The following is a 54,972-nucleotide window of genomic DNA, read 5'->3' on the forward strand; positions in this document are numbered from 1 at the left end:
ATTCAACACATCCAGGTTGGACAAGCTGACATTGCCCCGCTGCGTGGGCAAACAATGCTCGATCTGGGCGAACTGCGCTGGCGTGATTTCCATGCACGGATTTTCTCGCAGCCCGTACCTTCAAGTCAAATAGTGTTAACACGCCCTAGTCCCGCGCCTCGACCGTCGACGCGAAGACATAGCCTTCGCTTCGCACCGTCTTGATGTAGCGCGGCTCGCGCGCATCGTCGCGCAGGCGCTGGCGCAGGCGGCTGACCAGCAGGTCGATCGAGCGTTCGAAGAGCTCCGCTTCCCGGCCCTGGGTCAGGCTCAGCAGCTGGTCTCGGCTGAGCACCTTCTGCGGATGGTCGAGGAAGACCCGCAGGAGCCGGTACTCCGCACCGCTCAAGGCCACCATGACCCCGCTCTCGTCGAGCAGGTGCCGCGCCGTGGTGTCCACCGTCCATTCGCCGAAGGCGAGGTTGCGGGCCGACTCGGTCGATCCCATGTTCGGCGGCAGCATGCGCGTGCGGCGCAGCACGGCGCGCACGCGCGCGAGCAGTTCCCTGGCGGCAAAGGGCTTGGCCAGGTAGTCGTCGGCCCCCATTTCGAGACCGAGGATGCGGTCGGCCTCCTCGCTGCGAGCGGTCAGCATGAGGATGGGCGTGGCCTTGTACTTGCCCGTGCGCAGGTCGCGGCAGAGCGTCAGGCCGTCTTCGCCCGGCAACATCAGGTCGAGAATGATCAGGTCGAAGGGGCCCGATTCCTCCAGCGCCGCGCGCATGTGGCGGCCGGTCGGCACGGCGGCCACCCGAAGGCCGTTCTTGACCAGGTAGGTGGTGAGCAACTCACGGATCTCCCGGTCGTCGTCAACGATAAGGATGTGGTCGGCGGGCTGTTGGAGCATGGCGGTTGGCATGGAGCGGGAGCGCTATGCCCCGAAATGTAGCCCGCCCATCGCCCGGAGGCCGGGCCTTTGTATGTCTGTGTATCCGGCCCACTGAAATTTACTGTGTGGCCCGGCGGGCCGGATACACAGGCGTACATGACCGGGCCCCGCAGGGCGTCGCGGGGCCTATAAACCGGGCTGTGCATCGTCCGCACGCCCGACCGCCCCTGTCCTCAACCGCCTGGAGAATCCATTGCGCCGCGTCATCGACCCATCCTTCGCCGGCGCCATGAACGACAGCCGCGCCGAGGGCCTGCGCCGGCTCGTCCCCCGCAGCCTGTTCGCCCGCGTGACGCTGATCATCGTCGTGGGTCTGGCGATCGCGCAGCTGCTGACCTTCGCGTCGATCCGCTATGAGCGCGGCGAGGCGCTTCGCAACCTGATGATGACCGGCGTGGAAACCGACATCGCCAGTTCGGTCGCCATCCTGGACCGTCTGCCGGCGGCCGAGCGCGAAAGCTGGCTCGGCCGCCTGGAACGCCGCAACTACCGCTTCCAGCTCGGCGGGACGGTGACGGGGCCCGAACCCGCGCCGGGTTTCCCGCATGACTTCGTGCAGACCATCGTCAATGCGCTGCGTCCCTTCGAGGTGGTCCGCACGGCCGAGGTCGGCGGACCGCGCGGCGATCTGCGGATCCAGGTCCGGTTGACGGACGGCAGCGCATTGATCGTCCATGCAAGGCGCGTGGAGATGCCGGTGTCGACCTGGGTCATGTGGGTGCTCGGGTTCCAGCTGGTGGTGCTCGCGCTCTGCGCATGGCTCGCCGTTCGCCTCGTCACGCGGCCGCTGGCGCAGCTCGCCGCCGCGGCCGACGAATTGGGGCCCGACCTGAAGGCCCGCAAGCTGGAAGAAGCCGGGCCCACCGAGGTGGCGCACGCGGCACGCGCGTTCAACGCCATGCAGGCGAGGATCGCCGGCTACATGGCCGAGCGCGTCGAGATCCTGGCGGCGATCTCGCACGACCTGCAGACGCCGATCACCCGCCTGCGCCTGCGCACCGACCTGATGGACAGCGAGCAGGACCGGGTGAAGTTCCGGCAGGACCTGGACGTCATGAACACGCTGGTGAGGGAAGGCATCACCTACGCGCGCACGCTGCACGGCACCACCGAGCCGGCCTGCCGCATCGATGCCGACGCCCTGTTCGAGAGCATCGTCGCCGACTATGAGGATGCGGGGCAGCAGGTGCAACTGGAAGGGCGGATCGGCGAGCCGGTCGTGACGCGTCCCAATGCCTTGCGCCGGATTCTGGTCAACCTCACGGACAACGCGCTGAAATTCGGCAGCGACGTGCGCATCCGCGTGCAGGCCGATGGGCGGCGCCTGGTCGTCAGCGTGATCGACAACGGCCCGGGCATCCCGCCCGACCAGCTGGATGCCGTGCTCAAGCCCTTCTACCGCGTGGAGAGCTCGCGCAACCGCAGCACCGGAGGCACGGGCCTGGGGCTGGCGATCGCGCATCAGCTGGCGATGGCCATGGGCGCGGAGCTGGCGCTGCGCAACCGCAGCGAAGGCGGGCTCGAGGCCCGGCTCACGATCGACACGCTCGCCCAAGCCCCGGCCTGAGCACGCCACTTCACCACGGCAAGACCATGTTCACACTGATCGTTGCATACATCGGCGGCGCGCTCACCATCCTGAGCCCGTGCATCCTGCCGGTTCTCCCCTTCGTGTTCGCGCGCGCCGACCGGCCGTTCAGGTCGCACGGCCTGCCGATGCTGCTGGGCATGGCGCTGGCCTTCGCCGCCATCGCGTCGCTGGCCGCGGTGGGCGGCGGCTGGGCGGTGGCGGCCAACCAGTATGGGCGCCAGGCGGCGATCGCGCTGCTGGCGGTGTTCGGCGTCACCCTGCTGTTCCCATCCCTGGCGGACCGCATGAGCCGGCCGCTCGTGGCGCTGGGCGTTCGCCTGTCCGAATCGCGGCCGCACGAGGCCTCCGCGCGCGCATCCATCCTCACGCCCGTGCTGCTGGGCGTCGGCACCGGCCTGCTGTGGGCGCCGTGCGCGGGTCCGATCCTCGGCCTGATCCTGACGGGCGCGGCCATCAACGGCGCCAGCGCCGGCACCTCGCTCCTGCTGCTGGCCTACGCCGCCGGCGCATGCACCTCGCTGGCGGCGGCGCTGCTGTTCGGGGGGCGCCTGTTCTCGGTCATGAAGCGATCGCTCCACACCGGCGAGTGGGTCCGGCGGGCCGCCGGGGTCGCGGTGCTGGCCGGGGTCGGCGCCATCGCGCTGGGCCTGGATACCAGCGTGCTCAGCCGGATCTCCTTCGCAGGCGCGTCGGAACTGGAGCAGTCGCTGGTCGAGAAGATCGCACCCCCGAAGCCACCGCCGACGCGCGCAGACACGCAAGCGCGCGCCGAGGAAGGTGGCCTGATGCGGACGGCGGCGACCCTCTCGCCCATTCCGGCGCGCACCCTCGCGACGGAAGGCACGTTTCCATCGCTGGCAGGCGCCACCGAATGGATCAACTCGCCGCCGCTGACGCCCGAGGCCCTGCGCGGCAAGGTGGTGCTGGTCGACTTCTGGACCTACTCCTGCATCAACTGCCTGCGCACCCTGCCCTACGTTCGCGCATGGGCCGAGAAGTACAAGGATGCGGGCCTGGTGGTCATCGGCGTGCATTCGCCCGAGTTCGCCTTCGAGAAGCGCTCGTCCAACGTGCACAAGGCCGCGCGCGATCTCGGTGTCGGCTTCCCCGTGGCCGTCGACAGTGATTTCGCGATCTGGCGCGCATTCGGCAACCAGTACTGGCCCGCGTTCTACTTCATCGACGCGCAGGGCCGCATCCGCCACCACCAGTTCGGCGAGAACCAGTACGACAAGTCGGAAGAGGTCATCCAGCAACTCCTGGCCGAGGCGGGACACACGGGCATCCCCCCCACGCTGGTCTCGCCGCAAGGCCAGGGCGTCCAGGCGGCGGCGAGCCCGACGCTGCCCTTGTCGGGAGAGACCTATCTGGGCTATGCGCAAGCCCGGGGCTTCGCGTCGCCGGGAGGCATCGTGAACGACAGCTCGCACGTCTATCAGGCCGTCTCGCCGCTGCGAACCAACCAGTGGGCGCTGACGGGCGATTGGACGGTGGAGCGCGAACGCGCGGTGCTCACGGGTCCGAACGGCCGCATCGCCTACCGCTTTCATGCGCGCGACCTGCACCTCGTGCTCGGACCCGCGGCCGACGGGAAGCCGGTGCGCTTCCGGGTGCTGGTGGATGGCAAGCCACCGCTGGCGGACCACGGATCGGACACCGACGCGCAGGGCCATGGATGCATCGACGGGCAGCGCCTCTACCAGCTGGTTCGCCAGGTGACGAACGAGAAGGACCGGCTGTTCGAGATCGAGTTCGCGGACCCGGGCGCGCAGGCCTACGTGTTCACCTTCGGGTGAGCGCGGGGCGATGCGAAAGCCATCGGCCGACGCTCAGAGCAAGCCGAGCGTCATGGCCTTCAGCGTGGCGGCGGCGCGCGTGGTGCAGCCCAGCTTGCGGAAGATGTTCTCCAGGTGCGCACGCACGGTGCTGGGACTGATGCCGAGGAACCTGGCCGCCTCCTTGTTGCTGTCGCCGAGGCTGATGCGGCCCAGCACCTCGACTTCGCGATCCGAGAGAAGCGCCGCCTCCCGCGCCGGCGTCGGACCCGCTTCGCGGGGCTGCCCGCCGGTCAACGCCGAGATGGCGGACGCATCGAGCCGGCCGCGTTCGCCTTCGCGCCGCAGCGCGACGGCGGCATCGGCCTCCGACAAGGCCACCCGGCCGGGCCGGCTCGTGCGCAGGGCCACCCAATGCGCGGCAACCGCGAGCACTCTGGCTTCGATGTCGATCGATGGCCCCCTGGCGCCGCGAAAGAAGCCGGAGCCGTCCAGGCGTTCGTCGACGAAGGATGCGATCTCCGCCTCGGCCCTCAAGGCTTCGATGCGGCGCGCCGCCCGGTCGGTCCAATAGGGCACGAGCCGCAGCCGCTCGAAGTCGGCCTCGCTGCGAACGCCGGGCGAGTCCCACAGCGGATTCGGGACGGACGCGCGGCCGATGCCATGGATCAGTCCCGCGCGCTGCACTCGCCCCTGCTGGAGCTCGCCCAGGCCCATGCCGGCCGCGCAGAGGACAGCCGCATCCGCCACCCGGCGCGAGTAGCCGGTCATCCACGGCAGCTTGAGATCGATCACGTCGGCGATCAGTTCGAGCGGCGTCGTCACGTCTCCCAGAATGGCGGCCGGGGCCTGCATCTCGGCGGCAGCCGCGCCCTGCTCCAGGGCGTGGAGCCAGTCCACCGCATGCTGCCTCACCGCATCCACGAGGAAGGCCGGATAGCGCGCATCGGCCCTGTCGCCGATGAAGCGCAGGGCGTTGCCGAGCCCATGAACGCGGGAGAAGATTTCGAGGTCGCCCGCGATCGAGACGATGAACACCTCGCCGGGTGTTCGCAGGGCTTCGCGGCCGTCCGGATCCACCGGCCCGTCGAAGCTCTCGAAGATGTGCCGGAGCGCAAGCTCGACCGCCGGCGGCAGACCGAGCGTGCGGGCGATGTCGCCCGAGACCTCGCAATGGATCTGCGCCAGGGCGCCGACCGAGCCGGCGAACTGGGCCGCCGCGCTGGCCGATGCCGTCGACAGCATGCTGCGGCGCCCGCCGACATCGTCGCCCAGCAGGTCGGAGAACTCGGGTGCGTTGGCCGTGCAACCCGACCAGCGCAGCAGCGAGACGCAGGCCACATGACCCGGCGTCGCCGCGTCGCGGTCGATCGCCGCCGCCAGCCGTGATGCGATCCATGCGGTGCGCGCCGAATGGTCGATGGGCTGCCCCATGCTCAGGTCGCCGACGAAGGCGAGGGCCTTGATGGCGTCGAAGACCTGGATGCGGGGCGCGGACGGCACGGAGGAACTACCTGGATTGACGGACTGCCTCGAGTATCACCGCGGCCACCTTGTCGGGGTGCGAGTCCTGAGCCACGTGGCTGCTGGTGGCCAGGGTAGTGACCTGGGCACCGATCCTCCTGGCCATGTCGATCTGCTGCGCCGGCGGGATCATGTGGTCGGCCCCGGTCACGACATACCAGGACGGCTTGGTCTTCCATGCGGCGACCGAGACCTTCTGCTCGAAGGCCTTGGCCTGGATCGGGCCTTGCGTGGCGGTCATCACGGCCGTCACGGAAGCGGGCAGGTCCTGCGCGAAATGCTTGCTCATGCCCTCCGCCGTCAGCCGGAGGAAGCCGGCGGCGTCCGCCGTGATGTGAGCGAAGCCGGGCGGCGGGGGAAAGTTCTTGCCGAGTTCGCCCGCGGATTGCCCGGCGTCCGGCGCGAAGGCCGCGACATAGACGAGCGAGGAGACCTTGTCGTCGGCGCCGGCCTCGGTGATGACGGTGCCGCCCCACGAATGACCGACGAGCACGACCTTGCCCGGCTGCGCGTCGATGACCCTCTTGGCGGCGGCGACGTCATCTTCCAGCGAGGTCAGCGGATTCTGCACGGCCACGACATTGACGCCCCTGGCCTGGAGCAGGGGAATGACCTTGGCCCAGTCCGAGCCGTCGGCGAAGGCGCCGTGGACGAGGACCACGCTGGGGGCTGCGGGAGCGGCCGCGACAGCGGAGAAAGACAGGCCGATGGCCAGGGTTGCGACGACGAGTTTGAGGCGTTGAAGTTGCTTCATGGGGTTGCCCGGATGGAAGTGAAGGGGAACCCGTACTGTCGGCGCACGGGCCCGCTTCCACCATCGGACGAATGTCCGATCGCAGCCGACTCCCCGAGGCTCAGATCGCGACCAGCTGGCGCACGCCCTGCGCCTCCATGTCCTTGCCCAGGCCGCGCGCGATGACTTCGCCGCGCTCCATCACCAGGTAGTCGTCGGCGAGTTCCTGCGCGAAGTCGTAGTACTGCTCGCACAGGATGATGGCCATGTCGCCGCGATCGGCCAGCATGCGGATGACGCGGCCGATGTCCTTGATGATGCTCGGCTGAATGCCCTCCGTGGGCTCGTCGAGGATCAACAGCCTGGGCTTGGGCGCCAGGGCGCGCGCGATGGCGAGCTGCTGCTGCTGGCCGCCCGAGAGGTCGCCGCCGCGGCGGTTGAGCATCTGCTTCAGGACCGGGAAGAGCTCGTACAGCTCCGGGGGCACGGGCGTGCTGCCGGATTTGTAGGCGAGGCCCATGCGCAGGTTTTCCTCGACCGTGAGCCGGGCGAAGATCTCGCGGCCCTGCGGCACGAAGCCGATGCCGGCACGGGCGCGGTCGTAGGGCGTCTTCTTCTGGATGGCCTCGCCGTCGAATTCGATGCTGCCGCTCTTGATCGGCACCAGGCCCATCAGCGACTTGAGCAAGGTGGTCTTGCCCACGCCGTTGCGGCCCAGCAGCACGGTGACCTTGCCGGCGGTGGCCTCGAGGCTGACATCCCTCAGGATGTGGGAGCCGCCGTAATACTGGTGGATGTTCTTGACTTTCAGCATGTGCTCAGCGCCCCAGGTAGACCTCGATCACGCGCTCGTCCGCCTGCACCTCGTCCAGCGTGCCCTGCGCCAGCACGGCGCCGTCGCACAGCACGGTCACGATCTCCGAGATGGTGCGGATGAAGCTCATGTCGTGCTCGACCACCATGAGGGAATGCTTGCCCTTGAGCTTCAGGAACAGCTCGGCGGTGCGCGCCGTCTCCTCGTCCGTCATGCCGGCCACGGGCTCGTCCAGCAGCAGCAGCTTGGGGTCCTGCATCAGCAGCATCCCGATCTCCAGCCACTGCTTCTGCCCGTGGCTCAGGTTGCCGGCCAGCCGCAGCACGCTGCCTTCCAGGTGAATGGTGTGCAGGATCTCGGCCAGCCGGTCGCACTGCGCCGAATCGAGCTTGAACATCATCGAGGCCTTCACGCCCTTGTCGGTCTTCAGGGCCAGCTCCAGGTTCTCGAACACCGTGAGCTGCTCGAAGACGGTCGGCTTCTGGAACTTGCGGCCGATGCCCAGCTGGGCGATCTCGGCTTCCTTGTGGCGCAGCAGGTCGATGGTGCTGCCGAAGAAGACAGTGCCTTCGTCGGGCCGGGTCTTTCCGGTGATGATGTCCATCATCGTCGTCTTGCCCGCGCCGTTGGGGCCGATGATGCAGCGCAGCTCGCCGGGCGCGATGTCCAGCGACAGCTTGTTGATCGCCTTGAAGCCGTCGAAGCTCACGCTCACGTCTTCCAGGTAGAGGATGCGGCCGTGCGTGGTGTCGACCTCGCCGGTCGCGTGCCGGCCGTAGCCCGCGGCGCGCCCGCCCGAGGCGGTCATGTGGGCGTGAGCGACGTCGGCGTGCCGGGCGATGCGCTCGGCGCCGGCGTCCATCAGGTCGGGCGTCATGCGCGGGCTCCCTTGGTTTCCACGATCAGCGGCGCCAGGGCGGCGGGCTCGACGCCCTGCTCGGCGGCCATGGCGCGCTGCGCCTCGCGCCGGCCTTCGCTCGGCGCCTTCTCGCCCTGCTCCCGGTGGCCCCCCCGGGCCGCCCACTTCCTCACCAGCCCGACGATGCCATCCGGCAGGAACAGCGTGACGCCGATGAAGAGGGCTCCGAGGAAGTAGAGCCAGTACTCGGGGTAGGCCACCGTCAGCCAGCTCTTCGCGCCGTTGACGATGAAGGCGCCGATGATCGGCCCGATCAGCGTCGCGCGGCCGCCGACCGCGGCCCAGATGGCGATCTCGATCGAGTTGGCGGCGCTCATCTCGCCGGGGTTGATGATGCCGACCTGCGGCACATAGAGCGCGCCGGCCACGCCGCACATGATGGCAGAGATGACCCAGATGCAGAGCTTGTAGCCCAGCGGGTTGTAGCCCGAAAACATCACGCGCGTCTCGGCGTCGCGGATGGCCTGCAGCACGCGGCCGAACTTGCTGCCGATCAGCCACTTGGCGAACAGGAAGAAGCCCAGCAGCGTGAGGCCGGTGAGCACGAAGAGCGTCATGCGCATCTCCTGCGTCGCCATCGGGATGCCCAGGATGCGCTTGAAATCGGTGAAGCCGTTGTTGCCGCCGAAGCCGGTCTCGTTGCGGAAGAACAGCAGCATGGCCGCGAAGGTCATGGCCTGCGTGATGATCGAGAAGTAGACGCCCTTGATGCGCGAGCGGAAGGCGAAGAAGCCGAACACGAAGGCGATCAGGCCCGGCACCGCGACGATGAGGATCAGTGTCGCGACGAAGCTGTCGCTGAAGGTCCAGTGCCAGGGCAGCGTCTTCCAGTCGAGGAACACCATGAAGTCCGGCAGGTCGCTCTTGTAGTTGCCGTCGCGGCCGATCTGGCGCATGAGGTACATGCCCATCATGTAGCCGCCGAGGGCGAAGAACAGGCCGTGGCCGAGCGAGAGGATGCCGGTGTAGCCCCAGATGAGGTCCATGGCCAGCGCGCAGATGGCGTAGCACATGATCTTGCCCACCAGCGCCACCGCGTAGTCGCTCATGTGCAGCGCGCCGCCCGGCGGCACCAGCATGTTGAGCACCGGCGCCAGCGCGCAGACCAGGATCAGCGCGACGAAGAAGGCGGTCCAGCCCTTGCCGCTCAGCAGCGGGCCCTTGGAAGGAAGCGTGACGTGTTTCATGTGCGGAGCGGGCGCGAGGAGGCCGCGCCGGTCCGCCGGCGTTGCCCCCTTGAGGAGGTGCGGAGCCACACGAGGTGGGCGAGACTGGGGGTGGTCATGCCTCGGCGCTCCGGCCCTTCATCGCGAAGATGCCTTGCGGGCGCTTCTGGATGAAGATGATGATGAAGACCAGCACCGCGATCTTCGCGAGCACCGCGCCGGCCCAGCCTTCGATGAACTTGTTGAGGATGCCCAGGCCCATGGCCGCATACACCGTGCCCGCGAGTTGTCCGACGCCGCCCATCACCACCACCATGAACGAGTCCACGATGTAGCTCTGGCCGAGGTCGGGGCCGACATTGCCGATCTGCGACAGCGCGCAGCCCGCCAGGCCCGCGATGCCGGAGCCGAGCGCGAAGGCGTAGGTGTCGATGCGCGCGGTGTTGACGCCCATGCACGAGGCGATGGGCCGGTTCTGCGTGACGCCGCGCACGAAGAGGCCCAGCCGCGTGCGGCCGATGAGCCAGCCCATGGCCAGCAGCACGAGCACCGCGAAGATCACGATGCAGATGCGGTTCCACGGCAGCGTCACGTTGCTGAGCATCGTGAAGCCGCCGCTCATCCAGCCGGGGTTCTCGACGCCCACGTTCTGCGCGCCGAAGATCGAGCGCACGAGCTGCTGCAGCATCAGGCTGATGCCCCAGGTGGCCAGCAGGGTCTCGAGCGGCCGGCCGTAGAGGAAGCGGATCACGCCGCGCTCCAGCACCGCGCCGACCAGCGCCGAGGCGAGGAAGGCGACGGGAATCGCGGCCACCAGGTACAGGCCGAAGGCCGACTCGGGCAGGTAGCGCTGGAAGATGCCCTGCATGACGTAGGTCGCATAGGCGCCGATCATCATCAGCTCGCCGTGGGCCATGTTGATGACACCCATCAGCCCATAGGTGATGGCCAGTCCGAGCGCGGCCAGCAGCAGCACCGAGCCGAGGCTGACGCCGCTGAAGATCGCATTGATGCGGTCGCCCCAGACCAGGGAGGCGTCGATGTCGCGGATCGAGGTGCCGATGGCGCCGCGGACCTCGGCGTCGGTCTCGTCGGAGAGGCGCTCGTTGAGCAGCAGCTTGGTCTCGGGGCTGCGGCTGTCGCCGAGCATCTCGGCGGCGGCGATGCGCTTGGCCTTGTCGGCGCTGTTGAGCATGCTGGCGGCGCGGACCAGTTCCAGCTGCGTCTTGATCCGGGGGTTGGTCTCGGCGGCCAGTGCCTTCTCCACGATCGGGAGGCGCGACTCGTCGGGCTCCTTGAAGAGCGCGAGCGCGGCTTCGGCGCGCACCGCATCGTCCTTGCTGGTGAGCTTGAGCGCGGCCTGCGCGGCATCGAGGGCGCCGCGCATCAGGTTGTTGTTGACGACGTCCTCGGCGCTGTCCGGCAGCTTGAGCTCGGCGCCGGTGACGGGGTCGTAGGCCTTGTCGTCCTTGATGACGAAGACCTTGTCCTCGGTGTACTTGACCGCGTCGTCCGACATGGCCTGGATGAAGGCGGCGGTCTTCTCGTCGGCTGTGGCGACGGCCTTGTTGAGGGCCGCGATGCGTGCCTCGGATTCGCCCGACGCGATGGCCTTCGCTTCGTCGGCCGTCAGCGCGTGCGCCGGAACAGCCGCCAGAAGCATGAACGCCGCCAAGCCGGAACAGATGGAACGCAGGAATGTGTGCACGGTGTTCTCTGATACGGGAACACCGCGGAACCGGCTTCGCCGGGCCGCGGGTGTTGCCCCTTGAGGGGGATTCGGCTACACGAAGTGAGCAGCAAACGGGTTGGCTCGCCTACATCGACTTGCCGGCCGGGTAGTCGGGCTTCTTGTCGTTGCCTTCGATGTACGGGCTCCACGGCTTGGCCTTGACCGGGCCCGGCGTCTTCCACACCACGTTGAACTGGCCGTCGGCCTTGATCTCGCCGATGAACACGCTCTTGTGCAGGTGATGGTTCTTCTCGTCCATCTTGGAGACGATGCCCGAGGGCGCATTGAAGGTCTGGCCGGCCATCGCCGCGATCACCTTGTCGGTGTCGGTGCTCTTGGCCTTCTCGACCGCCTGCTTCCACATGTGGATGCCGATCCAGGTGGCTTCCATCGGGTCGTTGGTGAGCGGCTTGTCCTTGTGGCCGGGGATGTTCTTCGCCTTGGCGTAGTCGCTCCACTGCTTGATGAACGCCGTGTTGGTCGGGTTCTTGATGCTCATGAAGTAGTTCCACGCGGCCAGGTGGCCGACCAGCGGCTTGGTGTCGACGCCGCGCAGTTCTTCCTCGCCCACGGAGAAGGCGACCACGGGCACGTCCTTGGCCTTCAGGCCGGCGTTGCCGAGTTCCTTGTAGAAGGGCACATTGGAGTCGCCGTTGATGGTCGAGACCACCGCCGTCTTGCCGCCGGCCGAGAACTTCTTGATGTCGGCGACGATGGTCTGGTAGTCGCTGTGGCCGAAGGGGGTGTACTTCTCGTCGATGTCGGTGTCCTTCACGCCCTTGCTCTTGAGGTAGGCGCGCAGGATCTTGTTGGTGGTGCGGGGGTACACGTAGTCGGTGCCCAGCAGCACCCAGCGCTTGGCGCCGCCGCCTTCCTTGCTCATCAGGTAGTCGACCGCCGGAATCGCCTGCTGGTTGGGCGCCGCGCCGGTGTAGAACACGTTCTTGCTGAGTTCCTCGCCCTCGTACTGCACGGGGTAGAACAGCAGGCCGTTCATTTCCTCGACCACCGGCAGCACCGACTTGCGCGACACCGAGGTCCAGCAGCCGAAGATCACGGCGACCTTGTCCTGGCCGAGGAGCTGCTTGGTCTTCTCGGCGAAGAGCGGCCAGTTGGAGGCCGGATCGACCACCACGGGCTCGAGCTTCTTGCCGAGCACGCCGCCATGGGCGTTGATGTCGTCGATGGCCATGAGCACGGTGTCTTTCAGCACGGTCTCGGAGATCGCCATGGTGCCGGAGAGCGAGTGCAGCACGCCGACCTTGATGGTGTCCTGCGCGAACGCGGGCGCCGCGGACAGGCTGGCGAGAGCCACGGCGGCGGTGAGCGCCTTGAGGGTGAAACGACGTTGCATGGTGACTGCCTTCTCCTGGTTGGGGGTGAACGATGGAGGGGAGTCTGCGCAATGGGTTGCGCCGGGGAAATACGCCCGGTGGCGTACACGATTCAGGCGCGCGGGAGCTGCGGGCGGTTCTGCTTCAGGTGCCGCGACAGCTGCCGCTTGATTTCAAGCGCGGTGGCGACGTGCAGCTTGAGGTCGTCGGCGCCGTCACGAGGAGCAGGACCATCGGGACCGGCGCTGCCGATCGCGCGGCGAACATGGTGCTGTTCGCGCGGCAGCCGCTGTGCCTGTTCGACGAAGTGTTGCACGCTGATACACTGCCGCCGCCAAGCGAGCGGCCATGAGCAACCCTGCGAGTTGCATCTGGCACGCCGGCGAGCAGTCCCATCATGACAAGACAAGTCGGAGACAAGCATGAGCATCCAAGGAACATTCTCGAAGAGCCGGTCCCTTCTGGCACTGGCCGCGCTCGCGGCGCTGGCCGGCGCTGCGCGCGCCGACGTCCTCGACGACGTCAAGGCCCATGGCGTCGTCAAGTGCGGCGTGACGCAGGCGGCCCCCGGCTTCTCGGCCGAGGACAACGCCGGCAAGCGCAAGGGCTTCGACGTCGACCTGTGCAAGGCCATCGCCGCGGCCACGCTGGGTGACGAGAGCAAGATCCAGCTCGTGCCGATGGACCTGAAGACCGCGTTCGCCGGCCTGCCCACCGGCGCCGTCGACGTGCTCACGCACCGCTTCACCTGGACCCAGAGCCGCGACGTGAGCGGCCTGAAGTTTCCGAAGGTGATGTTCTTCGACGGCCAGGGCTTCGCCGTCACCACCAAGTCGAAGGCCAGCAAGGTCGCCGACCTCAACAACGCCACGATCTGCACCGCGCAGGGCAGCACCTCGGAACTCATCGTGGCCGACTACTTCCGAGCCCACAAGCTCAAGTACAAGATCGTGACCTTCGCCTCCCAGGAACAGGCCTGGGATGCCTTCGTCGGCAAGCGCTGCGACGCCGCCATCAACGACCGTTCGGGCCTGGCCGCCCGCCTGGCCGCGCTGCCGAACCGGGACGAGTTCAAGGTGCTGACCGAGACCCTGTCCAACGAGCCCATCGGCCCGATCGTGGCGCAGGGCCAGCCGCGCTGGGAAGCCGTGGTGCGCTTCACGCTGAACGCGCTGGTGGCCGCCGAGGAAATGGGCGTGACGCAGGCCAACGTCGATGCGCAGAAGAGTTCGCAGAGCCCCGACGTGCAGCGCCTGCTCGGCGTGACCGGCGACTTCGGCGTCAAGCTGGGACTGGAACCCGACTGGGCCTACAAGGCGATCAAGGCGGTGGGCAACTACGGCGACGTGTGGGACCGCAATGTCGGCCCCAAGACGCCGCTGCGGCTGGAACGCGGACGCAACGCGCTGGTCGCCAATGGCGGCCTCATGATGGCGATTCCCGTCCGCTGATGCCTCGGGGCCTGCCGCCGCCTCGCTGGTGGCGGGCCTGAAGCTCGCATGGCGGTCCATCCACGCAAGAAGCTCTCCCGCGCCGTTCTGATCGAACGGCTGCCGGGCCACGTCGGCCAGCTGGTGCTGCTGGTCCTCGTGGCCTGGCTCCTGTGGCGTGGCTTCTCGAACTTCCTCGGCAACGCGCGCGCGCTCGGCGTGTCGGTCGGCTACGGCTTCCTGCGCGGCGAGGCGGGCTTCGAGATCGCGCAGGCGATGATTCCCTTCGGCCCGGCGTCCAGCTACGGGGACGCGATCATCGTCGCCACGCTCAATACCCTGCTGGTGATCGTGCTCGCCGGCGTGCTGAGCACCTTGATCGCGCTGGCCATCGCCTTCGGGCGCCTGAGCGCGCAGCCGCTGATCCGCGCTGTGTCATCGGCCTATGTGGAGGTGTTTCGCAACATCCCCTTGCTGCTGCAGATCTTCTTCTGGTACTTCTCGGCGATCGCCCTGCTGCCGGGCGTGGGCGAGAGCTTCCAGCTCGGCGCCGTGCTGCTGAACAACCGGGGCCTGTTTCTTCCGCGCCTGCTGATGACGGCGACGGGCCTCTGGGCCGCGACGGGCGCGCTCGCCGCCTTCGTCCTGCTGTTCATGGCGGCGCGGCGCTGGCTGCGCTCGAAGGCCATGGGCGGCGCCGGCGCCCAGGCGCTGGCGGCGGTGCTGCTGATCGCGCTGTGCCTCGCGCCGCTCGGGCTGATGCATGCGCAGTTCGAGCTCGACCGCCCCGCCGTGGAAGGCTTCAACGTCGGCGGCGGCCTGGCGCTGCTGCCCGAACTGATGGCGCTGACGCTGGGCCTGTCGATCTACAACAGCACCTTCCTGGCCGAGATCTTCCGCGCCGGCATCCTGTCGGTGCCGCGCGGGCAATCCGAGGCGGCGGCCACCGTGGGCCTGACGGGGGTGCGTGCCGCCCTGCTGGTCATCCTGCCGCAAGCCCTGCGCCTGGCGCTGCCGCCGGCGGCGGGGCAATACCAGACGCTCGCCAAGGCCTCGTCGCTGGCGGCGGCGATCGGCTACCCGGACATCATGCAGATCGTGGGCGGCACGCTGCTCAGCCAGACCGGCCAGGCGCTCGAGGCGATGGCGCTGGTCGTGCTGCTCTACGCGGCCATCAACCTCCTCATCGCGCTCGCGGTGAACCTGGCGAATCGCCGCCTGCTCAAGTCCCGGCGCCGCTGACATGACCCACTTCGTGCGCCAGGCATTGATCGATCCGCGGCCCGCGCCGGTAGTGGCAGTGCCCGCCCTGGCCCGCTGGCGCCGCGCCTGGTTCCCGACGCCCGTGACGGGCCTGCTGTCCCTGCTGCTGCTGGCGGCCTTCGCCGTGTTCGGCTGGCGCTTCCTCGGATGGGCCGTGGTGCACGCGCACTGGCTGGGCAGTTCCAGCAGCGCGTGCCCGGGCGACGAGGGCGCCTGCTGGGCCTTCATCATTGCCCGCTGGAAGCCGTGGCTGGTCGGCGACTATCCCTCCGAGCAGCTGTGGCGCGCATGGGCCTGCTTCGCGGCCTTCGCGCTGTTCTGGACCTGGGTGGTGCGGCGCTCGCACACGGCAAGCCAGCAGCGCGTGCTGGTCGGCTTCGCGCTGCTGCCGCTGCTCTTCTTTCCGCTGCTGCTCGGCGGCGGCGTGCTGCCCTTCGTGCCGCCGACGCGCTGGGGCGGGCTGCTGCTGACGCTGGTGGCCACGCTCGCCACCTTTGCCACGGCCTTGCCGCTGGGCCTGGCGCTGGCGCTCGGGCGCCGCTCGCGGCTGCCGGTGCTGCGCTGGCTCTGCGCGGCCTTCGTCGAGGGCATGCGCTCGGTGCCGCTGCTGGTGGTGCTCTTCATCGCGGCCACGCTGCTGCCGATGTTCCTGCCCAACGGGTGGAACGTCGACCTGTTCACGCGCGCCGTCGTGGCCTTCGCGCTCTTCAACGCGGCGATGGCGGCGGAGGTGTTTCGCGGCGGGCTGCAATCCATCGGCCACGGCCAGCTCGAGGCCGCCACGACGGTGGGCCTGAGCGACATCGCCGCCCTGGGCCTGATCGTGCTGCCGCAGGCCGTGACGGCCGTGGTGCCGGCGCTGGTCAACATCATGATCGCCGTGATCAAGGAGACGACGCTGCTGTCGGTAATCGGCGTCAACGATCTCCTGGGCGCGGTGGAAAGCGGCGCCAAGTCGCCCGACTGGACCGGCGAATCCAACATCCTGACCTCCGGCCACGTCTTCCTGGCGCTGGCTTACCTTCTGGTCTGCCACGGGCTGTCGCGCTACAGCCGGCGGCTCGAAACCAGGCGCTGACCCCATTGCCTCCGATGACGAACCACTCCGCCCCGCCCTCCTCCGACCCGAATGCCGCCATGGTGCGGATGACCGGCATCAACAAGTGGTACGGCGCCTACCACGCGCTGCGCGACATCGACCTGCAGGTGGCGCCGGGCGAACGCATCGTGATCTGCGGGCCCTCGGGCTCGGGCAAGTCCACGCTGGTGCGCACCGTGAATCTGCTGGAGCCCTTCCAGCAGGGGCACCTGCGGGTCTGCGGCGTGGAGATCGGCGCCGACGAGATCACGCGCGCGGCCAGGCTGGCGGTGAACCGGCGCGTGGGCATGGTGTTCCAGCAGTTCAATCTCTTTCCCCACATGACCGTGCTGCAGAACCTCACGGTGGGGCCGGTGTGGGGCAGCGGCGTGGCCCGGCAGGAGGCGCACGAGCGCGCCATGCACTACCTGGCGCGCGTCGGGCTCGTGGACCATGCGCACAAGCACCCGGCGCAGCTCTCCGGCGGGCAGCAGCAGCGCGTCGCGATCGCGCGCACCTTGTGCACGCGGCCGCAGGTGGTGCTCTTCGACGAACCCACCGCCTCGCTCGATCCGGAAATGGTCAACGAAGTGCTCCAGACCATGGAGAGCCTGGCCGGCGAGGGCATGACCATGATGATCGTCACGCACGAGATGGGATTCGCGCGGCGCGTGGCGGATCGGGTGATCTTCATGGACCAGGGACAGATCATCGAGACCGCGCCGCCGGCGGATTTCTTCGAGAGGCCGCGCAGCGCGCGGCTGCAATCCTTCCTGGGGCAGCTGCTGGCGGCCTGACGCCGCGATCACTTGCGATTCGACCGCGCCGTGCTCAGGCGGTCATAGCCGCTCAGCTCGAGGAAGCCCTGGCCTTCGGCGCTGCCCGTCACCTTGACGGGCCCCTCCCAGTAGATGTTCGAGGTCGTCTCGCGCGCATCGAATTCCTCGTCGGCGACCAGCGGCTTGACGTTCAGGACGCCCGAAGGCAGCTTGATGCTCCATTCGAGGACATAAGCGATGCCGGTGGCCGGGCTGGTCCAGGTCTTTCCGGGCGTCAGCTCGACCTCGCCGGGGTTGAGGGGAACAGCCCCTCGCGCATTCGAGAGGGTGCCGGCAGTCGTCATCTTCTGGCCGTCCGCATCGAAGATCGCATAGAGCATCAGGTCGGAACCATCCGCCAGGTGCAACGCGAACCAGTCCCAGCCGAAGCCGAGCGCATCGAAGTCACCCCATTGATGGTCGAACCAGACCTCGCCCTTGACCGGGACCGTCTTGCCGCCGATCGACAATTCGCCCAGCGCCGAGACGCGGGGGCGCGAGTAGTAGTAGCTGATGCCGCCCTTGCCGAAGTCGAGCAGCCCCGGCGTCTCCGAGCCCGCGGCGCGATGCAGGACCGCCTCGCGTGTATCGGTGAGGTCGAGCGCGAAGGACACGCCCTGGAAGGCGGCGCGCAAGACGTGGGAAGGACCGGAGCCGGCGATCTGCCAACCGTCCTGCCTGAAGTCGAATCCGTTGGCGACATCGTTCGCCGGGATACCGCCGGTGCGGCTCTGGGTCGTATAGCGCTTTCCGGTTTGAAGGTCGGTCAGCGCGGCCTGCATGACCGTGTGCTTGATCAGCCCGTTGGCCACGAACACGACCGCGTGAAACGAATAGTGATTGCCTGTCGGGTCGTCGAGGATGCCGTTGTAGTACCACCATTCGATGCCGGACCCGTGGGGGGCGTCGTCCGCCGGGAGGTTCAGGGGCGCGAGGGCGGCGGTGCGCTCCACCGGCTTCCGGACCGCATCGACCGACTCGATGGCGGCGACGGCCGGCACCGGCGTGGATTCCCACGCATACAGCAGGTACGCGCCGATGACGGCGAGGATGGCGGCCAGGGGTCCGAGGTAGCGCTTGAAGCCCCTGCGTCGCTCCGACCGCGCCCGCGAGGAACGCGAACGGCCCGGGCCGGACCGTCGGTGGTCTCTCCTGGCTTGGTCATCGGCTTTCATTGGCAATCCCCATGTGTGAGCGTGAGCGACAGGACCGCAGCCTAGCATCGCCGACAAGGCGCAGCCTTGCGTCGACCTGACTTCCGTGTCTCACCATGGGCCGCGCGCGAAGAAGAGCACCAGGCGCAAGGACGCGCCCACGAGGAGGTGAGCGTGACGGCGACGCCGAAATGTGCATCGTCGCGCATCAGGCGGGATGCTTGCCGTCCGCGGCAACCGCCGCCTTGAATTGCTTCGCCGCGAACGCCCACACCAGCTTGGACGCGTCGGGCCCGGCCGCGTCGCTGAAGAGCATGCTGGCCGCGCCACCGCTCCACGCGTGGCCGAGGCCGGCGATCTCGCACAGCGTGACCAGCGTGCGGCCCCTGCGGGTGTAGTCGGTGATGCGCATCGGATGGCGCTTGCCGCGTTGCTGCGTGCGGGCGCTCCCGGGCTGCGCGCCGGTGGCCATCGCCCACACGGCGGCACTGCTGCCGGCATTGCTCGACGAGACGACGCGGTCCGCATCGCCATGCAGCACCAGCATCGGCGGCAGTGTGGCGAAGGCCGCCGCCGCACCCATGGCCTTGCCCACCGCCGTGGCCGGCATCGGGGGCACGTGCCGGCCTCGCATGGCGCCCAGCGCGGTCGCGGAGGACCTGGCGGCGCCGGGCGCGACGCCCGAGTGCATGGCGACCGCCTTGAAGCGCCCCGGGTAGCGCGTGGCGACCAGCGCCGCCATGCTGGCACCGGCAGACAGCCCCGCGATCGCGACGCGCTCGCGGTCGGCCGGGTAGAGCAGCAGCACCTGGTCGACCGCCGCCATGAGCGTCGCGGCCTCGGCGTCGGCCTTGCCGGAACGGCGCTCGTACCAGTTCCAGCAGCCTTGCGCGTTGGCGAGCCTGTCCTGCTCGGGGTAGAGCACGAGGAAGCGCTCCCGGTCGGCCAGCCGGTTCATCCGGGTGCTGGCGGCCAGGTCGCGCCCGGTCTGGCCGCAGCCGTGCAGCATGACCATCAGGGGCAGCTTCTCGCCGGGGGCAAGCTGGAGGTCGGCCGGGCGGTACATGTGAAAGCGGCGCGCCCCCGCCGGGCCCAGCGCCATGCCGGAGAGCCAGTCGCCACGGCCCGGGGGCGGCTTGAGTTCCTTCGCGGCCGCGCGCCGCACCTGGCCCACGATGCGCTTGCTGCCGCCGATCGCGGCCTTGGTGAGCGCGTTCAGGTTGCGCTGGTAGGCGCGTGCGAGCGGAGAGACGGAGCGCGAGGGGCGGCGGGCCATGGGCGGGGAGGTCAGTGAACCCGCACGGTAGCAGCTTCGCCCGATCGGGGCCACCGCGCGGGCGCGCCCGCCGCTGCCACGATCAGTACAGCTCGGGCACGTACATGTCCGCCGGCACCGGCTGACGGAGATAGTCGGCATGGCGCTCGCGCGCGGGGAGCGTCACCGCCGGATGCGCGACTTCCTCGTAGGGCAGCTGGCCCAGCAGGTGGCTGATGCAGTTCAGGCGCGCCTTCTTCTTGTCGACCGCCTGCACCACCCACCACGGCGCTTCGGGGATGTGGGTGCGCTCCAGCATGATCTCCTTGGCCTTGGTGTATTCCTCCCAGCGGCGGCGCGATTCGAGATCCATCGGACTCAGCTTCCATTGCTTGAGCGGATCGTGGATGCGGCCCAGGAAGCGCATGTGCTGCTCATCGTCGGTGATGGAGAACCAGTACTTGATGAGCTTGATGCCCGAGCGCACGAGCATGCGCTCGAAGTCGGGCACGGTGCGGAAGAACTCCTCGTACTCGTCGTCGCTGCAGAAGCCCATCACCCGCTCCACGCCGGCGCGGTTGTACCAGCTGCGATCGAAGAGAACCATTTCGCCCGCCGCCGGCAGGTGCGCCACGTAGCGCTGAAAGTACCACTGGGTGCGCTCGCGATCGTTGGGCGCCGGCAGCGCGGCGACGCGGGCGACGCGCGGGTTGAGCCGCTGGGTGATGCGCTTGATCACGCCGCCCTTGCCCGCCGCGTCGCGGCCTTCGAACAGGATCACGACCTTCTGCTTGCTGTGCTGGACCCAGTCCTGCAGCTTCACGAGCTCGCCCTGCAGGCGGAACAGCTCCTTGAAATAGGCCTGCCGACCGGCCTTGTCGCGCAGCGTGCCGGATTCGAGCTCGTCCAGGCTGCGGTCCTCGAGCTCGAGTTCGAGCTCCTCGTCATAGCTGTCGACCAGGTCGCGGGCGATGCGCTGCATCAGTTCTTCGTGGTCGTTGAGGGTGCTGGGCAGCGTCATGGTCGGCTCGAAAGGCAGGGGAAAACCCATGTTCCGCGCCGCGCATGACAGCGCGGTGACAGACGGCATCCACGCCCGGCGTCGTCACGAAACTGACACATGACGCGCCGACGATGACGCTTCCCCCAACGACGCGTTGCGCGACCTTTCTTGCTGCACGATCCGATCGCCCACGCCGACTCCCTCGGCGGCACCTACGGCAGCGATGAAGCGGGCCTGATCTGCGGCTACCTGTTCGATGCCTCGTCGCTGGAGCCCGCGCGCGCCGTCGACTCGGCGCAGGCGGCGGCGTGGCTCGCCACGCACGCGCGCGCCGCGGGCGGCGCCTACATGTGGCTGCACTTCAACCTCAGCCATGCGCAGGCCGGGCGCTGGCTGGCGCGCCATGCCCATCTGTCGGACATCTTCTTCGAGACGCTCAAGGACGGCCTGCACTCGACCCGCATCGAGCGCGCGGACGACTCCCTGATCGCCGTCATCAACGATGTGCACTTCGACTTCAGCTTCGAGCCCTCGGACATCTCGACCCTGTGGATCAACGTCGGCCCGCGCCTGGTGGTCACGGCGCGCACCAAGCCGCTGCGCTCGGTGGACGCGCTGCGCACGGCCGTCAAGGCCGGAGACGCGCCGCGCTCCACCACCGAGCTGCTCGAACACCTGCTGCGCGCCCAGGCCGACGTGCTGGTGAACATCGTGCGCGCCGTGACGACGCGCATCGACGAGATCGAGGACGAACTGCTGGCCGGCCGGCTCGACCACAAGCGCGCGCGCCTGGGCATGCTGCGCCGGGTGCTGGTGCGACTGCAGCGCCTGCTTGCGCCGGAGCCGGCCGCGCTGTTCCGCCTGCTGCAGAGCCCGCCGGCCTGGATGACCGCGCCCGACGCGCAGGAACTGCGCGGCACGACCGAGGAATTCTCGGTCGTGCTGCGCGACATGCAGGCGCTGCAGGAGCGCATCAAGCTGCTGCAGGAGGAAATCGCGGCCAACGTCAACGAAGACAACAACCGCAGCCTCTTCGTGCTCACGGTGGTCACCGTGCTGGCCCTGCCGATCAACATCATGGCGGGCCTGTTCGGCATGAACGTGGGCGGCATCCCGCTGGCCGACCACAAGCAGGGCTTCTGGATCGTGGTCGGCATCGTGCTGACCATCACCGCCGGCGCGGCGTGGCTGGCATTCCGCAAGAAGCGGTGATATTGGAGAACGAATAAGATCGTGGCGTGTCCTCGATCCTCAACGCCGATCTGCATTGCCACTCCGTGGTCTCGGACGGCACCCTGACGCCCGAGGCGCTGGCCGAGCGCGCCGCCGCCAACGGCGTCGAGCTCTGGTCGCTGACCGACCACGACGAGGTGGGCGGCCAGACCCGCGCAGCGGCGGCCGCGCGCGAGCATGGCATGAAGTACCTCACCGGCACCGAGATCTCGGTCACCTTCGCGGGCGAGACGGTGCACATCGTGGGCCTGGGCTTCGACCCGCACGACGCCGCCATGAGCGAAGGCCTCTACGACACCCGCGGCGGGCGCGGCAAGCGGGCGCGCGAGATGGCCGAGGGCCTGGCCCAGGTCGGCATCCAGGGCGCCTACGAGGGTGCGCTGCGCTTCGTCGGCAACCCCGAGCTGATCTCGCGCACCCATTTCGCGCGCTTCCTGGTCGAGCAGGGCCATTGCCGCGACACCTCCGAGGTGTTTCGCAAGTTCCTGACCGAGGGCAAGCCCGGCTTCGTGCCGCACCGCTGGGCCACGCTGAAGGACGCCGTCCACTGGATCAACGCCGCCAAGGGGCTGGCCGTCATCGCCCATCCGGGGCGCTACAGGTTCACCGCGAACGAGGAGTACGCGCTCTTCGTCGAATTCAAGGCCCACGGCGGCCAGGCGATCGAGGTCGTGACCGGCAGCCACACGACGGCCGAATACGTCGAATACGCCGACAAGGCGTTGGAATTCGGCTTCGCGGCCTCGCGCGGCAGCGATTTCCACAGCCCCGACGAAAGCCATTGCGACCTGGGCAAGCTGCCCCCGCTGCCAGGCAAGCTCACGCCGGTGTGGGAGCTGCTCGAGCACCGCATCCAGTGAGCGCGCGCGACATCGAGTCGGAGCGCATCCTCGCGGGCATCGGCATGGTCGTGCTCGCGGTCGCCTGTTTCGCGACGCTGGACAGCGCCACCAAGCTCTCCACGGCGGCCGTTCCCATCCTGATGGGGGTGTGGGTCCGCTATGCCTTCCAGGCGGTCGCGACCACGGCGGTGCTGCTGCCGAAATACGGCACCGCCCTGCTGCGCACGCGGCACCCCCGCTACCAGTTGCTGCGGGGCGCGCTGCTGCTCGCGTCGAGCACGCTGGCCTTTCTCAGTCTGCGCTACATGCCGCTGGCGGAGTTCACCTCCATCGTGCTGATCGCGCCGCTGGTCATCACCCTGCTGGCGGCGACCACGCTCAAGGAAAGCGTTTCGCCGCTGCGCTGGGTGCTGGTGGCGGGGGGCTTCGCCGGTACGCTGGTCATCCTGCGCCCGGGCGGGGGCGCCCTGAGCTGGGCGGTGCTGCTGCCCCTGGGCCTGGTGCTCACCAACGCCTGGTTCCAGGTGCTGACGAGCCGGCTGGCGCAGACGGAGAACCCGCTGACCATGCACTTCTATACCGGCTGGGTCGGCACGCTGGTGGCATCGCTCACGCTGCCCTTCGCGTGGGCGGCCCTGCCCTCCTGGCACTGGTGGGCCCTGCTCTGCCTGATGGGCTTCATGGGGACCGTGGGGCATTTCATCCTCATCCTCGCCTACCAGCGCGCGCCGGCTTCCACGCTCACCCCCTACCTCTACGCCCAGATCGCCTTCGCGATGCTGGGCGGCTGGATCATCTTCTCCCACGTGCCGGACCTGTATTCGCTCGCCGGCATGGGGCTGATCGCCGTCTGCGGCGCCGCCGGCGCATGGCTGACCGTGCGCGAGCGCCGGGTGCCGATCGAGCCCGCCGAGTCCTGACATCCCGCGTCACGATCTCGCGGCAAAATGCCCTGATCCTTTCGCCTCCAGCAGCTCATGGCCCAGTTCTTCGAAGTCCATCCCGACAATCCGCAGCAGCGCCTGCTCAAGCAGGCGGTCGCCCTGCTCGCGCGCGGCGAAATCCTCGCCGTGCCGACCGATTCGAGCTATGCGCTGGTCTGCCACCTCGACGACAAGGATGCCGTCGACCAGCTGCGCCGCATCCGCCAGGTCGACGACAAGCACCACCTGACGCTGATCTGCCGCGACCTGAGCGAGCTCGCCAACTACGCCCGGGTCGACAACAAGCAGTACCGGCTGCTGAAGGCGGCCACGCCCGGGCCCTACACCTTCCTGCTCGAGGCCACCAAGGAAGTGCCGCGGCGCGTGAGCCATCCCCAGCGCAAGACCATCGGCCTGCGCGTGCCCGACCACAAGGTGCTGTGCGACCTGCTCACGCTGCACGGCGAACCGCTGCTGGCCACCACGCTGATCGCGCCCGGCGAAACCGAGGCGATGAACGACGCCCAGCAGATCCGCGAGCGCTTCGAGAAGCAGATCGGCGGCGTCATCGACGCCGGCGCCTGCCCCTCGCAGCCCACCACGGTAGTCGACCTCACGCCCATGGGCACGGGCGGCGACCCGGTGCTGGTGCGGCAGGGCCGCGGCGCGCTCGCCGTCCTGGGCCTCTGAATCGCTGCCGCGACATATAACCCCGTCTGAGACAATCCAGCGGTGGATATCTCAAACCTGATTCAAACCGTACTCATCTATGCGCTGCCCGTGATCTTCGCGATCACCCTGCACGAAGCGGCGCATGGCTACGTCGCCCGGTACCTGGGCGACAACACCGCATGGATGCTGGGCCGCGTGACGCTCAACCCCATGAAGCACATCGACCCCGTCGGCACCATCCTGATGCCGCTGATTCTCTACTTCGCGACTTCGGGCGCCTTCCTGTTCGGCTATGCCAAGCCCGTGCCGGTCAACTTCGGGCAATTGCGCAACCCGAAGCGGGACATGATCTGGGTGGCGCTGGCCGGGCCGGCGTCGAATTTCGCCCAGGCGATCCTCTGGGCGCTGCTGTTCTACGGGCTGCGCGCCGGCGGCGTCGAGGAGCCCTTCTTCCTCAAGATGGCGCAGGGCGGCGTGCTGGTCAACCTCGTGATGTGGGCCTTCAACCTCTTTCCCCTCCCCCCGCTCGATGGCGGCCGCGTGCTGGCCGGCCTGCTGCCCCGGGGGCGCGCCCAGATCTTCATGGCCCGCATCGAGCCCTATGGCTTCTTCATCGTGATGGGCCTGGTGGTCGCCGGCATCGTCAGCAACTATTGGCTCCAGCCGCTGATGAGCCTGGGCTACCTGGCCATCGATCTGCTGCTGTCCCCCCTCACGGCCCTGTTGCGCTGAGATCTTCACCATGGCTTCGTCTTCCACCGCCCCCATCCGCTTCCTCACCGGCATCACCACCAGCGGCACGCCGCACCTCGGCAACTACGTCGGCTCGGTGCGGCACTCGGTGCGTTTCAGCCTGCGGCCCGATGTGCAGAGCTTCTATTTTCTGGCCGACTACCACGCGCTCATCAAGGTGGACGAGCCCGCGCGCATCCAGCGCTCGACCCTCGAGATCGCCGCCACCTGGCTGGCCTGCGGCCTCGACCCGGAACGCGTGACCTTCTACCGGCAGTCCGATATCCCCGAGATCCCCGAGCTGACCTGGTTCCTGACCTGCGTCACGGGCAAGGGCGTGCTCAACCGCGCCCACGCCTACAAGGCGGCGATGGACAAGAACATCGCCAGGGGCGAGGACCCCGACGCCGAGGTGAATGCCGGCCTCTTCATGTACCCGGTGCTGATGGCGGCGGACATCCTGATGTTCAACGCGCACAAGGTGCCGGTCGGGCGCGACCAGGTCCAGCACATCGAGATGGCCCGCGACATGGCGCAGAGCTTCAACCACCTCTACGGCGAGCACTTCACCCTGCCCGAGGCCGAGATCGACGACGCGGTGGCCACGCTGCCCGGCCTCGACGGCCGCAAGATGAGCAAGAGCTACGACAACACGATCCCGCTCTTCGCCCCGCGCGCCCAGCTGCAGAAGCTGATCGCCGGCATCGTCACGGATTCGCGCGCGCCCGGCGAGCCCAAGGACACCGAGGGCTCGGCCCTGTTCCAGATCTACCAGGCCTTCGCCGACGGCGACGAGACCGCCGCCTTGCGCAAGGCCTTCGCCGAGGGCATCGGATGGGGCGATGCCAAGCAGGTCCTGTTCGAGCGCATCGACCGCGAGGTCGGCCCGATGCGCGAGCACTACGAGGCCCTGCTGAACGACCCGGCGCGCATCGAGAAGATCCTGCGCCAGGGCGCCGACAAGGCGCGGCAGCTTGCCTGTCCCTTCATCGAGCGCCTGCGCCATGCGGTCGGGCTGCGCAACCTGTCGGCCCGCGACCCGCTCGCCGAGCGCAAGGCGGCCAAGGTCGCGCGGCCGAGCTTCAAGCAGTACAAGGAAGGCGATGGGCTTTTCTATTTCAAACTGCTCGACGCCGGGGGGGCACTGCTGTTACAAAGCGTGGGGTTCGCGTCGCCCCGGGAGGCGGGGCAGGCGATCGCCACGCTGCGCAAGCAGGGCGGCGCCGCCCTGGCGCTGCTCGCCGCCCAGCTCGAACCGGTCGACAATGATGGCGTGCGGGCGGCAACGGCCGCGCTGGAAGCATTGGCCGCGGAAGCGTCCAGCGAGACCTAGAAGAGATTTCGCGCACCTGTCGGTGCGCAAACAGTGAGAGAACCTATGAGTATCTATGTCATCGACGATCACCCCCTGATGCGCGACGCCATCGTGATGGTGTTGCGGCGCTTGAGGCCGGCCGAGAACATCGTCGAGCTTGAACGGCTCGACAAACTTGCCAGCGCCGTCAAGCAGCACGGCGCGCCGGGGCTTTTCTGCCTCGATCTGAAACTGCCCGACACCACAGGCGTTTCCGGGGTCGTCGCCGTGAAACAGGTCTACCCGGACGTGCCGATCGCGGTCTACTCCGCTTCGCCCTCGGCGGACATGGAAGAGGCCTGCATCGAGGCGGGCGCCGACACCTACATCGAGAAGTCGGCCAGCTCGGCCGAACTCACGGCGGCCTTGCGCGGCCTGCTCATGGCCGACAGCGACGTCGAGGAGCCGGTCGCGGCGGCCAACAGCAAGCTGTCCAAACGCCAGACCCAGCTCATCGCCATGCTCGACAAGGGCATGAGCAACCGGGACATCGCCACCGAACTCGACATCAGCGAGCACACGGTCAAGGTGCATCTCTGGCGGCTGTTCCGCCGCCTGGGCGTCAAGAGCCGCACGCAGGCGCTGCATCACGCGCGCACGAACGGCCTGCTGTCCTCGTCGAACTGAGCCCGCTTCGGGCAAGAGCCCGGTCGACAGCGGCCCCGCCGCGGGCCGCGGGCGCTTCCAAGGCCGGCCTTCCCGCGAGCCGCCACCCCCCTTCCCTCTGTCTCTTTTTCACCGCGAATGCACCGGGCTTGCGCCGAGCCACGGCGGTGCCACGGCTTATAGTCGCCGCGCAAACAAGAAAACCGAGGGGAGGCCATGAAATCATGGGCGGAAGTTCTGTTGACGACGATCCACCGTTGTTGCGGCAAGACGTCGCAGTTCCTGCGTATTCCGAAGACGACAAGTGCGTCGCGTTCTCGCTCGTGCCCGGCCCCAGGCTGGGCCCGGCACCGCCACCGACCGCCCTGTTGACCGCGAGCGAGATCGAAGTTCTCCGGTGGCTCGCGCATGGGAAGACATCGAGGGACACGGCCGCGATTCTCGGGATCTCCGCCGACACGGTGAACTTCCATGTGAAGAACGCGACCGCCAAGCTGGGCGCGGCCAACAAGACCGCGGCGGCGGTGCGCGCCGTGGTCCTGGGGCTGCTGGATTGAGCCGCCGCGCCGAGGCGCGTGGCCATGGGCAACGGCTCATGCCCGTTGCGCGCCCCAGGCGCTGTCATAGCGGTTCGTCGGCGCGTAGGCCTGCCACTTCACCGCATCGAAGACCTGCTCGTGCGGGAGTTCCCCGTCCTGGTTCCAGAACCTGACGCGATTCCTGACCGCTTCCGTATCCTTGTGGCGGTACAGCCAGCGCAGTTCACTGGAGGTGATGCTCTTCCCCCAACCCCGCTTGCTGATGACGACGTCGATCGAATCGATGATCTTCTCGACCACGAAATGCACCGCGCCGTAGTTGGAGGTGACCTGAAACTCGAGGCCGGCCTTGCTGGTCTTCCTCCAGAGGTTCTTCATTTCAGGAAAGGTGAGGAGGCCCCGCTTCGATTGCGAGGTCGAGGCCACGTTGTACCGGGGGTGGCCCGCAAGGAATCTCTTGAATCGGATGCCCCGGCCCGGGTCGGTGATGCGCTTCCTGATCTTGAAGTCGGACGCATACGCGCTGGGGTCTTCCAGGCGCCACACGGAGTTGGTCAGGTCGTTCTGGATCGTCACATGGGTCTTGGGCTGGCCGAACAGGAGCCGCTGGATCCGCCCCGCCGCGCCGGTGACATGGCGCTTGTGGCCGGCCGCCTTGAGCGCCTTCAGCGCCTTGCCCCTGGGCTTGGCGAGCCCGTAGATCACGTCTCCGCGCGCGAACGCGTTCGCCAGGCCCGCATAGGGCCGCGTCTTCTCTCGCCCGTCCGGGTCGCGCCAGGTGACCGGATTGTTGCCGACCATGCAGTAGAGGTTCAGGCCGTCGACGGTGCCGGAGGGGTCGGGGCTCACCCAGCGGGCCAACCAGGGGGCGTAGTAGCGATAGCCATAGTCGCAGAGGCCGGTGGCGTCGCGCTCCTTGCCGCCGTAGCGGCGGGTCTTCTGATCGGCTTCCACCTGCGTGCGCGAGGTCCAGAATGACGTCCCGCCGAAGGGGTAGTACTCCTCGTTGGAGATGATCTGTCCGTCCTTGTCGAGCTCCAGCAGGCTGGAGCCGATGTCGTCGTTCAGGCTGTAGACGTATTGATCCAGGTTCTCGAAGCCCGGGGGGGCGCCATCCACCCAACGCTCGATGCGCAGCCAGGGCCCGATCAGCAGCGTCTCGCGCAACTGCCCGGTCTGGTACCTGGCATGGGCGCGATGCTGTAGTCCTCGTTGCCCAGTGCATAGTCCGACGATGCCGTGGCCCGCGCCACCGTGTTGAGGTCGGACCGCATCGCGGCCAGCGATTCACGCACCACACTGTGGTTGTGGTCGAAGGGCAGCGTGAAGGGATGCGTGGCCGACGCCATGTCGCGATACAGCTCGTCCAGCGGATCGGCGGCCGCGGCGAATGTGGTGCTCGCGTGCTTGCGCAGGACTTCGAGCACGATGCGCATCCTGGAGACCGGCGCTTCGTAGCAATCCTGGCTCAGCGGCAGGTCCTTCAGGTCGGGTCGGCGCTCTTCGAGGGAAAGACGGGGCCTGGCCTTCACCGCGGCCTTCAGGGTCGCGTAGAGCTCGCTCAGGTATTTGGCGGGTGACAGTTGCGACTGCATCGAAGCCGGGTCGACGTATTCGGTCGCATCGACCGCATGCGCCGCCTCCTCGTCCTCGAGCCGCGCGATCGCAAAGCTCGCCGGATCCTGGCCGGCGAGGAGGTCGCGCAACTTGCCGGCCGTGGCGGCGCCGGCCTCGCGAATGATCTGCTCGTAGGCCCTCAGGGCGCCCGGCAATGCGCCCTTCTTCGATGCGCGGGCCGCGTCGACGATCGTTTCGAAGCCCGCTTCGCGCAACGCGCGACGCAGCGCGTCCGTGAGCCACGGCGCCTCGATCAGCGCCTGTATGTCTTGAATCCGCATGCAACCGGGACGCGACGCCTGGATTGCAGGTCCGCACCCGGACACGGCGCGATGCCGAGCCACGAGCCTCGTGTGCCTCGGCCCTTGCGGCCAATCCCTCCATCGCCACCCGTCCCCCTGAACTGGTTTTTTATGGCGGGGATTTTCGCCAGCGGCTGGCCCGAGCGTAACTACCATTTCTGGTAGCCGGTGCGGCCTTCAGGTCATGCCGCGCCCGCGGCTGCCGCGGTCAGGGATCGACGACGCGATGCCCGGATCAGCCGACCGCGCCCGAGATGCGGGTCTGGGCCTGGGACTCGTCGGCATCATGCAGGGCGACGCGAAACACGCTGCCCCGGCCCAGCCGCGAGCGCACGCTGACCGGATGGCCCAGGGCATGCGAGAGGCGCGCCACGATGGCCAGACCCAGGCCGAAGCCATCGGAGGTGCCGGCATGGTCGGCCACCTTGTAGAACTCCAGGAACACGTCGCGCAGATGCTCGCGCGCAATGCCGATGCCGGTGTCCCACACTTCCACGCGCAAGCCGTCGCGCGTATGCCGCGAGGCCAGCAGCACGCCGCCCTCGGCGGTGTACTTGATCGCGTTGGCCAGCAGGTTGCCGATCATCCGGCGCACGCGAATCGGATCCGTCAGCACGGTCCCGGCCGTCACGTGCATGCGAAAGCTCAGGCCCTTGGCCTCGGCGACCGGGCGGTATTGGAGTTCGAGGTCATGCAGCAGCTGGGCGACGTCGACCCGCTCGATGTGCAACCTCACCTGCCCCGAATCGATGCGCGCCAGGTCGAACAGCGAATCGAACAGCGCGTTGACCGCGTGCGTGGCGCGCACGATCTTCGGCGCGATCTCGGCCACCAGCTCGGGCTCGTTGCGCAGCCAGTCGGCGTAGAGCGACAGCGCCAGCACCGGCTGGCGCATGTCATGCGCGGCACTGGCGAGGAAGCGGTTCTTCATCGCGACGGCGGAGACCGCGGCCTGCCGCTGCTGCGTCAGCGAGTTGATCAGGATGTGGTTGTGGAAGAGCAGTTCGAAGCTGTTGCGCGCGGTCTCGTGGATGCGCCTTCCGGCGCGCAGCAGGAGCCACCAGTGCAGACCCGGCAGCAACAGGAAACCGTAGTGAAAATGCGGCCGCTCGAACTTCAGCTCGATGACGCGGAACATGATCGCGGCCAGCATCGTGAAGAAGAGCGTGTTGACGTAGCGCTTGAGCAGGGGCGGATGGAGCGCGAGCCCGTTCAGGGGAAAGGTCGCCACGCCGGCGACGATCAGCCAGCTCATGAACTGGTTCACGAGCGGCGTGCGCTCGAAGAAGATCAGGATCGACAGGCCCCACGCGAACGCGCTGGCGCTCCAGAGGAAGCGGTAGCGCTCGACGAAGTACTGCTGCGCGGCCGAATCACGGTCGGCGTAGTGCCGGGCGTAGAGCTGCTCGCCCCAGATGCGGCACCCGGTGGCCACGATGCCGATGATGAGCCAGGCGATCAGCTGCCACGGCGGCACGTGGCCCCAGCTCAGGCCGACCATGGCCGGCATCAGCGCGGCGGCGAGCAGGTACGAGCCGCGAGATGCCCGCATCAGGCTGCGAATGAGTTCGCCGCGCACCCACGGCTCGGCCTCATCGGCCGACGCGGGCGCCGGTGTCAAACTTGCAAAGGACGAGTTGCCCAGCCCTGCGAACGACGAATTCCCTATCATGGCTCACTGCCCCCTGTCAGCCAGGCCATAAAAAAGGCCCCTCGCGAGGGGCCCCTGCATGCGGCTTTGCGGCTCGCAAAAAACGTTCGGCGGCATTGCGCCAATACACGCCCCGCCGACGTCTCGTCGATCGGGGGAGCCGGCTGATCTTAACTGCGCGCGCTGTAACGCCCGTTCAAATCGTAGGAACTTTCGTAGCGTTCCAGCAACGTCCTCCGAATATCGGAGGAAAGGCCACGCAGGAGGCCCCGAGGGCGCTATCTGCTGGCGAAGTAGCGCATTGCCGTGCGGCCGAGCGGCGTGAGCGCCACGACGGTCGCCGGAGTGCCCTCCTTCGGCGGGATCTCTGCCTTCACGTACCCGGCGTCCCGCAGCACGCGCAGATCCTCGATCTCTTCGACGATCGTGAGCCTCAGCGGCAGTTCGCTGCCGGCGATCTTCTTCAGCAATTCGTACGCCATGTTCCCCATCCTCCTCATGGACTCTCACTTCTTTTGTGTAGGAATTGTGGCCCCGGAAGAGATATGAAGAGATGTCAAAAGACACGCGGGGCCTCAGGCGTTACCCTACGCTTGGTAGCATTTAAGTACTACTTGTAGCGAGCACTTGTTACCCCTCGCAGGGCCCGTCAGGCCTGCGTCACTCGATAGGAGAGACAACATGAGAGCACTGATGTCCATCCTGGGCGGCCTGGCTGTCTTTGCAGGGTGCGCGACTGCCTGGTGGTTCTATTGGCCGGTCTGGCGGATCGAGTCGCAGGTGAGGACGAAGCTTCCCTCGGCGAGCCTGGCGGACTTTTCCAGCGTCACCTACAACCGGGCCACGCGCAGCGGCTGCGGCTACGTGATGACGGGTCAGGGCTCGACGGGCAGGAGGCACTTCATCCTGCTGCCGGATGGCAAGGTGGAGTTCGACCCGCAGGCCCAGGTTCGGGGAAGCACGCTCCAGCAGCTCCAGGCGCTTCAGATGCACGCCAACTATCTGTCGCTGGTGTACGCGCACTGTGCGGGAGAGGGAACAGGTTGATCGCGCCGGTCATCCCGGATCAGGGACACGCAATATCCCATCCCGGCCGGACGATGGAGGCCGCGTACTCGACCGCTCGGTGTTCTCTCAGGATGCGCTCGACGAGCGCCGCGTCCTTGTAGTTCGGGGAGATCGCGTAGATGTCATACCGATTGCAGGAATCGGTCGAGGGCGCCGCTTTCCCTGCGAGCATGTATCTCACTCTTTTCGTGAAGCTCAGATTCGATCTGACGAATGGAACCAGGAATATCTTGTAGTTCGCGCGCTTGATGAAGGCGGTGATTTCCTTGCATTGATTCGTCCACGCGCGTGAATTGTCGTGCTGGTGTTCGGCATCCGGATTGAGCAGCAGCAGATCGCAATGCGCGACCACCATGTCATAGCGCCCTTCCGCCATGGCCCGCTCGTCGACCAGATGATGGGCGAAGCGGGGCGTATTGAGCCCCCAGCTGTCCTCAGTGAACCAGTTGCTGTAGTACGCGAGGCGACCGGCCTCGGTGGTCAGCATCCGGCCATCGGTCTGGCTGAGCTCCTGTGAAATGTAGAACACATTCTCGTTCTTCGAATTTGCGAGCGAAAGGACCGTGGCAACCGTGGTCCCGTATTGCAGGTAGATCGAAGCAATCAGAAAAACATAGAGCGCGCGAATATTCAGTCTCGCGTAGATCCAATAGAAAGCGCCGAAGAACAGGGGCGCCATGAAGCGATTTCCGATGTTCTGCTCGAGCCGCATGGAGGCGTAAAAAAGGATCGGGGCGATGAAGAACAGGAGCAGCTCGAAGGATTTCCTGGCGCCTTTGCCTCCCACGGCGACGGCGAGCACGATGGGTGCCGCGACGGGGGCGATGCTCCATACCGAATCCTTGAAAAAAATCAGCAGATCGCGGTTTCCGCTGGCTTTGACGAGGAAAGGAAGGGGAAGGAACTCTGAAAAATACCAGGCGCGCCAGGCAAAATAGAGAATGCCCGGCACGACCAGGCCCAGCAGAAGCAATCGGCCTTCGGATTTCCAATTCGCCTTGGTGCATTCGGTCATCAGCCGGTAGGCGACCAGCCCCACGCCCCACACCGCCCCGTCGGGCCTGATCAGGCAAAGAAGAAGGACCGAGACATAGAGCAGTCGGCTGCGCCGCAATGCCAGGCCCATGCAAAGAACATACAACGCCCCGAACAAGACAGCGCTGAATCCATTCAGCGATGCATAAAGATAGGGAGTTCCGAGCAGTGCGATTCCCAAGGCAAGTCTTGCCGCATTGCTCTTGATCTGGTGCACCAGGAGAAGAATGGCCAGGAGATTCAACAGCAAGGCCGCGCCGAACTCGCTGACGCCCAGCGCACTGAATGCCGCAATGATGACCATCCAGAGAAAATCAGTGGCCCCCTCGATAGGCGTGAGACTCCCTCCGTAGGAAATAACGCCTTTCTCCGCCAGATTTCTCGCATATTCGTACAGGATGACGGCATCTTCTCCCGGAACCGTCTGCCAGAACGCGAGGATGGAGAGGATGCCGAAGACGGCAATGAAGGCGATCCACGGGCCGCGAGTCTCGGCGTATCGCGGAGAGGAAGTCAATGCCATTCGATTACCCTCCTGCATGAATAGCTTGCCATCTGAAATCAAATATCTATTCGCGCCCGCCGGATTGGCGGGCCAGGGCAACGCCTCCGATCAATACAGCGAACCAGAGGGTTCCCAATCTGATCAGGACCGTCGCGGCGACGGCCTCCGCACCACCCACCCCGGCCCAGACAAGCAAGACGCCCATGACAGCCTCGGAGCCACCCAGGCCACCGGGCATGAAACTCAGGGCCCCGGCCAGCATGGATATCGCGTAGACGAAGACCGCGAAGGGCAACGGTACGTCGAGCCCCATCCATTGGAGGATCAAGTGAAATGCCCAGGCCTCGGACGCCCACGCCAGCACGCCCAGGCCCGTAGCGACGATCAGCAGCCGGGGAGCGTGGCATCGCCTTGCCTGCAACAGGATCTGCACGACATGGCGCAGCAGTGACGGAATTCGTCCAGTTCCGGTCATCCGACGTTCGAGGCCTTCGAGCAGGGGATGACTGGCGAGCGCCGCGAAGACCAGCGCGACCCCGACCGCGCCCACCGCGATGAGCGGCCGTGCCGCGGGAAACAGCGACATCCCGAACAGCGTCAGCAACACGACGGCGAGCAGATCCGACAGTCGCTCGCTCAGGAACGCGGCGAGGCTCTTCGGGTAGGGCATGCCCCAGGGGCTGAGCAGCACGCCGCGCAGGGCCTCGCCCGCTTTCCCCGGCGTGGTGGTCAACGCAAATCCGGCGATGTAGATCTTCAGACTGGGCCACCACGGCACCGGATGGTCCATCGCGCGCAGATACGCCTGCCAACGAATGAATCGCAGGCCGTAGTTCACCAGGGAGAGTGACAGCACGATGCCGACACCCGGGAATCCGACCTTTGCGACGGCGCTGGCAACCTCGTGCCAGCCGCTCCAGAGCGTGAACCCGAGGTACCCGGCCGCGGCGACCAACACCGACCACACGATCGCGCGGAAGCGCCAGCCCGACAGAAGCCGCGGGTCGCCCTGTTCCCGCGTTACGGGCGCCTGCGTCATCGTCACAACTTCAACCTCTTGAAGACGGCGCGCGGAATGTTCCGGATGATCATCATGATCAGCGCCCAGAATGCCGGGGCGTAGAGCACATCCTTCTTGCCCTCGATGCCGGCGACGATGCGTCGAGCGACCGTCTCGGGCTGCGCGACCAGCGGCCCCGGCAGCGGCAAGCCCTGCGTCATGGGAGTGGCGACGAAGCCTGGCCGGATGTCGGTCAACGAGACCCCGGCCTTGAACAGACGGGCACGCAAGCCTTCGCAGAATACGGATACGGCGGCCTTGGCGCTGCCGTACACGTAATTGCTGGGACGCCCGCGATCACCGGCCACCGAAGTGATCACGCCGATGGCGCCGCTGCCCTGTCGCTCGAACTGGTTGGCCAACGCGGTCAGCAAGGCGATGACCGACGTCCCGTTGGTCATGAACTCTCGCAGCGTCATGGCCGGGTCGGCCTCGCACGCGGCCTGATCGGGCAGCGTCCCGTGCGCGATCAGGGCGATATCGAACGCACCGAGCGCGGCGATGGCTGCCGCGAGCATGGCCGCATGCGCCGGCACATCGTTGGCGTCCATTCGGTGCTTGTGAACAGCGACGGCCCCCCGGACGGCGAGATCGCCCCCGATCGCGTCGAGCTTTTCGGCATCGCGCCCCACCAGGAACAATGCGGCACCCCGCGTTGCCCACTCACGGGCGCAGGCACTGGCGATCGCGGAGCTCGCCCCGATGATCAGAATCCTCTTCATTGGGTCATGCGCTTCCAGAAACGGGACATCAACGCCGGGTCGCGCAGGGCTTCCAATTCGCTCCACGCGGGGTAGCTGCGCCGGAAATCCTCGCCGCTCCAGTGAGCGTCCTTGGCCGGGTAGAGGCGGCCGCCGGTCTCTCGGACGATGGCATCGAGCCGGGGGAACAAGGTCGAGCCCAGCCGCTCGGTCTGCGGGAAATCGAGCGCCAGGGTCATGCCTGCCTTCGGAAACGAGAGCAAGCCCGGCGACGGCACATCGCCGCAGCGCTTGAGAATCGCAAGGAAGGAGCCGGTGCCGGATTCGGCGATCGCCGCGAGCAGCGCGTGGATGCCGGCCCGGGCCTCGCGATCGGGGATGAGCGCCTGGTATTGCTGGAAGCCCCTGGGTCCGTAGATGCGGTTCCACTTGAGGACGGCATCGAGCGGATAGAAGAACGGGTCGTAGTCGATCCGTGCCTTCTTCAGTTCGCCGGGGGCCTTGCGCCAGTACAACGTATTGAAGGCGCGAAGCGAGAGCCCGTTGATGAGCGAGATGGGTGGCGTGAGCGGAACGGTCAGTTTGCGCGACGCCCCCACGGCGAGAGGTCCGTCGCTCGCAAAATCGCCCGCCGTGTAGACGCCGCGGCCGGTCGTCTTGCCCTTGGCGACGCAATCGATCCACGAGACGCAGAACTCATGCTTCTCGTCGAGTTCGGCCGACAGCGCAATGCACTCATCCAGATCACCGAAACGCTGAGTCACGCCGTCGATCTGGCTGGAGCGAATGGACACGAGCTGAATCTCGGCCCATTCGATGACGCCCGTCAGCCCCAAGCCGCCGATGGTGGCCTTGAAGAGTTCGGCCTGCTCTTCAGGCGAGCAGGTCATGCGGCCGGTGTCCGAGCGAAGCAAGCCGAACTGCCGCACGTGCCGGCCGAAGGTCCCGCGGCGGTGATGATTCTTCCCGTGGACGTCGTTGGCGATGGCTCCGCCCAAGGTGATGTACTTGGTGCCCGGTGTGACCGGCACGAACCAGCCATGGGGGATCGCCACGGCGAGGATGTCCTCCAGCGTGACCCCCGATTCGGCCACGAGCACGCCGGTCGTCCAGTCGGCGCTCAGGAAGCGGTCGAGCGGCCGCGTGTGCAGCACGTGGTCGCTGGCAGCCAGACAACTGTCGCCGTAGCTCAGGCCGGAGCCATAGGCGAGTGTCGTGCCGTGCGCCCCGCGTACCCGCGCCAGCTGGCTGGCGAGATCACCACGCCAGTGACACTCCGCGGGCGTCTGCGGGAACGGCGGGTGGTTTCCCCAGGAGCGCAACCCGGCCGAACTCATGTGGCCCCCCAGAAGACGAGCGCGATCAGCGCGCCGATCGCGAGGCTCACCCGATCGCGAACCGCGAAGATCACAGGGTCTTCGTCCATCATGCCTCGATGGGCCAGCATCCATATCCGGCTGATCCAGGTCAGGAGCAAGGGGCACGCGAGCCAGATGAATTCCTGGTGGCGGTACAACTGCGCCGTGCGGCTGTCGTTGATGTAGAGGGCCAGCACCATGACCGCCATGTAGCCCGAGGCGGCCCCCAGCGAGGCGATCATCTGCAGATCGTCCGCGAAGTAGCCACGGCCGCGCGCCTTCTCATCGCTTCCCCTGGCCCGCACGTGGAAGAGTTCGGCGTAACGCTTCACGAAGGCGAGGCTCAGGAAGAGGAACATCGAGAACGCCAGCAACCAGAAACTCAGTGGAATGCCCAGCGCGATGGCGCCGACGATGATGCGCAAGGTGTAGAGGGCCGCTAGGGTGATGACGTCGATCACCATTCGGCGCTTGAGCACCAGCGAGTACGCCAGGGTCAGCGCGTAGTAGGTGGCCAGCCCGGCAGTGAAGGCGAGCGGCAGTTGCCACAGGGCAAGCCCGAAAGCGCTTGCGAGCAACGCCGGGAAGGCGAAGAGCCCCGCTTGAATGGAGAGCCGGCCCGAGGCGAAGGGACGCGCGCGTTTGCGCACATGATGGCGATCGTCGCGCAGGTCCAGCAGATCGTTCAGGATGTAGACACCGGAGGCGCACAGGCCAAAACACAGAAATGCGATCAGCGCGTCAAGAACCAGAGGCAGGTCTGTATAGCGGTGCGCCGCGAGCAGCGGGACGAAGATCAGCAGGTTCTTGAGCCACTGGTGCAGCCGCAGGGCCTTGGCCCAATCGCGCAGGACAGGACTTCGCGAAGCAAGGACTCCGGCAACGTTACCGATCTTGCGCGCACTCCGCTCGATCGACTGCGAAGCGTTGACGACATAGGCGTGACGGGCGGCGGCCCAGACGGGCAAGTCGTCCTGGGAGTTTCCGGCGTAGTCGAAGCCGCGGTCCCCGTAGGTCTGCACCAGGGCATCGCGCTTGGCATGGGCCGACAGATTGAGGCCCTCGTCGCTGGCGATCACCTCATCGAAGAGCGCCAGGTGCTGGGCGACGCGATCGGCAAGTCGCCGGTGGCTGGCGGTGGCGAGGACCACGCGGCGGCCGCGCCCTCGCTCGACCTCGATGAACTCGATGACGGCCTTGTTGTAAGGCAGGACCGAAACATCGAGCTCCGTGGCATGCGCCAGTTCATGCTTGAGCACCGACTTTCCGCGCGCCAACCACTGGAGCGGAGCGAGGAATCTCTGAGGCTGGTCGCGCAGGAAGAGCAACCCCGTCTCGACCAGAAGATCTGAGCGAATCAGTGTGCCGTCAAGATCAATGACGAGTGGGGGCTCCTCCATCAAGATGCACACCTTGAGATTTGTTAAGAATGTTTCATCATCTTACCTGCGGGCATTCGAAAGCACCATTTATGACAACTTTTTTCTTCAGTTGGGTGGCTGCGCCCGGGTGCGGGGCGCGCTTGGCGACTGCGTAGACGCCAAACGCAAAAAGCCCCGCGTGGTGCGGGGCTTTTTGCGCCTGCCAAGGCTGCCAGCCGTTTGGAAGGTCTTCTACTGGAGGAGAGGGAGGGATTCGAACCCTCGGTACGTTCGCACGTACGCCTGATTTCGAGTCAGGTACATTCGACCACTCTGCCACCTCTCCGGTGTCTGTCGAGCCCGCGATTCTAGCAGAGGCTTCTTGGCGTTCTCAGGCGCGCAGCACCTCGATGCCGCCCAGATAGGGTCGCAAGGCCGCCGGCACGCTGATCGAGCCGTCTTCGTTCTGGTGGTTCTCCAGCACGGCGACCAGCGTGCGGCCGACCGCCAGGCCCGAACCGTTGAGCGTGTGCACGAGCTCGTTCTTGCCCTGCGCGTTCTTGAAGCGGGCCTGCAGCCGGCGCGCCTGGAAGGCCTCGCAGTTCGACACGGAACTGATCTCGCGATAGGTGTTCTGCGCCGGCAGCCAGACCTCCAGGTCGTATGTCTTGGCGGAACCGAAGCCCATGTCGCCCGTACACAACAGGACCACCCGATAAGGCAGGTCGAGCGCCTGCAACACGGCTTCGGCATGGCCGGTCATGGCCTCCAGTGCGTCGTAGCTGGCCTCAGGATGCGTGATCTGCACCATCTCGACCTTGTCGAACTGGTGCTGCCGGATCATGCCGCGCGTATCGCGCCCGGCGCTGCCCGCCTCGGAGCGGAAGCAGGGCGTGTGCGCGGTGAGCCTGATGGGCAGCTGCGCCTGCGGCACCACCTCGTCGCGCATGAAATTCGTGAGCGGCACTTCGCTGGTCGGAATGAGATAGAGCGCCGCGTGGTCGGGCGCCGGCTCGCCGTCCTGCCCGCCCTTCTTCGCGGCAAACAGGTCGCCTTCGAACTTGGGCAGCTGGCCGGTGCCGCGCAGCGTCTCGGCGTTGACGATGTAAGGCACATAGCACTCGGTGTAGCCGTGCTGTTGTGTCTGGATGTCGAGCATGAACTGCGACAGCGCCCGGTGCAGCCGCGCGATCGGGCCCTTCATCACGCTGAATCGTGAACCGGAGAGCTTGGCGCCCATTTCGAAGTCCAGGCCGAGCGGCGCGCCCAGGTCCACGTGGTCCTTGGCCGTGAAGCCGAGGGCGGGCGCGTCGCCGCCGGCGCCGCCCTTGGGGCTCCAGCGTCGCACTTCGACGTTCGCGTGCTCGTCCTCGCCGACCGGCACGCTCGCGTGCGGCAGGTTGGGCACCGCGAGAAGCAAGGCATGCAGTTCGGGCTGGATGGCTTCGAGCCGCGTGGCCGAGGATTCCTGTTCGGCCTTGAGGGCGTTGACTTCGGCCATCAGCGCGTCGACCGCTTCGCCCCTGGCTTTCAGCGGCCCGATCTGCTTGTTGAGGGTGTTGCGGCGCGCCTGCAGTTCCTCGGTGCGGGTCTGCAGCGTCTTGCGTTCGGCTTCGAGCGCGGTGAAGGTCGCCACGTCCAGGAAGGCCTGGTTCTTCTTGCGAGTTTCGAGGCGGGCAACGACAGAAGCGATGTCCTTGCGTAACAGAGTGATATCGAGCATTGGACGATTTTAGGCGGCGTAGCATCGCTTCCCCTGTCACACCCAACCAAGGAGATTTCCATGCAAGCCTATCTGACGTTCAACGGAAATGCCGCCGAAGCGCTGGCCTTCTACGCCAAGTGTCTGGACGGCAAGATCCTCTTCAGCATGACCTTCGGCGAGAGCCCGATGGGCAAGGACACGCCGGCCGAGTCGAAGAACAAGATCATGCACGCCACGCTCGAGGCGCGCGGCCACCAGCTGATGGCCTCCGACGCGCCGCCCGGCTACCCCTTCGAGGGCTACAAGGGCTTCTCGCTCTCGGTCCAGAGCAAGGACGTGAAGGAAGGCGAAGCGCTCTTCAAGGCGCTGAGCGCGGGCGGCAAGATCACGATGCCCTATGGCCCGCAATTCTGGTCGCCCGGCTTCGGCATGCTGGAAGACAAGTTCGGCGTCGCCTGGATGGTCAACACCGAACAGGCGCCCGCGAAGGGCTGAAGGCTCAGCCGAGGCTGGCCGGATCCACGTTCGCGCCGCAGACGATGAGGCAGACCTTCTCCCCCTCGCGCGGCACGTAGGCACCGCTCTGGAGTGCGGCCAGCGGCAAGGCCGCGGCCGGCTCCACGGCCAGCTTCAGTTCGCGCCACAGCCACAGCTGCGCCGAGCGGATGGCCTCGTCGGTCAGCAGCACGGCATCGCGCACCTGGCGCTGCGTGATGTCCCAGGCGATCGCGCCGATGCGCCGCGCGCCGAGCGAATCGGCCGCCACGCCACCCACCTCGACGTCCACCGGCCGGCCCGCTTCACGTGCCCTGAACAGCGTCGGCGCGCGCTCGGGTTCGAGCGCCACCACGCGGCTGCGCCGCTCGAACCAGGCCGCGAGGCCGCCGATCAATCCGCCGCCGCCGACGCTCACCAGAACGGCATCCGGCAGCCCGCCCTGTTGTTCGATCTCGCGGCCGAGCGTGCCGGCGCCGGCCACCACTTCGGGTTGGTCATAGGCATGGGTGAGCAGCGCGCCGGTCCTGGCCTGTCGATCCAGGCAGGCCGCCAGCGCATCGCTGTAGACCTCGCCGCCCACGACCACCTCGGCGCCGAGCGCCCGCAACCGGGCCCGCTTCGCTTCGGGAGACAGGGTCGGCAGGAACACTTCGCAGCGCACGCCGAGCGCACGCGCGGCGGCGGCGGTGGCGATGCCGGCGTTGCCGCCCGAGGCCACGACGACGCCGCTCTCGGGAATGTCGTTGGCCAGCAGCCGATTCATCATGCCGCGCGCCTTGAAGCTGCCGCTGACCTGCAACTGCTCCAGCTTCAGCCAGACCTCGACGCCCGCCCCGGCCACGCCGAGTGCCTCGGCCGGCAGCTTCCACAGCGGCGTCTCGCGCAGGAAATGCGGCGTGCGCTCGCGCAGCCGGCGGGCAGCGGCCTCGATCTCGAGGCGCCAGTCGATCACGGCGCCGGTCACGAGATATGCCCCGGTGGCGGCATGTGCTCGAGCTTCAGGCCCTTGGGCAGCGGGAACTTGAGCGTTTCCTCGATGCCATCCATCTTGCGGACCGACACGGCGCCGAGCGCCTTGATGCGATCGATCACCTCGCGCACCAGCACCTCGGGCGCGGAGGCGCCGGCCGTAAGACCCACGCGGGTCTTGCCCTCGAACCACTCAGGTCGCAGTTCTTCGGCCGAGTCGACCATGTAGCTCTCCGTGCCCAGGCGCTGCGCCAGTTCGCGCAGGCGGTTGCTGTTGGAACTGGTCGGGCTGCCGACGACGATGACGAGGTCGACCTGCGGGCTCAGCATCTTCACCGCGTCCTGCCGGTTCTGGGTGGCATAGCAGATGTCCTGCTGCTTGGGCTCGCGCACGCTCGGGAAGCGGGCCCGCACCGCGGCCGAGATCTCCGCCGCGTCATCGACCGACAGCGTGGTCTGCGTGACGACGGCGAGCTTCGCGGTCTGGGCCGGCGACACGTGCGCCACGTCTTCCACGCCCTCGACGAGGTGGATTCCACTGGAGAGCTGCCCCATGGTGCCCTCGACCTCGGGATGCCCCTTGTGGCCGATCATGATGAACTCGTAGCCCTCTTTCGCGAGCTTCGCGACCTCGACGTGCACCTTGGTCACGAGCGGGCAGGTGGCGTCGAAGACGTGGAAGCCGCGCTCGCGCGCCTCGGCCTGCACGGCCTTGCTGACGCCGTGCGCGCTGAACACCAGCGTGGCGCCGGGCGGCACTTCGGCGAGCTCCTCGATGAAGATGGCGCCCTTGGCCTTGAGTTCGTTCACCACATAGGTGTTGTGCACGATCTCGTGGCGCACGTAGATCGGGGCGCCGAACTTGGCGATGGCACGCTCGACGATCTCGATGGCGCGGTCGACGCCGGCGCAGAAGCCGCGCGGTTCCGCAAGGATGACCTCCTCGACCTTGCTCACAGCACGCCGATCAACTGCACTTCGAAGCTGACCGGCTGGCCGGCGAGCGGGTGGTTGAAGTCGAAGCACACCGCCGTCTCGTTGGATTCGATCACGGCACCCGCATAGCTCCCCGTGCCGTCGGGCGTGGGGAACTGCACCACATCGCCCGTGGCGTACTGCTCGTCGGGGTCGCCCATCTTCGCGAGCAGCGTGCGCGCGACCCATTGCTGCATTTCGGCATTGCGCTCGCCGAAGGCCTCGCCCGCGGGCAGCTCGAAGGTGGCGTGGGTGCCCTCTTCGAGGCCGAGCAGGCGCTGCTCGACCGCGGGCGACAGCTCGCCCGTTCCAAGCGACAGCGTGGCGGGCTTGTCGCCGAAGGTATTGATGATGTCGCCCGCTGGGCCGGCCAGCCGGTAGTGCAGCGTGAGGAACGAGCCGGGCAAGACGACGGCGGCGGAAGTGGTCGAGGACAAGGTATGAGGCCCGATAGACTGGGGGCCTGTATTTTAGGGAGTGAGGCCTTAGGCCCGCATACGACATGCCTTTCAACGATATTCCCGTGGCCCAGCGGCCGCGAGAACGGCTCATGGCGCTCGGCGCCGGAGCGCTTCTCGATGCCGAGCTGCTGGCCCTGCTCCTGAACACGGGCATGCCCGGCAAGAACGTGCTTCAGTTCGCCCACGAGTTGCTCGACCACTTCGGCGGGCTCGATGGACTGTTCAACGCCGAGCCCGACGATCTCAGGAAATTCAAGGGTCTTGGCGGCACCGCCAAGCGGGCGAAGCTCATCGCCGTGCTCGAACTCGCCCGCCGGTCACTGGGCCAGCGCCTCAAGGAACGGGAAAGCTTCGATTCGCCGATGACCGCCAGGAACTACGTCCAGCTGCTGCTGGCGGCGCGGCCCTACGAGGTGTTCGCGGCCGCCTTCCTCGACGCGCAACACCGATTGATCGCGATGGAGGAGCTGTTTCGCGGCACGCTCACGCACACCGCCGTCTACCCGCGCGAAGTGGTCACGCGCGCGCTCCACCACAATGCGGCGGCTGTCGTGCTGGCACACAACCATCCGAGCGGCTGCATGGAACCTTCGCGCGCCGACGAGACCCTCACGCGCACGCTCAAGGCCGCGCTCGCGCTGATCGACGTGCGGGTGCTGGACCACATGATCGTCGGCAAGGGCGAGGCGCTCTCGATGGCCGAGCACGCCCTGATCTGAGCCGGCGCGGCAGGCAGCGCGATCCGGGCTATCCTGTCCTCCATGCCCCGCAGGATACGAATGCCCACCAAATCGCCAGCCCTGAAAAGCCTCGCCGACCTGAAGAACGTTCAGCGCACCCTGGCCGAAGGCCGTGAGCGTGAATCCGCGGCGGCCGAGGCGCGCGCGGCGGTCGAGAAGAAACGACTGGCCGAGCAGGACCTCTTCACGCGCGCCATCGGCGCCACGAAGCCGCTGCGCCGGAAGGCCGCCGTCGCGCTCGCGCCCGAGCCGCCGGCACCGATTCCCGTGCAGCACCAGTTGGACGAGCAGCGCGTGCTGCGCGAATCGCTGTCCGACGAGTTCGACGTGACAACCCTGCTCGACGCCGACGACGCCATGAGCTTCCGTCGCCCCGGCATCAACACCGATGTCACGCGCAAGCTGCGCGCCGGCGAGTGGTCGATCCAGCGCGAAATCGACCTGCACGGCATGCGCAGCGACGAGGCGCGCGAGGCGCTCGGCGGCTTCATCCGCGATGCGTTCAAGCAAGGCGTGCGCTGCGTGCGCGTGGTGCACGGCAAGGGCCTGGGCTCGCCCGGCCGGCAGCCCGTGCTCAAGGCGAAGGTTCAGCGCTGGCTGATCCAGAAGAACGAGACACTGGCCTTCGTGCAGGCCAAGCCGGCCGAGGGTGGCGCGGGCGCCCTGCTCGTGCTGCTGACGCCGTCGCGGCGCTGACGCCTCAGCCGCCCTTGTTGCGCATCCAGTCGGCGGTCTGGAAGAAGGAGTCGCGCAGGCGCGCGCGCAAGTCCTCCGGCACCCCGGTCTCTCCCATCGCCTGGTCCATGCAGGCCAGCCACTCGTCGCGCTCCCGGATGCCGATCGAGTGCCCGCCGATGCTTTGCGGCAGATGGCGCGCGCGCAGCATCGGATGCCCGAAGCGATCGGTGTAATACTGCGGGCCGCCGAGCCAGCCGCAGAGAAACCAGAACAGGCGCTGGCGCGCGTTGTCGAGCGTCGTGCCGTGCACGGCCCGCAGCTGCGCGTAGGCGGGCTCGAGGTCCATCAGGTCGTAGAAGCGCTCGACCAGCGCGTGCACCTTGGCTTCACCGCCAATCCATTCGAACGGCGTGCCGGCGGGCGGCTTTTCTTGAATCTGCATGCCCGCAGTATGCATACGCCGTCATTGCCTTCTTCAATGGCCCTGATTGACGCTCTGCATTTGGACATCCGGGACATGTGGCGTAGATTGAGGGAGTTCCGCCGCATCAGCCGACGGTTCCGCTTGCTTGCCTAGCCAATCCAAGGAGATAGCCATGAGCTTGAAAGGATCGAGAACCGAGCAGAACCTGAAGGACGCCTTTGCGGGCGAATCCCAGGCCAATCGACGCTACCTGTATTTCGCGGTCAAGGCCGACATCGAAGGCCAGAACGACGTGGCGGCGCTGTTCCGCTCCACCGCCGAAGGAGAGACCGGGCATGCGCACGGCCATCTCGAGTTCCTCGAAGCGGTGGGCGATCCGGCCACCGGCCTGCCGATCGGATCGAGCCGCCTGAACCTCCAGTCCGCCGTGGCCGGCGAGACGCACGAGTACACCGACATGTACCCGGGCATGGCCAAGCAGGCGCGCGAGGAAGGCTTCGACGAGATCGCGAACTGGTTCGAGACGCTCGCCAAGGCCGAGCGCTCGCACGCCAATCGCTACACCAAGGCGCTCGAAGCGCTGGCCGACTGAGCGGCCCTGGCGTTCGGCGGACAAGGGGCCTCGTGCCCCTTGTTCTTTGACAGCACCGATCTTCGTCGCAAGGCCCACCCATGACGATTCGAGAAGGCAATCTCGAGGCTCCCACACGCCACCCGGTGGATTGGAAGAATCCGGACTTCCACGATCAGGCGTCCTGCGAAAAGGAGATGACGCGGGTCTTCGACATCTGCCATGGCTGCCGCCGTTGCGTGAGCCTGTGCGACGCCTTCCCGACCTTGTTCGACCTGATCGACGCCACCGCGCAGGGTGAGGTCCACGAAGTGGCAACGAAGGATTTCGCGAGCGTCGTCGACCAGTGCTACCTGTGCGACCTCTGCTACATGACCAAGTGCCCCTACGTGCCGCCGCATCCGTGGAACGTGGATTTCCCGCACGTCATGCTGCGAGCGAAGGCGATCAAGTTCAAGAACGGCGGCGTCGGCGCCGGCGAGAAGCTGCTCGCCTCGACCGATGTCCATGGCCAGTTCGCCGGGATTCCCGTGGTGGTGCAGGCCGTCAACGCGCTGAACAGGACGCGACCGGTGCGCAAGTTCCTCGACAGCGCCTTGCACGTCCACCCCGACGCCTGGCTGCCCGACCTGGCGACAAGGCGCTTTCGCTGGAGCGCCCCCAAGGATTCAGCCGCCATGCCGGTCCTGGACGGTGAGCGCACGCCCGGCAAGGTCGCCATCTTCTCGACCTGTTATGTGAATTACAACGAACCCGGCATCGGGTTCGACCTGATCAAGCTGCTCGCGCACAACGCCATCCCCTACATCGTCGTCGAGAAGGAGAGCTGCTGCGGCATGCCCAAGCTCGAACTCGGCGATCTCGAAGGCGTCGCCAGGCACAAGGAGGCCAACATTCCGGTGCTGGCGAAGTACGCGAAGCAGGGCTTTGCGATCCTGTCGGCGATACCGTCGTGCACGCTGATGTTCAAGCAGGAACTGCCGCTTCTCTTCCCCGACGACGCCGACGTCAAGCTGGTGCAGCAGGCAATGTTCGATCCTTTCGAATACCTGATGGCACGCCACAAGGACGGACTGCTGAAGACCGACTTCAAGGCGGCGCTGGGCAAGGTGAGCTATCACGTCCCCTGCCATGGCCGCGTGCAGAAGATCGGCAGGAAGACCGAGGAGATGTTCAAGCTGATCGGCCAGACCGTCGCGGTGCAGCTCAACACTGTAGAGCGCTGCTCGGGCCACGCCGGCACTTACGGCGTGAAGACCGCCACCCACCCGATCGCCATGAAGATCGGCAAGCCGGTGTTCAAGGCGATGGCGAAAGACACGCCCGACTACATCAGCTCCGACTGCGCGCTGGCCGGCCACCACATCGCGCAGGGCATGGCACAGGACGCGCTGCCCGCCGCACGGCTGCGGCATCCGCTCAGCCTCGTCCGCATGGCCTACGGCCTGGAGTGAACATGGCCATCACACGCGAAAGCCTGATGACGCTGGAGGCGTACGCCAAGATCCGCAAGTCCAGCACGTCCGATTTCATCGCACACCGCAAGCTGCGCACGGTGCGCCTGGGCGAGCACGTCAGCGTTCAGTTCGAGGACGAGCGCACGATGCGGCGCCAGATCCAGGAGATGCTGCACATCGAGAAGATCTTCGATGAAGCGGGAATCCAGAGCGAGATCGACACCTATGCGGCACTGGTGCCGGACGGCAGCAACTGGAAGGCCACCATGCTGATCGAGTATCCCGACGTGCATGAACGAAAGCGCGAGCTGGCCAGGCTCATCGGCGTGGAAGACCGCATGTTCGTCGAGGTGGAGGGGCACGAGCGCATCTACGCGATCGCCGACGAGGACCTCGACCGCGAGAACGACGAGAAGACATCGGCCGTCCATTTTGTCCGCTTCGAATTCGACCCGTCCGCGCGCGCGGCCGTGCGCGCGGGCGCGAACGTCAAGCTCGGTTGCGACCATGGCAACTACCCGGCGCTCGTGAGCATCGCGCCGGAGACGCTGGCCAGCCTGGCGGGCGACCTGCGTCAGGACGACTGAGCGCCGGACCCGATCTTGCGCAGCGCCTGCTGCAGATCGGCGCGCAGGTCCTCCAGGTCTTCGACGCCGACCGACAGGCGCACCAGCGCATCGCCGATGCCCAGGCGCGCGCGCGTCTCGGCCGGAATGGTGGCGTGGGTCATGATGGCCGGATGCTCGATCAGGCTCTCGACGCCGCCCAGGCTCTCGGCCAGCGAGAAGATGCGCACCGCTTCCAGAAAGCGCCGGGTCCCGGCCAGATCGGTGCGCAGCTCGATCGAGATCATGCCGCCGAAGCCTTCCATCTGGCGCCTCGCCAGTTCATGCTGCGGGTGCGAAGGAAGGCCCGGATAGTGCACGCGCGCCACCTGCGGCTGCTGTTCGAGCCATTGCGCAAGCACCTGCGCGTTGCCGCAATGCCGCTCCATGCGCAGCGCCAGCGTCTTCACGCCGCGCAGCGTGAGAAAGCTGTCAAAGGGGCCGGCGATCGCGCCCACCGCGTTCTGCAGGAAGCCCAGGCGCTCGCGCAGCGGCTCGTGCCGCGCCTCCCGGCCGACGATCGCGATGCCGCCGATCACGTCCGAATGGCCGTTGAGGTATTTGGTGGTCGAGTGCACGACCACGTCGAAGCCCAGCTCCAGCGGACGCTGGACCCAGGGGCTCGCGAAGGTGTTGTCGGCCACGCTGATGATCCTGCGCTCGCGGCAGATGTCGGCGATGGCGCGCAGGTCGGCCAGGCGCAGCAGCGGATTGGTGGGAGTTTCGACCCAGACCATGCGCGTGTCGGGCTGCAGGGCGGCGAGCAGACCGGCCGGATCGGTGAGGTCGACGAAGCTGAAGCGGTGGCCCGCGCTGCGCGCGCGCACGCGCTCGAACAGGCGGAAGGTGCCGCCATAGACGTCGTCGCCCGAGACGATGTGCGAGCCGGCGTCCAGCAACTCGAGCGTGGTCGAGATGGCCGCCAGGCCGGAAGCGAAAGCGAAGGCCGCCGAACCGCACTCGAGATCGGCCACGCAGCGCTCCAAGGCCCAGCGCGTGGGATTGTGCGAGCGGCCGTAGTCCAGCCCCTTGTGCACGCCGGGGCTCTGCTGCACATAGGTCGACGTCGCGTAGATCGGCGGCATGATCGCGCCCGTCGAAGGGTCGGGCGACTGGCCGGCATGGATCACGCGGGTCGCGAACGCGGGCTTGCGGGTGTCGGGTGTGTCCTGGCTCATTTCAAGCTTCTCCGAAGATGATTCAAGAGGTCGACGCGCGTGATGAGGCCGTGGAAGCCGGCCTCGTCCGCGATCATCGCCACCAGCCCGCGATCGAGCACGGCTTCGAGTTCGGCCAGGCTGGCGCCTGGCGGCAGCGTCTCGGGCAGATCGGTCATGGCGCCGCGCACCGCCGAGCGGAAATGGCCGGCATCGGCGTGCACGCCCAGGAGCAGATCGAACTCGTCGATCACGCCGACCAGCTTCGCCCCTTCGAGCACCGGCAGTTGCGATACATCGGCCAAGCGCATGCGCTGGAAGGCCGTGAGCAGCGTGTCCTCGGGGCCGACGCTGATCACGCTGCCTTCCTCGAAGCGGCGGGAGACCACGTCGCGCAGGTCACCGAAATGCGCCCGCGCGAGCAGCCCCTGGTCGAGCATCCACTGGTCGTTGTAGACCTTGGAGAGGTAGCGCGTTCCGGTGTCGCAGACGAAGGTGACGACCCGAAGCGGCCGCGTCTGTTCGCGGCAGAAGCGCAGCGCCGCGGCGAGCAGCGTCCCGGTGGAGGAGCCTCCCAGGATGCCTTCGGCGCGCAGCAGCTCGCGCGCGGTGCCGAAGCTTTCCTTGTCGCTGATCGAATACGCTTTCTTCACGCCGGACAGGTCGGCGATGGCCGGGATGAAGTCCTCGCCGATCCCCTCGACCGCCCAGGCCCCGGCCTCGCCGACCATCCCGCTGCGCGTGTACTGCGCGACCACCGAGCCGGCAGGGTCGGCCAGCACGAAGAAGAGCTCGGGCTGCACGGTGCGGAAGTAGCGCGTGAGGCCGGTGATGGTGCCGCCTGAGCCGACCCCGGCCACGATGGCATCCACGTCGTGACCGCACTGCTGCCAGATCTCGGGACCTGTGCTCGACGCGTGCGCGAGGGGGTTGTCCGGATTGTTGAACTGGTCGGCGAAGAAGGCGCCGGGGATTTGCTTGGCGAGCCGCGCGGCGTAGTCCTGGTAGTAGTCGGGATGGCCCTTGCCCACGTCGGAACGCGTGGTGTGCACCTCGGCGCCGAGCGCCTTGAGATGCAGCACCTTCTCGGTCGACATCTTGTCGGGCACCACGAGCACCACGCGGTAGCCCTTGGCGCCCGCCACCAGCGCCAACCCCAGACCGGTGTTGCCGGCGGTCGCCTCGACGACCGTCCCGCCAGGGCGCAGCCGGCCGTCGCGCTCGGCCGCCTCGATCATCGAGAGGCCGACGCGATCCTTGATGGAGCCGCCGGGGTTCTGCGATTCGAGCTTGAGGAACAGCGTGCAGGGGCCGGTATCCAGCCTCGTGACCGGTACCAGCGGCGTGTTGCCGATCAGGTCCAGCACCGCGGGGCGTGTGTCCATCGTCATGCCATCACCTCGTGCAGTCGACGGGCATGATCGTAGCCCCGCCCGGCCTACTCCGCCGCGCGCCGCAGCGTATCGATCACCGGGCGCCGCAGGATGTCGCGCAGGCCCCACCAACCCGCGGCCAGCGCCAGCACCGCGCCCGCCAGCGCGCCCGCGATGGGCACCAGCGGCGAGGCCGTCCAGGTGAAGTCGAAGACGTAGCGCGCCAGCGCCCAGCCGATGGCCGAGGCGACGATGCTGGCGAGGAAGCCGGCCAGCAGGCCCACGCCCACGAGTTCGGCGCGCTGGACCTGGCGCAGCAGGCTGGCGCGCGCGCCGACGGCGCGCATCACCGCGAACTCGCGCGCGCGCTCCTCGCGCGTGGCCGTGACGGCCGCGAACAGCACGACGAGCCCGGCCGCGAGCGCGAAGCCGAACAGGAATTCCACCGCGCCGATCACCTGGTCGAGCACGCGCTGCAACTGCCCGATGGTGGCGCTCATGTCGACGTTGGTCACATTGGGGAAGGCGCGCACCAGAGCGTTGTCGAAGCCCTTGCGCTCCGGCGCGCGAAAGGCGCTCATGTAGGTGAAGGGCACGTCGCCGCCCAGCGCGCTCACGGTGTACATGACGAAGAAGTTGGCGTGCAGCGAACCCCAGTCGACCTTGCGCGTGGAGGTGATGCGCGCATCGCTCTGGATGCCGCCGATGTCAAAGCGCAGCTTGTCGCCGAGCTTGAGGCCCAGCGTCTCCATCAGGCCCGCCTCCACGCTCACGGCGCCCTTCTCCTCGGGCTTCCAGGCGCCGGCGACGATCTCGTTGTGCGGCGGCCGCTCGGCCGCATTGCTGAGATTGAATTCGCGGTCGACCAGGCGCTTGGCGCGGTCGTCCGCATAGTCGTCGGGCGACACGGGCTTGTCGTTGATCGCCACCAGCCGGCCGCGAATCATCGGATACCAGTCGAACTTCGAGACGCCGCCCTCGCGCAGCGCCTTGCGGAAGGCATCGCCCTGGTCCGGCATCACGTTGATCACGAAACGGTTGGGCGCATCGGGCGGCGTGGCGCGTCGCCAGCTGGCGACGAGATCGGTGCGCAGCAGCACCAGCAGCACCAGCGCGAGCAGGCCCACCGCCAGCGCGCTGACCTGCACCACGGCATAGGCCGGCCGCGCCGAGATCTGGCGCGTGGCCAGCACCAGCCAGCGCGGGGCGGTCGATTCGTTGACGCTGCGGCGAAGCAGCAGCACGGCCAGCCAGCTCAGCAGCGCGAACACCGCGACGGCGGCGGCGAAACCGCCCACCGCGATGAGGCCCAGCTCCAGGTCGCTGCTGGCCGCGAGCAGCAGCGCGGCGAAGCCGGCGACCCCCAGCGTGAGCACCGCGACCGAGGCCGGCTTCAGGCCGCCCATGTCACGGCGGATCACGCGCAGCGGCGGAACCTGCGCCAGCTGCAGGACCGGCGGCAGCCCGAAGGCGAACAGCAGCGTGAGCCCCATGCCCATGCCGAAGGCCACCGGCGCGAAGGTGGGCGCGGGCAGGGCCGCCTCGACCAGGCCCGCCAGCAGCAGCACAAACACGTAGTGCACCGCGAAGCCGATGGCCACGCCGAGCGCGCTGGCGACCAGGCCGATCGCGGCGAACTCGAAGGCGTAGGCCTGCGCGATCGCGCGCTGGCTCTGGCCCAGCACGCGCAGCATGGCGCAATCGTCGAGGTGGTTGGCGGCGAAGCCGCGCGCCGCCAATGCCACGGCGACGGCGGACAGCAGCGCGGCAAGCAGGGCCACGAGGTTCAGGAATTTCTCCGCGCGGTCCAGGGTCTGGCGCATCTCGGGCCGCCCGCTCTCGAAGGACTCGAGGCGGGCGCCGCGCAGTTCGCTCTTCTTGATCGTCTCGTCGGCCCAGTCGCTGAAGCGCTGGACGGCGCCCGCCTCGCCCGCCACCGCGAAACGGTAGCTGACTCGGCTGGCCGGCTGCACGAGCGCCGTGCGCGCCACGTCGGCCTGGTTGAGCATGACGCGCGGCGCGAAGCTCAGGAAGCCGGCGCCGCGATCGGGTTCGAGCGCGATCACGCGCGCGATGCGCAGACTGGCGTCGCCCAGCAGCACGGGGTCGCCCACCTTCAATCCCAGCGATTCGAGCAGCGATGCATCGACCCAGGCCTCGCCCGGCGCCGGAACGTCGCGCGTCACCTGGCCCGGCGCGGCGGGATCGGTGCTCACCTGCAGGTGGCCCCGCAGCGGATAGCCGGCCGCCACGGCCTTCAGGGCAACCAGCTTGCTGGCGCCGCCCTGTGCCTCGCCGGCGCGCGCCATGGTCGGGAAACCATAGGTGCTCGTGCCCTGCAGGCCCAGCGAGCGGGCGCGCTCGACAAAGGCGGGCGGCGTCGGGTTGTCGGTGGCGAGCACGGCGTCGCCGCCCAGCAGTTGCCGCGCGTCGCGCTGCAGCCCGCCCTTGAGGCGATCGGCGAAGAAGCCGACGGCGGTGAGCGCCGCCACCGCGAGCACCACGGCGACGATCAGGAGACGGAGCTCGCCAGCGCGCAGGTCGCGCCAGAGGGTGCGCCAGCCGAGGCGAATGGATGCGTTCATGGACGAGACGATAGCCCAGCCGCCCCGCCCGTCCAATCCGAGGGACTTGGCCCGGGCTCAGGCAGGGGCTGCAGAGCGCGCCCCGGCCAGCTCGGGCTGCAGCACCAGCCGCCCGACGCCCGCATAGCAGACGAAGCGCCGGTGGGTCGCGCGCCCGATCGCGCAAAGGCCCACGCGCAGCGCGACCTCGTGCCCCATCTGCGTGATGCCGCTGCGCGAGACCACGATCGCCACGCCCATCTGGGCGGACTTGATCACCATCTCGCTCGTCAGGCGGCCCGTGGTGTAGAACACGCGCCGCCCCGTGAGCCGCCGCGCGGGCTGCATGGCGATCCAGCCCGCGATGGTGTCGATCGCGTTGTGGCGGCCGACGTCCTCGACGAAGCACTGCATGTGGACGTCGTCCCCCTCGCCGAGCGTGAACAGCGCGCAGCCATGCACCGAGCCGGCCGACTTGTAGGTGCTCTCCTGGAGCCGGATGGCATTGACCAGCGCGTAGAGCTGCGCCTGGGTGAAGCGGGTGTCGGGCAGCCGCAGCTTGTCGATGTCGGCCATCAGTTCGCCGAACACGCTGCCCTGCCCGCAGCCGGTCGTCACCACCTTCCTGGCCGTGCGTTCCTCGATGCGATCGATGCCGGCGTGCGTGCGCACCGCGGCGGCGCCGACCTCCCAGTCGACGGTGACGGATTCGACATCGAAGGCGGATTCGATCAGGCGCTGGTTGAGCAGGTAGCCCAGCACCAGCAGCTCCGGCTCGGCGCCGAGCGTCATCAGCGTGACGAGTTCGCGCCGATCCACATAGACCGTGAGGTCGCGCTCGGCGGGGATGGAGACGACACCGCGCTCGCCGTGCTCGTCGACGATCTCGATCTCGCGCGTGAGGGGAGCCTTGGCCCGCGTCAGGCGCGGCAGCGGCCTCGGATCTTCGGCGCCGGCAGGTGACGTCACTTCTTCGGCGCGGGGTTGGTCTCGGCCGAGGTCTGGTTGCTGCTCGGCGGCGAGGCGGCGTCGGTCGCCGGCGAATGGGCGCCCGAGGCCTCGATCGGTTTGGCTTCCTCGGGCGCGGTGTAGGCGAACGGGCCGGGGTCGGCGCAAGGCGGTGTGGCGACCGGCGCCGGCACCGTCTTCCCCGCCGCGGCGGCGCTCGCACGGTACCTGGCCGCCACCTGGTCCTGCGACAGGCACAGCTTGTAGCTGTCGACCTTGCCGGCCCAGGCGGTCCTGGCCGCCGTCTCGGCCGCCTTGGCCTTGGCCTCGGGGCTGAGCGTGGGGGCGGGCAGCTTCGCGAAGGCCCATGGGGCCGCGAATGCGAACGCGAGCGACAGTGCGCAGAGCTTGGGCAGCTTCGTCATGAGGATGTTCCTTGGGCCGGCAGCGGGCGCACGGGCGCGGCCGCATCGGGGGTGCGCCGCGCCGGGATCTTGCCAGCCGCGATGTCGTCGTACCAGAGTTCGTGGTGTTCGCGCGCCCAGGTCTCGTCCACATCGCCGTCCCGCATGGCGCCATAGGCGCCCTTCATGCCGAGCGTGCCGATGTAGATGTGACCCATGATCAAGGCGATCATGCACAGCGTCGCGACCGCGTGGATCATGTGCGCGACCTGCATTTCGCCACGCGTATAGACGAAGCCCGGCAGCAGCTTGTCCATGAAGAGGCCGGAGCCGATCACGATGCTGCCGAGAAACAGCACCCCGCCCCAGAACACCACCTTCTCGCCGGCGTTGAAGCGGTGCGAAGGCGGCTCCTTGCCGCCGAAGAGACCGCCGGCATGCATGAGCCAGGTCCAGTCCTCCTTGCGCGGCCAGTTGCTGCGGATGAAGGTGAAGACCATGAAGATCGTGGTCAGCACGAACAGCGGCCCGACGAAGTTGTGCACGGTCTTGAGTACGTAGGTCAGCCAGCCGAAGAGCGCGCCGCCGAGCACCGGCAGCAGGAAGAACTTGCCGAAGGCCATCACGATGCCGGAGACGGCCAGCGTGGTGAAGGCGCCGGCATTCGACCAGTGCGTCGCGCGCTCAAAGGGCGTGAAGCGCTCGATCCTGCGCCCGGTCTCCGCGCCGTGCAGCCCGATGGGCCCGCGTGCGAAGTAGTAGATCGCCAGGGCCAGCAGCGTCACGAACAGCAGTGCGGCGCCGTAGGGAATGATCCAGTCGTTGCGCACCTGGCGCCAGGCTTCGCCGGCGTTGGTGAAGCGCGAGCCGGGGTACTGCACGAAGCGCTGGATCAGGTTGCCCGCTTCGGGCGCCTCGCTCAGCGGCAGGCTGCTGTAGCCGGTCGCCCCGCCGCTGACCTGGCGCCACATCGGCGCGTTGTTGCCCGGCTGCACCTTGTTGCGTTCGCCGTTGGTCTGCTGGAGGTAGTTCGGATCGGCGCTCGCCTCGGGCTTGACCTCGAAGATGTTCTGGCCGCGGATGCCGCCGGCCGCCTGCGCGGGCTCGGCCGGGGCCGCGGCCGGCGCGCCCGTGACCACGCCTTGCACGGCCGGCCCCGGCGCCTGCGTCTGGGCCGGCTGCGCCAGGGCGGCGGCGCCAAGGCCCAGCATGCCCGTCAGGACGAGGGCGTTCAGGGCCTGTCTCATGCAACTAGTGCCATTCATGCCGCCTCCCGTTCACTCTTCCCGGTTGTATTCGTTCTGGCCCATGGAGCGGGTCTTGAGCTGCTGCTCCCACGCGGCCTTGTCGCCGGGCTGGTAGCCCGA

At 67.6% G+C, this 54,972-nt stretch carries 54 protein-coding genes and 1 tRNA gene (1 of these 55 only partly in view); 21 read left to right on the top strand and 34 right to left on the bottom strand.

The window, feature by feature from the left end; all coding sequences use genetic code 11:
• Positions 1–145: 145 nt before the first annotated feature.
• Entirely contained in the window at positions 146–886 is a 741-nt protein-coding gene (locus AC1DNF_RS24725) for a response regulator (protein ID WP_478151289.1), read from the bottom strand.
• Positions 887–1,157: 271 nt separating this feature from the next.
• On the opposite strand from AC1DNF_RS24725, the gene AC1DNF_RS24730 reads away from it, so the two are divergent.
• Positions 1,158–2,495, top strand: coding sequence for an ATP-binding protein (locus AC1DNF_RS24730; RefSeq protein WP_478151345.1), 1,338 nt, complete (start codon positions 1,158–1,160; stop codon positions 2,493–2,495).
• 26 nt (positions 2,496–2,521) lie between these two features.
• A complete protein-coding gene (locus AC1DNF_RS24735) occupies positions 2,522–4,315 on the top strand; it encodes a cytochrome c biogenesis protein DipZ (protein ID WP_478151290.1) in 1,794 nt (597 codons plus the stop codon).
• A 33-nt stretch (positions 4,316–4,348) separates the two neighbouring features.
• Here the strand turns inward: AC1DNF_RS24735 and AC1DNF_RS24740 are convergent, their stop codons facing one another.
• The 8 genes from AC1DNF_RS24740 to AC1DNF_RS24775 all read right to left on the bottom strand — a co-directional run bounded on the left by AC1DNF_RS24740 (position 4,349) and on the right by AC1DNF_RS24775 (position 12,832).
• A complete protein-coding gene (locus AC1DNF_RS24740; protein ID WP_478151291.1) occupies positions 4,349–5,797 on the bottom strand; it encodes an HD domain-containing phosphohydrolase in 1,449 nt (482 codons plus the stop codon).
• A 7-nt stretch (positions 5,798–5,804) separates the two neighbouring features.
• A complete protein-coding gene (locus tag AC1DNF_RS24745) occupies positions 5,805–6,572 on the bottom strand; it encodes an alpha/beta fold hydrolase (RefSeq protein ID WP_478151292.1) in 768 nt (255 codons plus the stop codon).
• Positions 6,573–6,672: 100 nt separating this feature from the next.
• On the bottom strand, positions 6,673–7,365 hold the full coding sequence (urtE, locus tag AC1DNF_RS24750) for an urea ABC transporter ATP-binding subunit UrtE (RefSeq protein ID WP_478151293.1): 693 nt from the start codon (positions 7,363–7,365) through the stop codon (positions 6,673–6,675).
• 4 nt (positions 7,366–7,369) lie between these two features.
• Positions 7,370–8,242 (bottom strand): urea ABC transporter ATP-binding protein UrtD, encoded by an 873-nt coding sequence (urtD, locus tag AC1DNF_RS24755; RefSeq protein WP_478151294.1) that lies wholly within the window; start codon positions 8,240–8,242, stop codon positions 7,370–7,372.
• Positions 8,239–9,471: an urea ABC transporter permease subunit UrtC gene (urtC, locus tag AC1DNF_RS24760; RefSeq protein ID WP_478151295.1), complete on the bottom strand. Its 1,233-nt coding sequence runs from the start codon at positions 9,469–9,471 to the stop codon at positions 8,239–8,241. The genes urtD and urtC overlap by 4 nt, the downstream gene beginning before the upstream one ends.
• Positions 9,472–9,565: 94 nt before the next feature.
• Entirely contained in the window at positions 9,566–11,113 is a 1,548-nt protein-coding gene (gene urtB, locus AC1DNF_RS24765) for an urea ABC transporter permease subunit UrtB (RefSeq protein ID WP_478151346.1), read from the bottom strand.
• Between the two features lie 154 nt (positions 11,114–11,267).
• Positions 11,268–12,536, bottom strand: a complete 1,269-nt coding sequence (urtA, locus tag AC1DNF_RS24770) for an urea ABC transporter substrate-binding protein (protein ID WP_478151296.1) — start codon at positions 12,534–12,536, stop codon at positions 11,268–11,270.
• Positions 12,537–12,628: 92 nt separating this feature from the next.
• A complete protein-coding gene (locus AC1DNF_RS24775) occupies positions 12,629–12,832 on the bottom strand; it encodes a hypothetical protein (protein WP_478151297.1) in 204 nt (67 codons plus the stop codon).
• 106 nt (positions 12,833–12,938) lie between these two features.
• On the opposite strand from AC1DNF_RS24775, the gene AC1DNF_RS24780 reads away from it, so the two are divergent.
• From AC1DNF_RS24780 to AC1DNF_RS24795, 4 genes are read left to right on the top strand one after another with little or no spacing between them, the layout of a single operon-like run.
• Entirely contained in the window at positions 12,939–13,967 is a 1,029-nt protein-coding gene (locus AC1DNF_RS24780) for an amino acid ABC transporter substrate-binding protein (RefSeq protein ID WP_478151298.1), read from the top strand.
• A 48-nt stretch (positions 13,968–14,015) separates the two neighbouring features.
• Positions 14,016–15,188 (top strand): ABC transporter permease subunit, encoded by a 1,173-nt coding sequence (locus AC1DNF_RS24785; RefSeq protein WP_478151299.1) that lies wholly within the window; start codon positions 14,016–14,018, stop codon positions 15,186–15,188.
• A 1-nt stretch (position 15,189) separates the two neighbouring features.
• Complete coding sequence (locus AC1DNF_RS24790) at positions 15,190–16,287, top strand: amino acid ABC transporter permease (RefSeq protein ID WP_478151300.1); 1,098 nt, start codon at positions 15,190–15,192, stop codon at positions 16,285–16,287.
• Between the two features lie 14 nt (positions 16,288–16,301).
• Entirely contained in the window at positions 16,302–17,084 is a 783-nt protein-coding gene (locus AC1DNF_RS24795; RefSeq protein WP_478151301.1) for an amino acid ABC transporter ATP-binding protein, read from the top strand.
• A gap of 8 nt (positions 17,085–17,092) precedes the next feature.
• Here the strand turns inward: AC1DNF_RS24795 and AC1DNF_RS24800 are convergent, their stop codons facing one another.
• The 3 genes from AC1DNF_RS24800 to ppk2 all read right to left on the bottom strand — a co-directional run bounded on the left by AC1DNF_RS24800 (position 17,093) and on the right by ppk2 (position 20,535).
• Entirely contained in the window at positions 17,093–18,280 is a 1,188-nt protein-coding gene (locus tag AC1DNF_RS24800) for a lipocalin family protein (protein ID WP_478151302.1), read from the bottom strand.
• A 187-nt stretch (positions 18,281–18,467) separates the two neighbouring features.
• Positions 18,468–19,535: an extracellular catalytic domain type 1 short-chain-length polyhydroxyalkanoate depolymerase gene (locus AC1DNF_RS24805; protein WP_478151303.1), complete on the bottom strand. Its 1,068-nt coding sequence runs from the start codon at positions 19,533–19,535 to the stop codon at positions 18,468–18,470.
• An 82-nt stretch (positions 19,536–19,617) separates the two neighbouring features.
• Entirely contained in the window at positions 19,618–20,535 is a 918-nt protein-coding gene (ppk2, locus tag AC1DNF_RS24810) for a polyphosphate kinase 2 (protein ID WP_478151304.1), read from the bottom strand.
• A gap of 150 nt (positions 20,536–20,685) precedes the next feature.
• On the opposite strand from ppk2, the gene AC1DNF_RS24815 reads away from it, so the two are divergent.
• The 8 genes from AC1DNF_RS24815 (at position 20,686) to AC1DNF_RS24850 (ending at position 27,436) form a co-directional block, all read left to right on the top strand.
• On the top strand, positions 20,686–21,729 hold the full coding sequence (locus tag AC1DNF_RS24815) for a transporter (RefSeq protein ID WP_478151305.1): 1,044 nt from the start codon (positions 20,686–20,688) through the stop codon (positions 21,727–21,729).
• A gap of 26 nt (positions 21,730–21,755) precedes the next feature.
• Positions 21,756–22,610, top strand: coding sequence for a 3',5'-nucleoside bisphosphate phosphatase (locus AC1DNF_RS24820; RefSeq protein ID WP_478151306.1), 855 nt, complete (start codon positions 21,756–21,758; stop codon positions 22,608–22,610).
• Positions 22,611–22,654: 44 nt separating this feature from the next.
• Positions 22,655–23,512 (top strand): DMT family transporter, encoded by an 858-nt coding sequence (locus tag AC1DNF_RS24825; RefSeq protein WP_478151347.1) that lies wholly within the window; start codon positions 22,655–22,657, stop codon positions 23,510–23,512.
• 57 nt (positions 23,513–23,569) lie between these two features.
• Positions 23,570–24,205 carry an L-threonylcarbamoyladenylate synthase gene (locus AC1DNF_RS24830; RefSeq protein ID WP_478151307.1) on the top strand — a complete coding sequence of 212 codons (636 nt, stop codon included), beginning with the start codon at positions 23,570–23,572 and terminating at the stop codon, positions 24,203–24,205.
• A 42-nt stretch (positions 24,206–24,247) separates the two neighbouring features.
• Positions 24,248–24,919, top strand: a complete 672-nt coding sequence (locus AC1DNF_RS24835; RefSeq protein WP_478151308.1) for a site-2 protease family protein — start codon at positions 24,248–24,250, stop codon at positions 24,917–24,919.
• Positions 24,920–24,929: 10 nt separating this feature from the next.
• Positions 24,930–26,252, top strand: a complete 1,323-nt coding sequence (locus AC1DNF_RS24840; protein WP_478151309.1) for a tryptophan--tRNA ligase — start codon at positions 24,930–24,932, stop codon at positions 26,250–26,252.
• 45 nt (positions 26,253–26,297) lie between these two features.
• Entirely contained in the window at positions 26,298–26,900 is a 603-nt protein-coding gene (locus tag AC1DNF_RS24845) for a response regulator transcription factor (RefSeq protein WP_478151310.1), read from the top strand.
• Between the two features lie 239 nt (positions 26,901–27,139).
• Positions 27,140–27,436 (top strand): helix-turn-helix domain-containing protein, encoded by a 297-nt coding sequence (locus AC1DNF_RS24850; RefSeq protein ID WP_478151311.1) that lies wholly within the window; start codon positions 27,140–27,142, stop codon positions 27,434–27,436.
• 36 nt (positions 27,437–27,472) lie between these two features.
• Here AC1DNF_RS24850 and AC1DNF_RS24855 read toward each other — a convergent pair whose 3' ends face one another.
• The 4 genes from AC1DNF_RS24855 to AC1DNF_RS24870 all read right to left on the bottom strand — a co-directional run bounded on the left by AC1DNF_RS24855 (position 27,473) and on the right by AC1DNF_RS24870 (position 31,470).
• Positions 27,473–28,585: an RHS repeat-associated core domain-containing protein gene (locus AC1DNF_RS24855; RefSeq protein ID WP_478151312.1), complete on the bottom strand. Its 1,113-nt coding sequence runs from the start codon at positions 28,583–28,585 to the stop codon at positions 27,473–27,475.
• Positions 28,567–29,316 carry a Tc toxin subunit A gene (locus tag AC1DNF_RS24860; RefSeq protein ID WP_478151313.1) on the bottom strand — a complete coding sequence of 250 codons (750 nt, stop codon included), beginning with the start codon at positions 29,314–29,316 and terminating at the stop codon, positions 28,567–28,569. Before AC1DNF_RS24860 ends, AC1DNF_RS24855 begins: the two co-directional genes overlap by 19 nt.
• Before the next feature lie 256 nt (positions 29,317–29,572).
• A complete protein-coding gene (gene shkS, locus AC1DNF_RS24865) occupies positions 29,573–31,009 on the bottom strand; it encodes a surface-behavior sensor histidine kinase ShkS (RefSeq protein ID WP_478151314.1) in 1,437 nt (478 codons plus the stop codon).
• A 257-nt stretch (positions 31,010–31,266) separates the two neighbouring features.
• Entirely contained in the window at positions 31,267–31,470 is a 204-nt protein-coding gene (locus AC1DNF_RS24870; protein WP_478151315.1) for a hypothetical protein, read from the bottom strand.
• Between the two features lie 199 nt (positions 31,471–31,669).
• On the opposite strand from AC1DNF_RS24870, the gene AC1DNF_RS24875 reads away from it, so the two are divergent.
• Positions 31,670–32,035, top strand: a complete 366-nt coding sequence (locus AC1DNF_RS24875) for a hypothetical protein (RefSeq protein ID WP_478151316.1) — start codon at positions 31,670–31,672, stop codon at positions 32,033–32,035.
• A gap of 19 nt (positions 32,036–32,054) precedes the next feature.
• Here AC1DNF_RS24875 and AC1DNF_RS24880 read toward each other — a convergent pair whose 3' ends face one another.
• The 7 genes from AC1DNF_RS24880 to serS all read right to left on the bottom strand — a co-directional run bounded on the left by AC1DNF_RS24880 (position 32,055) and on the right by serS (position 39,799).
• On the bottom strand, positions 32,055–33,614 hold the full coding sequence (locus AC1DNF_RS24880) for a hypothetical protein (RefSeq protein ID WP_478151317.1): 1,560 nt from the start codon (positions 33,612–33,614) through the stop codon (positions 32,055–32,057).
• A gap of 46 nt (positions 33,615–33,660) precedes the next feature.
• Entirely contained in the window at positions 33,661–34,635 is a 975-nt protein-coding gene (locus AC1DNF_RS24885) for a lysylphosphatidylglycerol synthase transmembrane domain-containing protein (RefSeq protein WP_478151348.1), read from the bottom strand.
• A gap of 2 nt (positions 34,636–34,637) precedes the next feature.
• Positions 34,638–35,378 (bottom strand): SDR family oxidoreductase, encoded by a 741-nt coding sequence (locus tag AC1DNF_RS24890; RefSeq protein WP_478151349.1) that lies wholly within the window; start codon positions 35,376–35,378, stop codon positions 34,638–34,640.
• A complete protein-coding gene (locus AC1DNF_RS24895; protein ID WP_478151318.1) occupies positions 35,375–36,694 on the bottom strand; it encodes an FAD-binding protein in 1,320 nt (439 codons plus the stop codon). Before AC1DNF_RS24895 ends, AC1DNF_RS24890 begins: the two co-directional genes overlap by 4 nt.
• Complete coding sequence (locus AC1DNF_RS24900; protein ID WP_478151319.1) at positions 36,691–38,115, bottom strand: UbiA family prenyltransferase; 1,425 nt, start codon at positions 38,113–38,115, stop codon at positions 36,691–36,693. The genes AC1DNF_RS24895 and AC1DNF_RS24900 overlap by 4 nt, the downstream gene beginning before the upstream one ends.
• Before the next feature lie 217 nt (positions 38,116–38,332).
• Positions 38,333–38,422, bottom strand: a tRNA-Ser gene (locus AC1DNF_RS24905).
• Positions 38,423–38,467: 45 nt separating this feature from the next.
• Positions 38,468–39,799, bottom strand: a complete 1,332-nt coding sequence (serS, locus tag AC1DNF_RS24910) for a serine--tRNA ligase (protein ID WP_478151320.1) — start codon at positions 39,797–39,799, stop codon at positions 38,468–38,470.
• Positions 39,800–39,859: 60 nt separating this feature from the next.
• Here serS and AC1DNF_RS24915 point away from each other — a divergent pair, with 60 nt between their 5' ends.
• Positions 39,860–40,276: a VOC family protein gene (locus AC1DNF_RS24915; RefSeq protein ID WP_478151321.1), complete on the top strand. Its 417-nt coding sequence runs from the start codon at positions 39,860–39,862 to the stop codon at positions 40,274–40,276.
• A 4-nt stretch (positions 40,277–40,280) separates the two neighbouring features.
• Here AC1DNF_RS24915 and AC1DNF_RS24920 read toward each other — a convergent pair whose 3' ends face one another.
• From AC1DNF_RS24920 to AC1DNF_RS24930, 3 genes are read right to left on the bottom strand one after another with little or no spacing between them, the layout of a single operon-like run.
• Positions 40,281–41,231 carry a threonine/serine dehydratase gene (locus AC1DNF_RS24920; protein ID WP_478151350.1) on the bottom strand — a complete coding sequence of 317 codons (951 nt, stop codon included), beginning with the start codon at positions 41,229–41,231 and terminating at the stop codon, positions 40,281–40,283.
• 8 nt (positions 41,232–41,239) lie between these two features.
• Positions 41,240–42,205, bottom strand: a complete 966-nt coding sequence (gene ispH / locus AC1DNF_RS24925; protein ID WP_478151322.1) for a 4-hydroxy-3-methylbut-2-enyl diphosphate reductase — start codon at positions 42,203–42,205, stop codon at positions 41,240–41,242.
• The gene (locus AC1DNF_RS24930) at positions 42,202–42,660 is read right to left on the bottom strand and encodes an FKBP-type peptidyl-prolyl cis-trans isomerase (protein WP_478151323.1); all 459 of its coding nucleotides are present in this window, start codon (positions 42,658–42,660) and stop codon (positions 42,202–42,204) included. Before AC1DNF_RS24930 ends, ispH begins: the two co-directional genes overlap by 4 nt.
• A gap of 65 nt (positions 42,661–42,725) precedes the next feature.
• Here AC1DNF_RS24930 and radC point away from each other — a divergent pair, with 65 nt between their 5' ends.
• Together radC and AC1DNF_RS24940 are read left to right on the top strand one after the other, a co-directional pair.
• Positions 42,726–43,403, top strand: a complete 678-nt coding sequence (radC, locus tag AC1DNF_RS24935) for a RadC family protein (protein ID WP_478151324.1) — start codon at positions 42,726–42,728, stop codon at positions 43,401–43,403.
• Positions 43,404–43,463: 60 nt separating this feature from the next.
• Positions 43,464–44,120 (top strand): Smr/MutS family protein, encoded by a 657-nt coding sequence (locus tag AC1DNF_RS24940; protein ID WP_478151325.1) that lies wholly within the window; start codon positions 43,464–43,466, stop codon positions 44,118–44,120.
• Positions 44,121–44,124: 4 nt separating this feature from the next.
• Here the strand turns inward: AC1DNF_RS24940 and AC1DNF_RS24945 are convergent, their stop codons facing one another.
• Entirely contained in the window at positions 44,125–44,544 is a 420-nt protein-coding gene (locus tag AC1DNF_RS24945; RefSeq protein WP_478151326.1) for a group II truncated hemoglobin, read from the bottom strand.
• A gap of 154 nt (positions 44,545–44,698) precedes the next feature.
• Between AC1DNF_RS24945 and AC1DNF_RS24950 the strand changes: the two genes are divergently transcribed.
• From AC1DNF_RS24950 to AC1DNF_RS24960, 3 genes are all read left to right on the top strand, one after another.
• The gene (locus AC1DNF_RS24950; protein WP_478151327.1) at positions 44,699–45,118 is read left to right on the top strand and encodes a rubrerythrin family protein; all 420 of its coding nucleotides are present in this window, start codon (positions 44,699–44,701) and stop codon (positions 45,116–45,118) included.
• Between the two features lie 80 nt (positions 45,119–45,198).
• Entirely contained in the window at positions 45,199–46,551 is a 1,353-nt protein-coding gene (locus AC1DNF_RS24955; protein WP_478151328.1) for a (Fe-S)-binding protein, read from the top strand.
• 2 nt (positions 46,552–46,553) lie between these two features.
• Positions 46,554–47,141 (top strand): DUF3501 family protein, encoded by a 588-nt coding sequence (locus AC1DNF_RS24960; RefSeq protein WP_478151329.1) that lies wholly within the window; start codon positions 46,554–46,556, stop codon positions 47,139–47,141.
• On the opposite strand, the gene AC1DNF_RS24965 is transcribed toward AC1DNF_RS24960, so the two are convergent.
• The 7 genes in view from AC1DNF_RS24965 to AC1DNF_RS24995 are tightly spaced (at most 57 nt apart) and all read right to left on the bottom strand, a layout consistent with a single transcriptional unit that may run on beyond the window.
• Positions 47,129–48,337 (bottom strand): trans-sulfuration enzyme family protein, encoded by a 1,209-nt coding sequence (locus AC1DNF_RS24965; protein WP_478151330.1) that lies wholly within the window; start codon positions 48,335–48,337, stop codon positions 47,129–47,131. The two genes, AC1DNF_RS24960 and AC1DNF_RS24965, sit on opposite strands and share 13 nt — an antisense overlap.
• Positions 48,334–49,707 (bottom strand): pyridoxal-phosphate dependent enzyme, encoded by a 1,374-nt coding sequence (locus tag AC1DNF_RS24970; RefSeq protein ID WP_478151331.1) that lies wholly within the window; start codon positions 49,705–49,707, stop codon positions 48,334–48,336. The genes AC1DNF_RS24965 and AC1DNF_RS24970 overlap by 4 nt, the downstream gene beginning before the upstream one ends.
• 47 nt (positions 49,708–49,754) lie before the next feature.
• A complete protein-coding gene (locus tag AC1DNF_RS24975) occupies positions 49,755–52,274 on the bottom strand; it encodes an ABC transporter permease (protein WP_478151332.1) in 2,520 nt (839 codons plus the stop codon).
• Between the two features lie 57 nt (positions 52,275–52,331).
• Positions 52,332–53,222, bottom strand: a complete 891-nt coding sequence (locus AC1DNF_RS24980; RefSeq protein ID WP_478151333.1) for a formate dehydrogenase accessory sulfurtransferase FdhD — start codon at positions 53,220–53,222, stop codon at positions 52,332–52,334.
• Positions 53,219–53,626, bottom strand: a complete 408-nt coding sequence (locus AC1DNF_RS24985; protein ID WP_478151334.1) for a hypothetical protein — start codon at positions 53,624–53,626, stop codon at positions 53,219–53,221. The genes AC1DNF_RS24980 and AC1DNF_RS24985 overlap by 4 nt, the downstream gene beginning before the upstream one ends.
• On the bottom strand, positions 53,623–54,852 hold the full coding sequence (locus tag AC1DNF_RS24990) for a formate dehydrogenase subunit gamma (RefSeq protein ID WP_478151335.1): 1,230 nt from the start codon (positions 54,850–54,852) through the stop codon (positions 53,623–53,625). Before AC1DNF_RS24990 ends, AC1DNF_RS24985 begins: the two co-directional genes overlap by 4 nt.
• 30 nt (positions 54,853–54,882) lie before the next feature.
• Positions 54,883–54,972: the end of a hypothetical protein gene (locus AC1DNF_RS24995; RefSeq protein ID WP_478151336.1), read on the bottom strand. The gene runs 159 nt beyond the window's last position; only the last 90 of its 249 coding nucleotides appear in the window; the start codon falls outside the window, past its right edge — the gene reads right to left on this strand; its stop codon occupies positions 54,883–54,885.

The organism is Variovorax sp. 01T432 (assembly GCF_056398605.1).

Excerpts from the sequence above, each read along its gene's own strand:
- AC1DNF_RS24725 (WP_478151289.1), bottom strand. The coding sequence starts at position 886 with ATGCTCCAACAGCCCGCCGACCACATCCTTATCGTTGACGACGACCGG.
- AC1DNF_RS24730 (WP_478151345.1), top strand. The coding sequence starts at position 1,158 with ATGAACGACAGCCGCGCCGAGGGCCTGCGCCGGCTCGTCCCCCGCAGC.
- AC1DNF_RS24735 (WP_478151290.1), top strand. The coding sequence starts at position 2,522 with ATGTTCACACTGATCGTTGCATACATCGGCGGCGCGCTCACCATCCTG.
- AC1DNF_RS24745 (WP_478151292.1), bottom strand. The coding sequence starts at position 6,572 with ATGAAGCAACTTCAACGCCTCAAACTCGTCGTCGCAACCCTGGCCATC.
- urtE (WP_478151293.1), bottom strand. The coding sequence starts at position 7,365 with ATGCTGAAAGTCAAGAACATCCACCAGTATTACGGCGGCTCCCACATC.
- urtD (WP_478151294.1), bottom strand. The coding sequence starts at position 8,242 with ATGACGCCCGACCTGATGGACGCCGGCGCCGAGCGCATCGCCCGGCAC.
- urtC (WP_478151295.1), bottom strand. The coding sequence starts at position 9,471 with ATGAAACACGTCACGCTTCCTTCCAAGGGCCCGCTGCTGAGCGGCAAG.
- urtB (WP_478151346.1), bottom strand. The coding sequence starts at position 11,113 with ATGCTTCTGGCGGCTGTTCCGGCGCACGCGCTGACGGCCGACGAAGCG.
- urtA (WP_478151296.1), bottom strand. The coding sequence starts at position 12,536 with ATGCAACGTCGTTTCACCCTCAAGGCGCTCACCGCCGCCGTGGCTCTC.
- AC1DNF_RS24780 (WP_478151298.1), top strand. The coding sequence starts at position 12,939 with ATGAGCATCCAAGGAACATTCTCGAAGAGCCGGTCCCTTCTGGCACTG.
- AC1DNF_RS24785 (WP_478151299.1), top strand. The coding sequence starts at position 14,016 with ATGGCGGTCCATCCACGCAAGAAGCTCTCCCGCGCCGTTCTGATCGAA.
- AC1DNF_RS24790 (WP_478151300.1), top strand. The coding sequence starts at position 15,190 with ATGACCCACTTCGTGCGCCAGGCATTGATCGATCCGCGGCCCGCGCCG.
- AC1DNF_RS24795 (WP_478151301.1), top strand. The coding sequence starts at position 16,302 with ATGACGAACCACTCCGCCCCGCCCTCCTCCGACCCGAATGCCGCCATG.
- AC1DNF_RS24800 (WP_478151302.1), bottom strand. The coding sequence starts at position 18,280 with ATGAAAGCCGATGACCAAGCCAGGAGAGACCACCGACGGTCCGGCCCG.
- AC1DNF_RS24805 (WP_478151303.1), bottom strand. The coding sequence starts at position 19,535 with ATGGCCCGCCGCCCCTCGCGCTCCGTCTCTCCGCTCGCACGCGCCTAC.
- ppk2 (WP_478151304.1), bottom strand. The coding sequence starts at position 20,535 with ATGACGCTGCCCAGCACCCTCAACGACCACGAAGAACTGATGCAGCGC.
- AC1DNF_RS24825 (WP_478151347.1), top strand. The coding sequence starts at position 22,655 with ATGGTCGTGCTCGCGGTCGCCTGTTTCGCGACGCTGGACAGCGCCACC.
- AC1DNF_RS24830 (WP_478151307.1), top strand. The coding sequence starts at position 23,570 with ATGGCCCAGTTCTTCGAAGTCCATCCCGACAATCCGCAGCAGCGCCTG.
- AC1DNF_RS24840 (WP_478151309.1), top strand. The coding sequence starts at position 24,930 with ATGGCTTCGTCTTCCACCGCCCCCATCCGCTTCCTCACCGGCATCACC.
- AC1DNF_RS24845 (WP_478151310.1), top strand. The coding sequence starts at position 26,298 with ATGAGTATCTATGTCATCGACGATCACCCCCTGATGCGCGACGCCATC.
- AC1DNF_RS24860 (WP_478151313.1), bottom strand. The coding sequence starts at position 29,316 with ATGCGGATTCAAGACATACAGGCGCTGATCGAGGCGCCGTGGCTCACG.
- shkS (WP_478151314.1), bottom strand. The coding sequence starts at position 31,009 with ATGATAGGGAATTCGTCGTTCGCAGGGCTGGGCAACTCGTCCTTTGCA.
- AC1DNF_RS24870 (WP_478151315.1), bottom strand. The coding sequence starts at position 31,470 with ATGGCGTACGAATTGCTGAAGAAGATCGCCGGCAGCGAACTGCCGCTG.
- AC1DNF_RS24875 (WP_478151316.1), top strand. The coding sequence starts at position 31,670 with ATGAGAGCACTGATGTCCATCCTGGGCGGCCTGGCTGTCTTTGCAGGG.
- AC1DNF_RS24880 (WP_478151317.1), bottom strand. The coding sequence starts at position 33,614 with ATGGCATTGACTTCCTCTCCGCGATACGCCGAGACTCGCGGCCCGTGG.
- AC1DNF_RS24885 (WP_478151348.1), bottom strand. The coding sequence starts at position 34,635 with ATGACGCAGGCGCCCGTAACGCGGGAACAGGGCGACCCGCGGCTTCTG.
- AC1DNF_RS24890 (WP_478151349.1), bottom strand. The coding sequence starts at position 35,378 with ATGAAGAGGATTCTGATCATCGGGGCGAGCTCCGCGATCGCCAGTGCC.
- AC1DNF_RS24895 (WP_478151318.1), bottom strand. The coding sequence starts at position 36,694 with ATGAGTTCGGCCGGGTTGCGCTCCTGGGGAAACCACCCGCCGTTCCCG.
- AC1DNF_RS24900 (WP_478151319.1), bottom strand. The coding sequence starts at position 38,115 with ATGGAGGAGCCCCCACTCGTCATTGATCTTGACGGCACACTGATTCGC.
- serS (WP_478151320.1), bottom strand. The coding sequence starts at position 39,799 with ATGCTCGATATCACTCTGTTACGCAAGGACATCGCTTCTGTCGTTGCC.
- AC1DNF_RS24915 (WP_478151321.1), top strand. The coding sequence starts at position 39,860 with ATGCAAGCCTATCTGACGTTCAACGGAAATGCCGCCGAAGCGCTGGCC.
- radC (WP_478151324.1), top strand. The coding sequence starts at position 42,726 with ATGCCTTTCAACGATATTCCCGTGGCCCAGCGGCCGCGAGAACGGCTC.
- AC1DNF_RS24940 (WP_478151325.1), top strand. The coding sequence starts at position 43,464 with ATGCCCACCAAATCGCCAGCCCTGAAAAGCCTCGCCGACCTGAAGAAC.
- AC1DNF_RS24945 (WP_478151326.1), bottom strand. The coding sequence starts at position 44,544 with ATGCAGATTCAAGAAAAGCCGCCCGCCGGCACGCCGTTCGAATGGATT.
- AC1DNF_RS24950 (WP_478151327.1), top strand. The coding sequence starts at position 44,699 with ATGAGCTTGAAAGGATCGAGAACCGAGCAGAACCTGAAGGACGCCTTT.
- AC1DNF_RS24955 (WP_478151328.1), top strand. The coding sequence starts at position 45,199 with ATGACGATTCGAGAAGGCAATCTCGAGGCTCCCACACGCCACCCGGTG.
- AC1DNF_RS24960 (WP_478151329.1), top strand. The coding sequence starts at position 46,554 with ATGGCCATCACACGCGAAAGCCTGATGACGCTGGAGGCGTACGCCAAG.
- AC1DNF_RS24965 (WP_478151330.1), bottom strand. The coding sequence starts at position 48,337 with ATGAGCCAGGACACACCCGACACCCGCAAGCCCGCGTTCGCGACCCGC.
- AC1DNF_RS24970 (WP_478151331.1), bottom strand. The coding sequence starts at position 49,707 with ATGACGATGGACACACGCCCCGCGGTGCTGGACCTGATCGGCAACACG.
- AC1DNF_RS24975 (WP_478151332.1), bottom strand. The coding sequence starts at position 52,274 with ATGAACGCATCCATTCGCCTCGGCTGGCGCACCCTCTGGCGCGACCTG.
- AC1DNF_RS24985 (WP_478151334.1), bottom strand. The coding sequence starts at position 53,626 with ATGACGAAGCTGCCCAAGCTCTGCGCACTGTCGCTCGCGTTCGCATTC.
- AC1DNF_RS24990 (WP_478151335.1), bottom strand. The coding sequence starts at position 54,852 with ATGAGACAGGCCCTGAACGCCCTCGTCCTGACGGGCATGCTGGGCCTT.